Genomic DNA, 57,671 nt, shown 5'->3' on the forward strand with positions numbered 1-57,671 from the left:
CCCTTGCTGAATATTTCAGGGTGCTAAAACTGGGGGGGAACTTGATTTCGATTGATATGACAGCAGAAATTACATTAGGTCTCAACCTGAAGAATGAATTGATGAATTTCTATAAACTCAAACATATCCCGACTGAAGCGGAATGGATTAGTGCCATTAGAGAACAAGGATTTAAAAAAACGGAAATCCTTCATTCAAATACAGTTTTAGAAGAGTTAAAGAAATATTCTGCTGCCAACCAACGCTCAAGCAACTCAACGCTTATCAAAGGAACATTAAATGATATCATCAAAAAACATTATCGTCTTATGCTCACTCATGGAAATAGCCTTGGTTACCGGGTGTTTAGGGCGAGCAAGTAATCATCATATCGGACTAGTAGAAAACCAGAAAGGCATTTATTGAACCTTGAAACACCTAGTAAATTACTAGGTGTCTCCAGTCAACTATATTTACTGATAAGATCAGACAATAGTTTTTCAATCTTGGGACATCGCTCGTTCCGTATGAAAAGCGGACATGGCTCTCATCCATATCAAATTTTTCTGCAAAAAACCGCCTTTTCTATCTGCTTGAATAATAACATCCACTCGATTTTCAGAAATAAAGAATACTGCCTCCAATTCATCCAATCGACCTCTGAATGATCCGCTTGTTGGTTTAAATTCAAACTATTGTGCGAATGGTAATCTTGCTCGAAGATAACCTGGTGCTTTTTTAGCTTCTGTCTTACGTAAGTGAAAGCCAAGAATTTTCACTGCTTGCAAAAAGGCATATACAAGCGGATGCGGTTGAATCTCAATATAATCCCCATCTTGTGAATTAATTGCCATGCTTATATCTAATCCGGTCTGTAGCCACACAATAATGAATTTTTATCTTTACAATCAATCCTTTAGTTTTATTTTTATCCAATATCATCATTCTTCGTGTATTTTAATATATTTATATAGTTACTGAATATACCTGCATTCTACTTTCCAATCTACAATCTTTCTCCTTTGTGATGCATTTAATATAGGTTAACATCAAAATTTTCTAAATCTTCCTTTAATTAACCGTTTCTTTGTCACAATATACAATGTTAAATTTTACTAGATAATTTTTTTAAAATATTTCTCAACAATACAATACTAGTGACGATATATACACTTGAGGAAATTATTTTCTTAACATAACTATAGGCAAACTCATTGAAAAGTGAGGGCGCAAAGCCACAGGTCTAAGGAGGAATGAGAATTCTATGGCGGCTGGGTTGCAATATATCTTCTTTAATAGGTATAGTACTCAACAATCCTGTCTAAAAAGACTTTTTATACGAACCTTTTTACCTAGGATTATATGTTTTTTTATAGCCGTATTTTTTTTTGCATTCAAACGCACCACATAGGCTATAAGAACTAGATTTATTTTATGATTTAAGTATCTATTGGAGGAGAAACTATGAATATGAAAGACGTACAGCAACTATTTCCAAGTGAAGATGGTAATCAATTTGAACAGGTGACCTTTTTGTCTTATATAGAAAAAATCATCATGGCCATCGACAGTTCGAAAGATCCAAACAAATCAACTTTAGGACCCATACAAGAAAAGAGTGATGACTTTTATAAAGAGATTATTGAGAATGAAAAAACGCCAAATACCGGTCTTGAGATGGATCTGGTATTGGATGAACTGATAAAACTTACTAAGGGACATCCTTATCATACAAGGAATTTTGTTACGAATGTTTTACCTATGGCCAGCATTCCTGGTATTATTGGTAATTTGACTAACTCACTATTAAACGGTAACAATCTTTGGGATGTATATGGACCGGCAGCAGCCGAGACAGAAGTCAAGGTCATAACCATGATGTCAAAACTGGTTGGATATGATCACACTAAGAGTTGGGGATATACAACATGGGGTGGCCAAGGAGCTGTATTCAGCGGTCTTAGGGTTGCCGTTGCGAAACAATTTCCGAAAGCAAAAGAAGAAGGTGTTCCCAATAACTTATATTGTTTTGCCTCTGAAAATGCTCACTATAGCTTGTTAAAATCTGTAGAAGCGGTTGGAATCGGAAGCAATCATCTGATTCGTGTTAAAGCTGGGAAAGATCATTCCATGGATATGGAAGATTTACAAATGAAGCTGGAGGAAACAATCAATAATGGCGGGATTCCTGTTTACATCGTTGCAACAACAGGTACGACCGATTGTTTCGGGATTGATGATGTTCAATCCGTGAAGGCTATAACAACTAAAATGGAAGAAAAGTATAACTTAAAACCAATTCACATACATGCCGATTCTGCATTAGGCGGTTTTTACAGCCTGTTCCGTGAATATGATTTCATACAAAACCCGCTTAACTTTGAAGAAGATGTATTGAACAGTCTGAATGCCATCAACGAAAGGATGCAATACCTCTATGTAGCTGACAGCTTATGTTTTGACTTTCAAAAACTCGGACAAACACCTTATCTAACTAGTCTATTTTTAGTGAAAAATGGAAGTGATCTAGGTTTACTTGATCTGGAAGAATTCGAGACTCCTTATGTTGGAAATCGTGGCTACGGCAGCTATCATACAGGATATACATTGGAATGTTCTCGTATGGGAAGCTCAATTGCCATTTATGCAGCCTTACTCTCATTTGGCGTTGAAGGGTACCAACAGATTCTTGCAAATTACGTCCGAGTCAATCTTGCGTTCAGAAAGAAACTGGCAGCAAGAATTCCGAATATGAGTATTACAAATTCGGAGAACATCGGGCCAATTACTACCATCAGAATATATGAAGATGGTGCTAACTGGGACCTTGAACTGAACGGAGAAGCAACTCAAGAACAAATACAAAAAACAAATGATTATAATTATGAACTTTTTGAAATCCTTGGAGAAAACCGGGAAGAAGTATTCTTTGGAGATACAAAAAGACAATGTCTTGTCGATGCTGTCAATTCAGATGAGCGTTTACCTATCTATGCGGCGAAGTTCTTCTCAATTTCTCCATATACAGAAGTCGAACATTTAGACAATATTGTGGGAGCTTTTGAAAGTGCCTTGAAAAAAATAGAGAAAAAAGAAACTGCATATGTTCTCTAAGATGAAAAATTCGATTCTTATTAAATATATTTCAAGTTTCGTCATCCCTATTGCTATCTTTTCAATCCTTTTCAGCCTTACTTTGTACTTTTTATCAATGAACATCATCAATCAACATGTAATTGTTCAATTTGAGAAAAGCTTAAAGCTGATTGCTGAAGATTCGTTGAAAGACATCGATACTACACTTGTAGAAGGAGCAAATAGCGATGAGAAAGATAAATACGCGCAACTAAAAATGATTTTAGAAAAGTATCAACAAAAGCATAACGTTGAAAATACTTATGTACTTGCAAAGACTGGTAGCAAAGAATATATTGTCGCTTTAAGCAATACCGATGATCAAGGTACGGATTATCCTTTCTCAGATGAAATGAGGAAATCACTCAAGAATGGAACAATAGAATATAGTTCGATTTACGATGATGAATTTGGCACCCATAAGTCAATTTTCATTCCTTTCGAAGGAACGAACATGATTTTTGGAATAGATATGGATGCTTCTTTTATTAAAGACCTTAAGTCTATGGTTTTCACAATTTCTATTGCCTTAACAATTATTTTCGTTGGATTAGGTTTTGTGATTGCATACATTATCAGTAAAAAGATTACAAATCCACTAATCTCCATTCGAAACTACGTGAATGAAGTGGCAGATGGAGATTTATCCATTAAAGAAATGCATATCAATGGAAAAGATGAAATTGCCCAGCTCTCAACAGGAATTCAAAAAATGGTTCTTGATTTAAATGGGCTTATAAACCAGATAGCAGAAAATGCCGAGCAGGTAGCCGCTACTTCCGAGGAATTAATGGCCAGTTCCGAGGAAACGAGTTCATCCGTTTCTCAAGTAACCGAATCCATGCAAGAAGTAGCGACCGGAGCTGAAAATCAATCACATCATATCGTAGAAATGAATAAAAGCGTTGCTTATATTACAAATGGCATGCAACAAATCACCGTAAGCGTAAATGATGCGACAGAAAGCTCTGAAAGTGCTTCTGAAATTGCAGTAAACGGCAATAAAATCATAGAATCATCCGTTGAAAAAATGAATGTTACGTACCAAACAATAAAAAAAACGTCTGATATCGTTTACCGATTAAGTGATTATACGAAAGAAATTGGTGATATTGTTACCCTGATAACTCAAATTACCGATCAAACGAACCTTCTAGCTTTGAATGCATCTATTGAAGCAGCAAGAGCAGGGGAACATGGTAAAGGATTCGCTGTTGTTGCAGGTGAGGTTCGTAAACTAGCTGACCAATCGAAAAATGCTGCGAATGAAATCAGCAGTAGGATAGAAACGATTAAACTTGAGTCAACAAATGCGGTTGAATCTATGTCTATAGGATACCATTCACTTGAAGAAGGACTTTCAACGTTTGAAAAGGCCGGACAGGCTTTCGGAGATATTCTACACTCAGTGGACGGTGTAAGTAATAAAATCCTAGCCATAAACAGTTCGATAGAAGACATGAATAAGGGTATGCAAAATATATCCGAATCTATGGAAGAATTAAGTGCCATTTCCACTCAATCCTTAGGAAACGTGCAAAATGTCGCTGCCGCTTCAGAAGAGCAGACTGCAACGATACAAGAAATTGCAGCATCATCCAATAACCTGGCCACTATGGCCGAAGTTTTACGTGAAGCTGTTCAGAAATTCAAACTATAAAAGAATACCTTTTCAAATGTAGAGATCCTCTCTAATACTAGCGATTTCGAGTCTATTATTAGAGAGGATTTTTATTATATAAAAGTCTGTAACCCATTGAGTGGTAGTATCCCCTCTTTTCCAGACATGTAAGTTCAAAAGGAAAAAACCTGAGTAATGACAATCAGGTTTTTTTAAAATCATTATAAGTCACCATAGAAATGCTAAAAAGACCAACGAGGCTATTGCTCCAAAAGCAAAACCAGAAGCTGCTCCCCATCCAAACCCACCATAATATCCACCATAACCAAATCCTCCAAGGTTCCCTCGATTATCAAGTGGACGAATGTAAACTCGATTGGGTGTTACCCGATGAATAATTCCCCTATGAATGGTTCCTCTATTTGTACGGATCTCAACCGGTCTCCCGATTCCTTGGTTGCACCTATTAAAATAGTTTTGATTATCATAACCCATATTTTAAACACTCCCCTTATATTGGATTCTACATGATATGTATAAGGGGACTAGCTTGCATAGATGAACACCTACTAAATTTGAAAAGCATTTAATTAACTCTATCCTCTATAACATCCATGACATACTATAAATCAATTACATGGAAAAGGAGACAACAGAAATGATCCATTCATATCAAGACGCGTTAGCCTTCTATGAATTGGAAGGTGCTCATCCAGGAGGTTTTGAACTGACCAGACATCTTCTGAGGAACGAAGAAATTAATGAATATGATAATGTTCTCGAGGCTGGATGTGGAATTGGCCAGACTTCACAATATTTAGCTGAAACCTATGGTTGTCAGGTTCATGCACTGGATAATCATCCAGAAATGGTGAAACAAGCTACGAAAAGATTTCAACTAGGTAACTTACCCGTGAATGTATATATGAGTTCCATCGAAGAAATGCCATTCCCCAATAATTATTTTGATTTTATTATAGCCGAATCCTCAACATCGTTCACTAACATTCAAACATCCATTCGTGAATACTATCGTGTCCTTAAACCTGGTGGAACACTGATTTCTATAGATATGACAGCAGAGGGCATTTTACCTGAGGAACAAAGGAAAGAAATCATGAATTTCTATAATCTTAAATCAATCTTGACCCAACCAGAATGGATAAGTGCCTTTGATAAAGAAGGATTTGCACAGGTGAAAATCTTAAAATCCAATACGGTACTAGAAGAATTAAAGAATTCTAAAGCAACTGAATCCAGGATCCTGCCTTCTAACGAAGACTATAACAGGATACTAGAAGAACATTATCGTATAACCCTTACTTATGGAAATAGTTTAGGTTTCGGTGTGTTTAGAGTAATGAAGTAACCAAGTAATCCTTGGTATCAATTCAAAATAAAATGGGGCTGTCTAATAAGTCCTTATTCCAGTGAATTTCGCAAAAACAAAGAGGCAGAAATGTTGTTAAATCAACGTTTCTGCCTTTTATTATTTATACAATTTCGGTGTAATTACACCTTTTGGGACAGCCCCCCATACTTATACAATAGCCACATAAAGGCCTACTCCTAGAGCTAAAACAATTCCCAGGGCTGCATAAATCCATGTTAGTCTGGTTAAATTGCCCCTAACTTCTCCGGAGTAATTATCATCACTTTTCCCTCCTAAAGCCATGGTTCCAATTAAGGCAATAATCATGATGATGAATACTACTATCATAGAAAATTTCATCTTAATCCCCCTACACATCTTTACAAGTACCGTACTCATCTCTCTAATTACTATTAACTTAACATACTTTTAATGGAATATTCGAACAAAAGTAAATCCTGTAAAGGCATACCAATAAATCAAACAGTTCCTATTACCGAGCTGTTAACTTTAAAGGTACGTTCCCCGAGATGGTCAATTGCAATAAAAAAGGCATAATTTCAAATGAAATCTAGCCTTTTTTAGGACACACCAGTTAAAGATTTAGTACTGTATCTTTTTGGGACTATTTAGCTTGTATTGCAAGAACCGTTTCTAAGATGACATTCACACCTTTTTCACAATCTTCCCAATAAGTAAGTTCGTTTTCGCAATGGCTTTTCCCATTCACACTTGGAACGAAAACCATCGCAGTAGGGATGTAACTAGCTATGAATTGAGCGTCATGACCCGCTCCACTAACCATCCTTTTATAGGAATACCCCAACGAATTAGTCGATTGTTCTAACAAATCACAAAGTGACTCATCAAACCAAACGGTGTCGCGGCCCCATAACTTCGTGGCCTTTACTTCGCAGCTATCGTTTGAGTCTGACTGTACAAGTCCTTTTATTATATCTTCTACCCGTTCAATGACTTGTTGATCCTTATGTCTCGCTTCGATCGTAAAAACCACTTTATTCGGGATGACCGTATGAATATTGGGATACACATTTACTCTGCCAATAGTATAAACTAAATCTTCATCAAGAAGACCCAACTTTTGAATGGCTTCTGTGACAAGACTATTTGTAGTAAAGAAGGCGTCTTTTCTCATATTCATAGGAGTTGTGCCAGCATGATCTGATTCTCCAGTCACTTCTATTTCATAGCAGACCATTCCAAGAACACATTCCACCACACCAATTTTCAATGCTTCTCTTTCAAGTATAGGCCCTTGTTCGATATGTAATTCTAAAAATGCTGTTGCCTCTTTTAGTCGTGACTCAATATCTCCTGCATAGCCAATTGAGTTCAATGCTTCTTCAAACGTAATTCCATCACTATCCGTTTTTTGTATCATAGCAGTTTTTTCAAATTTCCCAGAAAGGACTCCCGAGGCCATCATAGAAGGTTCAAATCTTGCTCCCTCTTCATTTGTGAAATTGACGATTGTGATTGGAACTTGTGGTTTGATATCATTGTCCACTAATGTACGAACCACTTCCAACCCAGCAGCCACCCCAAGGATTCCATCGAATCGACCGCCTTTTTTCACGGTATCCATATGCGAACCCATAACGATCGGTGGCTTGTTCTCAACGCCTGCTAAAGTAGCGTATATATTGCCCATATCATCCACTTTAATCGACATTCCCAACTCTTCACAGCAAGAAACGAAGTAGTCTCTAACTAAACGGTCTTCATCCGTCAATGACAGGCGCGTAACTCCATTATTTTCAGTGCGTCCAAAATCCGCAAATTTTTCAAGCGAATCACTTAACCTCTTACCATTAATCAGTAGTTTTTGTTTTTTCATAGAGCATGTCTCCCTTCGACTAAATCGCATGGCTATTTTTCTTTATTTTCAGATTATTCCTTTCATTATAACTCTACTAACTATTACACTCATTAGACAAAAGGTTAATTGTTTATTTATTTTTTTATACCTTTTATCTATTTTCACTGGTTTAAGGGAATACAAGATAAATAAGAAAGAGAAAAAGCCCTTTTAAATCTTCTTTCTCTCTTTCTTAACACCTAGAAAGATCTAATTGCATTGCTCCTTTTTCCCCACAAGACCGATTGTTAAATACTGCTTATCTTCATGGAAGTCCCATACCCAATGGCGCAAGGAAAATTCCCTTCGATTCACTTTTCCCATATAATCCTGGATGGCAAGTAAAGCGGCCCCATACCCGACATTGGAAGCTAATGAAAAGATAGCGTTAATTCCTTGATTAATGGTTTGTATATATTCAGGTTTCATCTGCAAAATATCGGACCATGTAATATAGAAGCCTTTTGGAGTACAGCATTTGAAAGATAATTCCTGCAAATTTAGGACAATCTGATCTCTTACATCCAAAAATCCATCTTTAATTCTGATTAAATCCATTTGTTCATAGTGGTGGTTATTATTCTCAAGAGTATCTAACGCCCAGTTATAAAACAACTGGGTATAAATGGCCGATGTTGCGAAAATATCAAAAGAACCAATATATTCAGCAAACTCATTATGTATGATTTCTGATAATTGACCATTCGTTTTCTTTAAGAATTCTACGATGTTCTCGGTCCTTTCACCATTCATCAACATTGAAGTTAGTATTTGTTCAAAATTCACTTTTTCCAACCCGCTCACATCACATTCAACGAGTTGAATTTTGCATTGAGTACTTTCTGAGAAGTTCTTGATGCCATTTATCATGCTCTCTTTATCTATATCGAATAAATATATCAAGTTACATTTAGTTGCCAGATGATCTAAATCCAAATCATCACAATTGCCCGCTCCAATAATTCCTATTTTGTCAACCGAAGCTTGTTTTGAAAGAGCGGTATTGAATAATTCTGTAACCTGCTCACGATGTTTAGCCCACATATTCCTTCTATATTCATCCCGATTATGATTCAATTTTCTTTGAAAGGCTTCCAAGATTATCTCTCCTTATGAAGAATTACTGATAAAATCATTGTATCAAAAGACTGTTTACTTGTAGAGGTTATAAACAAAGAAGAAAAGTAGCTCCGTGATGACTTAGTAGTACTTAGAGATTGGAATAGAATTGAATATTGGCCCTAATCAACTAATAAGCTAAAAGATTATGACGTTGCACCGACTGTCCTCTTGGATACAGATGAAATTGATTTTAACGAGGTTATCAATTCAATTAATATAGTTGGTGCACTTGTACATGGTGAACTTATTGTAAATTATATCAGCATAGATGGCGTGCCTTTGGAAGATGATGAATGGAGAAAATCAGTTTTAATTTCTTCCCCTTTCATTCCCTAACGAAAGAAAAGACACTAATATGGAAATAGTGTCTTTTTAATATATTTTTCAGGGAAAACTAACTTATTATATGATTTCTTTATTGGACTCCATTGTATATTTATCTTTCGTTTTTCCTTTCATGCCATTAGCAATTAGCACACAAATCATACTGAAGATAAATAAACCAAGGAAAAAGAACCAGGCTACACGGTAACTTTCAGTGAGATCATAAATTAAGCCGGAAACTATGACGCCTAAGGAGCCTGCAGCAACAAAGAATACCTGTACGATTCCGAAAATTGCGCCGAAATCTTTGCTTCCAAAAATATCATTTGTCATGAATGGTGGTCCTAATGTCGAAATAACCACACTAAAACCAAATGCTATGGCAAATATATATGCGAAAGCTTGTCCTTTAGCCAAAAGAAGGGCTACCATAGAGATTGACATACATATTCCTACATAGATTGCTCCTCCTGCAGTTCCGAACTTATCCAATACGGCACCTAAAATCAACTTTCCCACTGTATTTGAAAGAGAAAGTAGACCAAAAATCGTTCCAGCAAAGAGTGCCGGATGGCCAATGTCTATTAGATAAGCGGGAATATGCATCTGTACGCCGCCTGCTACCAATGCAAAACTTACGATTCCTAGCACAAAGATCCAAAACATAGCTGTCTTTTTCGCTTCGCCCATCGTTAAGCCGCTCTTTTCCGTTTCTATGTTCTCAGTTGAATTCATTTTATCAGCACCAAGTGGTACAAGTCCTTTTTCAGAAGGACTTTTCTTGGCAAAAAGTAAGATAAAAGGCAGTGTTAAGATAATGAGAAGGAGCCCAGCTATAACATACGCTGTTCTCCACCCATAGTTTGTGATGATGGTAGTCAGGACAGGGCTAAGCACAGCAGCTCCTATACCTGATCCAGCAAAGGCAAAACCCATGGCTTTTCCCTTTTTCTCATAAAACCAGTTCGTTACCATAATCGAGATGGGGATATTCGAAAAACCTGCCACACAGATACCAATCATAAATCCAACGATGCAAAAGTATAGAGCCGAATTGGCTAACGAATATGACATGAAGCCCACTCCTGCCACCACTACACAAATCGACATAATCAGTCTCATATTCCCTTTAGCCAGTAGCCTTCCCATGAATGGGGAAGCTACTGCCACTCCTAGACCGGCAATCGAAAGGGCAATGGAAAAAGTCGTCCTGCTTATCCCTAAATCTTCAGTAACTGAAACCATGAATAAGCTGTGTAACGAATTTATTATGGAGTAAGCGGCAAACATTATAAAAAAGCCACATAATACAACATACCAACCATAGAATACGCCTTTAGCTCCTTGTTCCATATAAGACCGCCTTTTCTTCTACCACTCTAATTTAACCTTCAAGGTCAACCGATTTCTATATAGCACGTTTTCTCACGGGTGAATTCTAGAACCGAATCCACACCGTAACCACTACTTTTGTGGCCTCCGAAAGGTAATTCAGGACCTACTGTCCGGAATGTATTGACCCAAACATTACCGGACTCTAATTTACGAATCATTCGATGGGCTCGATTCAAATTCGTCGTCCAAACTCCCGCGCCAAGTCCATAGGCCGTATCATTGGCCATAGAAATCGCTTCCTCTTCTGTATCAAAAGGAATTACGGTCGCCACTGGGCCGAATATCTCCTCCTGACAAATTCGAAGTGAATTGCTAGTCACCTTGATCAACGTCGGTTCAACCCAGTATCCTTCCGATAAGTGGGGTGAGTCCGGCAATAGATTCTGTCCACCATGACGGCCGCCGAGGATAATTTCTCCCCCTTCTTTTTTTCCTAACTCTATATAAGAGCATACCTTTTCGTAATGTATGGCATTAGCAATCGGTCCCATCGCACTTTCTGGATGCATGGGATCCCCTAGTTTATTATACTCGGTCATGACTTCTTTCATTTTAGAAATCATATCTTCGAAAATCGACCTTTGTATAAGAATTCTTGACCCACCTGTACATAATTGACCAGCATTTCCAGTAAAAATTCCGTTAAGTGTAACCCCTTGTGCTGCTTTTTCAAGATCTGCGTCCTCGAATACGATATTGGGGGATTTTCCACCCAACTCAAACGTCATCGGTTTAGGATTACCTGCCGTTGATTGGGCAATCGACCGGGCCGTAGCCCCAGATCCAGTTAAACTAACTCTATTTACAAGTGGATGACTGACTAATGTGCTCCCAACTTCCACTCCATCCCCTGATACAACATTCAATACTCCAGGTGGAAGAATTTCATTAATTAATTCACCGTACCTCAATGATGAGACAGAAGCCAGTTCTGATGGTTTTATTATGATGGTATTCCCGGCAGCAAGCGCATAAGCAGCTTTAACTGTAAAAGTAAAAAGCGGTGCGTTCCATGGCAGAATTCCTACTATGACACCAAAAGGCTCCCTTAAAGTATATCCAACACTTGTAGACCCTAATTGGACCGTATCACCCTTACTTCCTACAGCTGTTGCTCCTGCCGCATCGTACCAATAACTTGCTAAGCTCGGTATGAGTCCATAGCTTGTTTCCCTAATCACCCATCCATTATCTCTTGTTTCTAACTCTGCTAACTCTTCACCATGTTGAACGATTAGATCACCAATTCTCCTCAAGTAATCTGCACGTTCTATCGCGGATAGAGAGGACCAGCCTTCAAAAGCATTTCGAGCTGATAATACTGCGGATTCCGCATCTTCTACCGTGCTGCAAGGAATAGTGGCCCAAACATTTCCCGTTGATGGATCGATACTATCTATTTGTTTTCCCGAAGAAGAGTGAGTTCTATTTCCATTTATAACATTCTGATAATTTTTAATTTCATTTGCTATTTTCACTATTCATCGTCACCCTTTCAAAATAGGTATCCATTAACTCAAACAGGAATGATAATTGCACTTTCTTCATACCACCCTAACGCTGTTGCCGCTTGTTTATAAAATTGTTCTGTACGCCCTAAATAATTTTCATAGAATCGAGCACGCTTTACAAATAACTGGCAATCTAATTCTTCTGTAAAACCAATTCCTCCATGAATTTGTATATTATCGGCGGAGATGCGGGTAAAGGCATCAGTTGCAAATATTCGCGCACAAGCAATAGCTTGGACACGGTCGGATGCATGACTTTCTAGTGCCCAGTTTGCATAATACGTCAATGACTTTGCTGTCTCCAAATCTGTCTTCATATCTACTATTCTGTGTTTAATAGCCTGAAATCTTCCGATGGGCTGACCAAATTGTTCACGAATCTTTGCATACTCGGTAGCCATCTCGACTATTTTCTCCATTGCTCCCACAATTACAGCTGAAAGAGCAGCATTAAATGAAAGCAAACCTTCTTGGAGAACATCCCAGCCTTTGTGTAGGGTTCCGAGGATTTGAGTTCTAGGAACTTTAACGTTAGTAAATGTAAGCTCTCCTAAGCTACGTGTCTCATCCATGTTTTTTTGGTGTTGTATAGTTAGGTTCGGATCTGTGCGATCGACAATAACTAACGAAATCCCTTCTGTACCTTTTCCAATATCTGTACGTACCGTTACGATAAAATGATCGGCTAACTCGGCATCTGGAACAAGTGATTTTACCCCATTTACTATCACTTGATCATTTTCCACTTTTCCAGAGAGGGTAATTCCAGAAGGACTATAACTTCCACCCCTCTCTAACCATGCAAGAGAGAACATTTTAGTCCCATTAGCTATATAAGGTAGGTAATTCTCTTTTTGTTCTTCCGTACCGAATTTTTCTAATAAGGGAACAGCCAATGCACTCGTTTCTAAATACAGCCCTGGTAATAACGAACGACCTGATTCTTCAAGTACAGGTATCAAATCCAAAGGTCCTAATCCCATTCCTTCATATTCTTCGGAAATATTTATGCTCGTACAACCTAATTCAGCCATTCCTCTTTGAACGCCTTGTAACGGTTCCAAATTAGCCTTAATAAATTCACGAGCTGTTTTTGTTTGACCTGCATCATCTAAATACTTTCGGACATATCCCCGAAACATCTCTTGTTCTCGATTTAAAGAAAAATCCATTTTCCTTCACCCCTATTTAGACTTAGCGTCCCATATCCTTTGGTAAGCCTAGAATTCTTTCAGCGATTGTATTCTTTTGTATTTCACTCGTTCCCCCGCCAATTGTCTGGCCAAATGAATAAAGGTAATTATCTTGCCAATACGACTGACCTGAAATGGCATCTTCTTTCCAAAGAAGGCCTTGATGACCTTGTAAGGAGATCGATTGAGAAAGCAGGTCTTTGGTAAGTTCACTTACTAATAACTTATCCATGGAACCTTCTGCTCCTGGGTGACCATTTTTTAATGTCTTGGTCAAATTTCGATAATAGTTTAATAGCGAACCACGAGAACGGGTGTATAAATCTATCATTGATTTACGAACAAGCGGATCCTCCATTAACGGCTTGTCATCCTCTTTCAATTCTTTTGTCAATGATACAAGGTCATTAAATTGCTGTTCCACTGTGAAAACCTGTGCTCCTATGCCTGTTCTCTCATGCATAAGGAGAGCAATTGTAACCTTCCATCCTTCATCCACTTCTCCAACGATTTCGGCATCGTATGCAATCGTATCGTTTAAGTACACCTCATTAAAATCATGCTGGCCGTCCATTTGAATGATAGGTCGCGTTTCTACTCCTGGCTGTTTCATATCCAAGAGGAATACTGTAATTCCTTTATGCTTCTTATCATAGCGATTTGTTCTAGCGAGTAAAAAGCAGCGATCCGCTAGATGTCCAAAGCTTGTCCATACCTTTTGGCCATTAATGATCCAACGATCCCCATCTTTTACTGCACTCGTTTGGATGGCTGATAAATCTGATCCGGCATTTGGCTCGGAGTATCCTTGACACCAAACCTCTTCTCCCGTGAGAATCTTTTGAATATACTTTTCTTTTTGTTCTTCCGTACCAATTTGCATAAGAGTTGGAGCCACCATATGAAGACCGACATAATTTACTAGAGGTGGTGCTTTAACGCGAACCATTTCCTGTTGATAAACAATTTCCTCCATCAATGTCGCTTCCCGGCCACCATATTTTTTCGGCCAAGCTATACCAGCCCAGCCACCTTCATATAATTTCCTTTGCCAATTCCTTAAAAAAGCGGCATATTCACTTTCATCCTTGGAAACTTGACTAGATCCATCTAACCAACCTTCAGGTAAGTTTTGTTCAAGCCAGGTTCTTAATTCATGTCGGAATTCTTCTTCCTTTGCTGAAAATGAAAAATCCATCGTTACTTTCCCCCTTTTTTACCAGTGTAAAATTTGAACATCTATACTTGAATCCATTGTGGCAATGAACGTTCTTCCGTCATTTCCTTCCAGATCATCTTGACCGGCATTCCTATTTGAACCTCTTCAGTTGGACACTGTAGAATATTCCCGGTCAATTTGACATTAGGTAATTTATCTAGTTCAACAATCGCAATGATGAGTGGTAAATCATCTTGGAATCCAGGCAGAAAAGGACGATAGGAAATGATATATGAATAAACTTTCCCTTTTATGTCACTGCCTTGACTTTCCCAACTTAATTCCGTACTCCCACATTTGGCACAGCTTGGCCCAGGCGGATGCGCATACTCATGGCAACTATTGCACTTTTGGAGAATTAGTTCATGACGATCTGCCCCATCCCAATATGGGGTATTATCTTGGGTTTTTACTGGAATTGGTTTTTGGTATTCCATCTTTTTCCCTCCTAGTTTCTAAGAATCATAGCGCCGGCGATATCTGGACCTGCCCAGCCAGTACAAATACCTATTTCACAATCTTCTACCTGGCGATCTGTCCCTTTATATTCATGGCGGACTTGTCGAACAATTTCCAAAACGTTATTCATGCCATGTGTATAGCCTTCCGATAACATTCCTCCTGCAGTATTCGATGGTAATTTACCTCCCATACGTAAGTTTCCTTCTGCTACAAAATTCCCCACTTCACCTCGTGGAGCGAACCCGTAGGCCTCCAATTGTCGAAGGACTACCCAGCTATAACAATCATAAATGGAAGCAACCTGAATATCTTCAGGTGTCACGCCAGCCATCTTATACACTTCCGGGGCAACATAGTCAGCTGCCACTTCATCTAGATTGTTCCAATAATGTGCGTGTGACACACACTGTCTCGCAGATAACCCCATGATGTAAACTGGTTTAGATTTTCCACTCTTAGCTCGCTCTGCTGAAGTGACAATGATCGCATTTGCTTCATCAGATTCCATACAAAAATCGTGCTTATTAAACGGATAGCTTAAATATGGTGTATTTTTATATTCTTCCATCGTTAAAGGCTTTCCATAAAAAAATGCTTTAGGGTTTCTTTGGGCATGCTCATAGAAACTAGTACAAACATGTCCTAGATGTTCCTGTGTCAACCCGGTTTCATGCATATGACGAGTGGCAAAAAGTCCGAACCATTGAGAGGGGCTGCCCGCTCCGTAAGGTATGATAAAGCTGCCCCCTTCGATAGCCGATTGGAGCAAATTCACATCCCAGCCGCCTCCGCCCATGCGGACACCAGATCGCCCATTCATGGAACGGTAAATTAAAACTGTATTTACTTGCCCTGTTTCAATGAGACCAACAGCATCGGCGATCAACATCTCCGTACTGCTACCTCCACCCATGATATCCTTCACATATTTCGGACGAACCCCTAAATACGTGGCTAACTGATGTGATGTACAAGAATCATTTTCTGAATAGCTCATGAAGCCATCAATGTCCTTCGCTTGAAGACCAGCATCATTCAATGCAGCTCGTGCGGCATCCAATGCCAGATGTAAGGGCGTTGTTCCAGAATTCCTGGATCGTTCACTTTCCCCAACTCCGACAATGGCATAGCGATCTTTTATACTTCCCATAAAAAAGCCTCCCTTTTGTTTGCTACAAACTGCTCCCTATTGAAATTGCAAGACCACTTGACCTGATCCCACAACATGTTCTGGTTCTTTTTCTGCAATAAGATCCAGTTTAACAAAGCGTTTCCCCTCTTCTTCATACACGTTATTCACAAATGCTGAACAGGTAATTTGGTCTCCTGGCATAGTCATAGCACCGAATCTCATTTTAAAGTTAGATGGCACTGCTATGTCTCCTGCCAAGTTCATTACATACTCCCCAAGAAAACCCATGACCAGCATTCCGTGGGCAATCACCCCTTGCATTCCCACTTTTTTAGCAAAGTCATCATCTGTATGAAGCGGATTGAAATCACCTGAAGCACCTGCATATTTGACTAATTGCACTTTTGTTACACTTGGCTTGGTGAGTGACTTAAGTCTTTGTCCTTCTTTTAAGCCTTCATAATTCAGCATTTCCTTTTCCTCCCTCATCGGAACTCTTCCTTTTGCCAGAACGACTGGTTAACGACTACTCATTAAAAACCATTTATACCTCACTTAAACTGTAGAAGATTTTGCTTTTAAGGGCCTATAGATAATATTCGTCCGGCTTATCACAACCAACTGACCCGATTCATCTTTGATTTCTGTGTCGAGAACCACGAACTGCATCGGCCCTTTTTTACCTTCACGTTCATACACATCAGAGACCTTCATCTGGCAATATAGTCTATCCCCAGGACGAATCGGGCGTTCATAGATGAATTCCTGTTCACCATGTAGCATTCTTCTTTGATCAAGATTTAGCTCTAGGCTCTCTCCACTATCTTGGCCTATGGCTATCGGAAAAGTGGGAGGTGCAATAATACCTCCATATATCGTTTTGGCAGCATATTCTTCATCCACATATAAAGGATTGGAATCACCTATCGCCTCTGCAAATTGACGTATATGCCTTTTTTCGACTTCAAATACAAACTGATTTCCGGTTAAACCCTTTAAATAATCCAATTCCATAGTTTGCTACCCCCTAATCGTTGTTTTCAATTCTGATTCGTTACCGATAACAAGCATCGCATCCGCTGCTTTAATTCCATTTCCATAAACTATTAAAGGATTTATATCAAGTTCCTTGATGAAATCTTTATGATCTATAACCAAGGCGGAAACCTTTAGTAACACATCAATGATGGACTCGATATCAACCGGTTCTTTTCCCCTAGCACCTTTAAGAATGGCTTTTCCCTTAATTTCTTCAATCATTTCATGGGCATCTTTTCTGGAAAGTGGCGCAACTCTGAGCGATACATCTTTGAAGACCTCTACAAATATCCCTCCAAGACCAAACATGATAACAGGTCCAAAAACCGGATCATTATTAGCCCCTATGATTACTTCCACGCCATTCGGAAGCATCTCCTGTACGGAAATTCCATTAATTCTAGCGTCTGGTTTATATTTCAGGGCATTACGGGTTATTTCATCGAAAGCTTCTACAACTTCCTCTTCGCCCTTGACATTCAATCGAATGGCATCTGCCTCCGTTTTATGCGGAATATCAGGGGAGTCCACTTTCAAGACGACCGGATATCCCATATTTGTTGCATAATTTGACGCTTCTTCAGCAGTAGTGGCTAAAGTTCTCTTTGTAGTTGGAATTTGATAATGATCCAATATAGTGGTTGCTTCTGATTCACTCAATGTCATTCCAGCAGGTAATAGTGCTTCTATATCTTGCTTCTCTATCAACTTAGGAATTTCAAGCTGTTCAAATGCATGTAACTCCTTATTCTTTCGATAATATTCACTGTATTCGACTAATTTAGCAAACCCCCTAATAGGATTTAAATTACCGGGCACAACGGGAATTCCATTTTTAACAAGCTCTTCCATACCTTGAGGAATAGACATTCCTTCTAGCGGAAAAGAGGTAATGAATATGAATTTATTTGAATCCTTACAAAGATCTATGAACTCTTTCAACAATGGATGATTGGCATCCCAATAATTAGGGAATTCAGTAAAAATAATATTATCCACTTCAGGATCTTCAATAAGGGCCCTTAATGGAGCGATAAATAATTCCGGATTGGAAACAGCGGCAGCAGCTGTTAGATCTACCGGGTTGGAAGCGCTTGCAAAAGTGGGGATGTTAGACATAATTTTTTCCTTTGTTCTTTCACTTAGAGGGAGGATAGTAAGTCCATATTCTTCACAACGGTCTGCTTCGTTTATTCCCCTACCACCGGAACTAGTGATGATTACCGTATTTCTACCGCTTGGTAATTTATTAGAGAGAAAAAGCTTCGAAAAAGAAATGATATCCTCATAATCATCAGCCCTTACAATGCCTGATTGCTTGAAAAATGCGTCATATATCTTATCCGATCCAGCGAGAGAACCAGTATGCGAGGCGGCAGCTCTACTTCCAGCAATACTGCGACCTGTTTTCATGACAATGATCGGTTTATTCTTGTCTAATGCTTGCTTAGCTAAATCTCTTAATTTTTCTGGTTTTTTTGCTCCTTCTAAGTATCCACTGATTATACTTATCTTTGGATCATGAACCATATATTCCACTACGTCGGCAAACTCGGTTTCCATTTCATTTCCCACACTTACAAAATAATTAAAACTAAGATCATTCTGGGCCGCTGCCATATAGGTTAATACTCCAAACGCCCCGCTCTGTGAGACATATCCAACACCTCTTTGACCATCTAAAGGAACGGATAGAATTGCTGGTGAAAACGTTCCGATTAATCCGTTAGACAAATTGACTAAACCAACACAGTTAGGGCCAATTATTCGGATACCATTCTTCCTAGCAATCTCAGTGATAACCTTTTGTTTTTCAATTCCTTCTTTACCAGTTTCAGAAAAACCGGCAGAAAAAATGATTGCAGCTTTAACATTCTTTTTTCCACATTCCTCTAAACCTTGCTGAACTTGCTCAGCACTTAAACAAAAGATAGCCAAGTCAATATCATTTGGAACATCCGATAAGGATGGATAACACTTTAAGCCTTCGATTTCTTTTGCTTTAGGATTGATAGGATAAATCTCACCGATATATTTCCCATCTAAAAGAGTTTTCACTTGTAAATTGCCGATTTTGAATTTTGTTGCCGAAGCACCAAGTATAGCTACTGACCTAGGATTAAATAAAGGATCGAGCGATTGATTTGAAAGATTTAATTGCTTTTCATTAATCATAAATTCTCCCCCCAACCTCGTAATGTATAAAGTATTTCTCTGTTTTTATCTTACATGTTGAGAAAAAATGACAAGAAAATTAACTATTACTAAATTCATATAAACATTAGGCGGATAATTTTTTTATACAGGTTAGCAAACCTTTGATACACCAGGGGCTTCAAGATCTCTCAAAAAAATTCATGTTCTTTATAACCCCGACATCCCTTATCGATAGCCCCGACAACTGAACAAGATAAACGCATAACCTTTTTTTGAAGGAAAATAAAAAAGGGAACCCCACTAAAGAGACTCCCAATAAAAAATCTTTATCATTTACAAGCTTCTTAACATCTATTTTTCATGGTTTGTTTCATGACTTTCCAACCATTTAAGCATTTTCATCCGAATTTTATTGGATGGGATTTTTATTCCTCGCTCAATATTACTCACATAAGGAGCGGATACTTCCAGTTCTTCTGCCAATTGAAATAAAGTAAGATTAAGATTTTTTCTTGTCATTCTTATGAGCTCACCTAATTGTTCATTTTTCTTTTGGTTAGTAAGATTAAGTTGCCCATGTTTGCTTTCTATTTGGACTTTTTGTTTTTTCTCGATTGAACGGTACTGATCCTTAATAATTTCAGGGGGTTCTATTAATATCATAGAATTTAACCAAATATTTGCCCAACCCTTAAAATCAGCAATAGATTCGTCCCACTTTTCGTAGTGCCATGATGCTATCACGCCATCTTCAAGTAATATGTCCAGAGCCTTTTCAAAACGCTCCCTAGTGCGCGATGGTGTACGGGTATTCAGCTTTTCACCGATTGCTTCCAATAGCGTACTTGTTTTATTCGGTTGTAAGAAGGTTCCTTTTCTAGCTTGTGTCCTCCAACGCCAACTTAAATATCTTGTAAGTCGTTTCTCCCAAAGCTGTTTATAGGGATTATATTGCAACGCTTTAATTGAAAGAAGTGCAACTTGCCTTCCAGAACCATTCAAGAATTTAGCAAAAACTTCATCAATTGTAAACGTTATCTTTTTTTTGCATGTTTTTTCGGAAATAGAGTATTCTTCACCCATATGGTTTTTAAAAATAAATGTACGTCCTTGTAACATTGTATGGACAGGTTTCCCTTTTTCATAAACGATGGATTTATGGATGTTAATCCATATGCTTTGAATATTTGTAAGCGATTTCAAAATTTGTTCTCGTTGTTTTGCTTCATATCCACCTCTTCGTCCGTCTCCACCAAGTTTAGGTTTTAACCCTCTAATGGAAAGTAATTCATTCAAATGGATTTCTATGATATCTTCATTATGCCTGGCCTTAGATAAAAAAAGGCTACAAAGAGCATCGAATACATCCACATCTGCATCCGACAATAACTGTACTTGGTTCCATGCTTCCTCGACTAGACTCTGATTGATATGTAGGGAGTGATTGGCCTTAGGTATAATTTGTATAAAGCCTTCCGTGTTGCCTCTTAAGATAGGAGTTGATGGCCAGGGGGTCTTTCCGACTTTTTGAAAGTTTTTTTTATAAATGGCGTCTCTGACAGATTGATACGGAGCATTATTCATCACCAGTAGATGATCTTGGATAGTAAAGCTTGAAGAGAAATCCCTGATATTAGTTAATAATAAATCAGCTGTAGGACAAAAATCTTTTTTAAAACAAAGAATTTCCTCTATTTTTTCCGTAGAGCAAGATTCTAAATTGAAATGAATGATGATTAATTTAACCCATTCTTGTACATAACCATTTACTAGATATATTAATTTCGATACAAAACCAGTGTCTTTAGCGAAATTATTAGTAAGATGTTGATAGAATATATTATTCAGTTCTTCATCATCAAGACTTTCCACCTCATTAAAACCTATTAAATTGACTATTTCTTCAAGAATCCATTCTTTTATTTGAAGCCTAAACCAGCTGTAGAAATCATTCCAAACAGACTCCTTAGCCAGAAAAGTATCTTTTTTTAATTTATTTTCCATTTGATAAATGGCATCTTCAATTAATTGTTTATCATTTAAAAAAGTGTCACTTTTTGAAGCGATTTTTTCATACCTACTTATAAGGTGAAATACAATATTTTGGGCCATTTGAGAAATGGTTTCATTTCGAGCGGTAACCCTTAACTTGAAAAACAGTTCTTCGTTTTCCTTGTAAGACTCTTCCCAAATAACAAAAGATGTACTCAACCCCTCTTTAAACATTTGAAAACCGGTCAAACCTTTTAGCTTATGTAGCTTGAAAGTTTTATTAAAATCATAATATTGGTTGCTTGGTTCATAAATGCAAAGTACCAAAAAGTCCTTGATTTTATTTGACCAGGGAAAATGAGACATAGTACCATTCGATTGGCTATATGTTTCCATTGTTAGGTTTTCCATACCGTGTATATTTTTCTGCATGAAGACCTCCTAGTTTACTTAAGCCGCTATCTACTACTATATGATTTTCAAGAAGATATATAACATGTAGTCATACCAAAAATCCTAAATATATCTATTCCTTTATATTCTATATACATAGACTTTTTCCTTCATTCATTTGAACGATTTAACTTACACCTGAGGCCACTACGACATTTTAACAATGATGTATTAACGGGGAGGTTGCAAAACTAGTGAGAAATCATACTGTGGAAACTCTTACTTAGTTAAACAAAAACTATGTAAGAGTTTCTGTTTATTCCGGAGTATCTATTACAGTAGATCATTTTAATTTTGATAGAAGTATACCCTTCCACCATGTTTTTCCATCTTTATATTCCCTATAGACTCTAAGTAAACTAAATTTGTAATAGTTTGGATTAACGCAGATATAGAGCGATGAAGGGAAAGTTCCTTACCATATATAAGTTGAGACACCTGATAGGCGCTACTTCCTTGTTCAAGGATTGATTCATATGCCTGTTTCCATCTCTTCTGGTAATGTATCTTCATATCTTCAATTCGTCTTGATAAGTTTGTTATTGACTCACCATGTCCAGTAAGTACAAATTGGGTAGGGTAGTTCTTGATTTTATCAAGGGAGTGGATATAATTCTTTAACGGATTATCTCCAACGCTTTGGGACATAACAATTGGATTAATATCATTCAGAATATGATCGCCTGCTAAGAGAATGCCATATTGTTGATTATAAAAGCAAAAATGATCGGGAGAATGCCCTGGGGTCCATATGGTTTCAAAGATGCTATCCCCAAGTATAATTTCTTCATGATCTTCAAAGAGATGATTGGGTTCAAAATCATAGGATTCCATCCTATTAAATTCATTATCCTGATTAGTGGTAATAGGTAACCCATGTAAATACAATAAGGATGAGTGTGAATTAGATGATTTTTCATCCTGGAAGGATGCCCTTATCCTTAGCATCTCTTCATAACTTTTTGCTGACATCCATACTGGCATATTGAATCGCTTTTGAAACCAGCCAGCTAAACCAACATGGTCAGGATGACAATGAGTCAATACCAACTTTTCTACAGGAGTGTCTTCAGAAAGCACTTTAGTCCATAATATTTTGGCTTCCTCCGTGTAATCCCCAGTATCAACTATTGTAAAACCATTTTCTCCTTTTATTAAATAGCAATTAACATGCCCCATATCATAGGGAATGGGTACTTTTAATTGATAAATTTGGTCAGACACCTTATTAATCATTCATGAACTCCTTTCAATTGACAATAGTGGTTTTATAACAAAGTTATTTATTTCTACTTAATGGTTACCTAACCTTGACCGTACCACCATCTACCATAAGAGTTTGCCCTGTTATATAATCAGCATCGCTACTTGCAAGAAACACTGCAGTTCTGCCAATATCATTCTCACAATCACCCAGCCGTCTTAGTGGAATGGTCGCTATCATCTTGTTATAAGAGTTGATATTATTTTCATGCCAATGTTCAATTCCGGGTGAATTTGCTAAAGGGGAAATTATATTGACATTGATACCATATCTTCCCCATTCATTAGCTGCAACTCGAGAAATGGCACGAATAGCCTCTTTAGCTGCCGCATATGACGTTTGTTTGCTTAGTCCTTCAAGCCCTGCTCCAGAAGCAAAATTAATGATTTTCCCTTTAGATTCTTTTAAATAGGGCAAGGCTTCTCTCATCAAAATATATGTTGGCCAAAATCCCGAATTAAAAGATAAATCCATTATTTCCTCAGTCGTATCTTCAAAACTTACATTTTTTGAAGCATGGGCATTATTTACCAATATATCCAATTTACCAAAATATTCTATTGTTTTCTCTACTAAGTTAGATAAAACGGCTCTGTCTGTTAAATCTGCTTGAATATATTTCGCCTCACACCCTAATTCTAATAATTCGCTTTCTGTATCTTTTCCTTTTTGTTCATTTAAACCCACAAACAAGATAGATGCTCCTTCTTTTGCAAAAGCATGACAAATTCCTCGCCCAATACCTGATGATCCACCTGTCACTAACGCCACTTTGTCTTTTAATCTCACGAACCTCAACTCCTATAGTTCTATATATTAATATTATTTTTGCTAGAAATACTTTCTTAAAGATAGCCTTATTATTTTCTAAAATATGGTATATTAATGTAATCAAGTTTCTTTTATAACATAATAAAAGGACGGAGGTTCTGATTTATGTCGCAAAAGGTGCCAGCCGACTTAATAATTGAAAATGTTTCGGTAATTACTATGGATCCACTTTGTCCTTATGCAAAGGGAGTTGTCATATCAAATGGCAAGATACTAGAACTCATCAGACACGATGACAATAGCTATTGGCCAATAGCACCTGGTGGTGAACGAGTCGATGGAGATGGAATGACAGTTTTACCGGGACTGATTGATGCCCATTGCCATTTGCGTGCTCAGATAAGCCAAGTTCTCTCCGTTCCTTGTGGTCGAGAAGATGTATCAAACATCGAAGATATCATTTTAACCATTCGGAAACGTTCTAATTCTCTTCCCGAAGGATCGTGGGTACGCGCAACTGGATATGATTTTTTTCACCAAACAGATAAACGGTATCCTACACGATGGGACTTAGATAAAGCTACTTCTAATCATCCCATCCGATTACGCCATGTGACCAGGCATGCTTCCATACTAAATAGTAAGGCTCTCGAACTAGCAGGAATCGGGACGGAACCTTCTGAACCAGTAGGTATCACTGTGGAACGAGATTCTGATACGAAAACTCCCACTGGTCTTATTTATGGTGGAGACACTTGGTTATCCCAAGATGTGATTCCTCCTATCACTTCCAAAGAACTGCAGTTCGGGGCAAAGAATTTACAAACCAAACTTCTTAGTAAAGGGATAACGGCGGTACAAGATGCTACTCCGACAAATAGTATATTTGACTTGAAATTCTGGTCTAGCCAAATGGAAAGTGATTGGGTAATAGCGATTCAAATGATGACGGAGATGAAGAATTACGATTGTATGGCGCATTTCCTTGAAAAGAATAAAGTGCTTGGATCTTACAATGCATTGGAAATGGGACCAATCAAGGTCGTAATGGAATCTCTGCCAGAACTATATCCAGACACCCTTGAACTCTCACGACTGGCCGTCGAAGCCACTCTTCGTGGTGTGCCCTTGGCCATACACGTTGTAAATCCCGAAATGGTTTGGTCTGCTCTAGAGGCAATTCGCCATGCGGCAGAGCTATATCCTCAAGAAAAAATCCAACATAGACTCGAGCACTTAAGTCTTTGTCCTGAAGCTTTTTTACCGGATATTTCAGAATTAGGTATAATCGTAGTAACAAATCCAAGCCTGGTTCATGACCATGGCGACCGATATCTCTCCGAGGTGGAGAGTTCAGAATATAGTTGGCTATACAGAATGAATAGCCTACTTTCAAATGGAATCCCAATGGCTGCTGGTTCGGATGCCCCGGTCGCTACTTTTAATCCTTGGATTGGTATTCAAACCGCATGCACCCGCGCTACCTCATCAGGGAAACAATTAGGGATCAGTGAAAAGATTCGCCGTTGGCAAGCACTAGAATTGTATACGACTGGAGCTGCCATGGCAGCTGGTTGGCAGAAAGAAAGGGGAATGATACGCCCAGGTTTTCAGGCCGACTTAATAGCATTAGATCAAAATCCGCTTACTTGCAAGGTTGAGAGTTTAAGTGACATACATACCCTTTGCACTTGGATACGAGGGAAATTAGTTTATAACAGCTGTGATATAGAAAATTAAACCCTAATTATCAGTTTGTCACAATATTTAGACTATAGTATGATTGAACTACCTTTTGACTTATAAAAATATTTAAGACCAGTTACATACTAGTCCAAGAGAATAAGACAGAATAGATTAATGGAGGAATACATGTCTTCTAATAAGACCATACATCGATTAAGTACAGTAGATAATGCAATATCACTTCTCACTTTGTTTCTTAAATATGATTCAATAGGACTCGTAGACGTGGAAAGGGAAACTGGTATCAGTAAAACCGCTGCTTTCCGTTTGGCTGCCACTATGGCAGATCGAGGATTTTTGGTCAAGGATTCAAAAACAAAGCGTTATTATCCAGGCCCTATCCTCTTTCAATTAATTCGAAAATTTCAAGTGAATGATATTATTACCATTTCACAGCCATTCATTCAAGAGCTGGCTACACATACGACTGAGTCCATTTATCTATCTATTCGGTCAGGAAATAAGAACATATTCTTATCAGGTGTCGATAGTTCCCATCCCATGAAGGTTACGATTCCCTTAGGTGATGAAATGGAATTATATTATAGCGCAACTGGTAAACTACTTATGGCTTACATGTCACCGGCTGATATTGATAACTATTTCAAAAGGACCTTTTTACATAATTCCACACCTGAAACTACTGTGGATTTCGAACAATTGAAAACTGAATTGACAAAAATCCGAAACGCAGGTTACTCCACTAGTTTTGGAGAATACGATTCTGAAACTGCAGGTATAGTTGCCCCCATTTGGGGACTGGCTGATGAACCTGCAGCCACAATAGGAATATATTTACCTATGACACGCATCACACCTGATAGACGAGACGAAATGATCAATCTAGTTTTAAATACTGCAAACAAGATTTCCATGGAATTTGGGAAGCACTAATCAATAAACACAAGTAGGAGATCTATGTATTAATCTCCTACTTGTGTTTATTCCAGGTATGCGCTATAAGTACTTTTTCCCTTGCCAATCCTTCAGCTAATGACATATCCAAACCATTAGTAACTAAGGACTTAATTACCCTTGATGAATTTGCATTATGCTCAACAACTTTCCGCATATAGTCTACAGTGAACTGTATTAATTCATCTCTAGGCACAATACGGCTAATCATTTTCATCCGGTATCCTTCTTCTGCCGTAATTCGTTGACCACCCAAAGCAAAATCCATAGCTAACCCTTGATGTACCAGTCTAGGAAGGCTCTGGGTTCCTCCTGCTGCAGGTATCATCCCCAGTTGCGCTTCAGGTAAAGCCAATTTTGTACCAGGGGCTGCAAAACGAAAATCACAAAGCATAGCCATTTCTAATCCTGATCCTACTGAAAATCCATGCAAGGCCGCTGCAATTGGCTTTGTCATACGACGAATTTCCTCCCATAAATCTCTTTGTAGCCTAACTTGCCGTTTTTTTAATACAGGAGGATAGGTACCAAATTCAGTTAGATCTGCACCCGAACAAAACCCCTTTCCCGCTCCGCATAATACAGCTGCCTCAATAGTCGGGTCATCACGAATAACCATGATTATTTCGTATAATTGGTCCCTCATTGCAACGTTGAATGCATTTAAACGATCAGGACGATTTAATGTAATTAATGCTATGGGTCCCTCTTTTTCTAAACGGACTACTGAATCGTATGATTCCATAAGTCACCCCTTTTAGGAATTTCACTTTTGATTTTAATCATTCTCCTTTAAATTGAAGCGGGCGCTTTTCTAGAAAAGCATGAACCCCTTCCATTCGGTCATGGCTTGTTTGGAGCAACATATAAATGTCAAGTTCCAGGCGGAGTGCTTGTTCCAATGGCAATTCACTCCCTCTTAAGAGACATTCCTTTGTGAATTGCATCGACAGAGTGGAGAGTTTGGCTAGCCGTTGGGCCTCTCTACATGCATCTTCCCACAAAGAGATACTACTTATTACTTTGTTTACTAGACCAAGTGTTAGTGCTTGAGATGCTGTTATCCCTTCTCCGCCAAGCAACATAGACATTGCTGGACCTTTACCGATCAAGCGCGGCAAACGTTGAGTAATGCCTCCAGCTGGAACGAGTCCCCAAGTTGACTCTGGAACCGAAAAAAAAGCAGTATCGGTGGCATACCTGATATCCGCAACACATGCCAAACTCAAACCAATGGAAGAACATTGACCATCTAGAGCGACAATGATTGGGTAGGGTATACGCGCCCACTCTTCAATTGCTGCACTTGCTAGAGTAACAGTAGCATATGATTCATCTTCCGGAATCACAGTCGCTGATGAATGGTTTAAGCCCATCGAAAAGTCTGAACCACTGGAACCGAGAACAATAACTTTAATGTCATTCATTTCTATAATTTCACGCGCAATGCTTTTTAATTCCTGTGACATCTGTGAATTAAATTGATTCTGCTTTTCTGGGTCATTCAGTAACACGTACAAGATTTGTTCTTCGATCCAGACCTTAAGATATTGATATTTCAAAGTTTCAACCTCCTCCAAATAAATGCGCTACCATGTAACATCTACAACCAATAAAATTCCCATGTAACACCGTTCACTCATTTCATGTTTTTGAAATTACTTAATAAGATGACCGTACACTTCACTGGCATGCGAATTAAATTCTGGAGGCGGACACTTAGGAGCTTCCCAACCTATGCTCTCCCAAGGTAAACCAAGTACAGGATCTCCACCAGGTAAAGAAAAAGGGATTATCTGACCTGAATTAACTATATCTATCATACTTTTCACACTAACAGGATTTTTCTGCTGGGCCGGAATATCCCCATCAATCAAATAATCAGCAGTAAACTGACACGCCACCTCATATTGAGAAAGATCTATCTGCATTCCAGTACATTCGTTTTCCTTCCTTATTAGGGAAGTAACAAGAGCAAAAGCACCATGAATACCTGCTCCCATATCCGTCAAGGAAAATCCGGGGAGAAAAGGAATTTTATTAGGATAAGAAGTAATTGATGCCAGCCCAGACATTGATTCTAGGGTAGGGCCATATCCTACGAAATCTCGATACGGACCTGTCTGGCCAAAAGCAGAAAGTGAAACAATCGCTAAGTCAGGTTTATATTTCCATAATTTCTCCCTTGTTAACCCAAAGTTGGTCATAACGCGTGGGCTGAAGTTTTCTATGAGGATATCGCTTGTGGTCACTAAATCTAGAAATGTTCGATAATCTGACTCTAATCGTAAATCCAATTGAATTCCAGTCTTATTTCGATTAAGTTCTCTAAAAAACGGGGACGATGCACCTTTATTTGACCGAATGCCATCCGGACGGTGGGGTGCCTCGATTTTAATAACCTCCACACCCAGATCTGCAAACAATCGCGTGCAATATGGGCCAGACCACATTCCTGTTAAATCCAATATTCTTATATCTTTCCAAGATGATTTCTTTATAGAATTACCACCCTCGCCTTTCATTTGTGTGTGATTGGAGTTGATTTTCCAAGGTAGATTAATCTTCTTTGAATCCGACCAAAATTGACGGGCGGCCAGCTGAGTACAGTTTTTCACATCTTCTAGAGTTTGGACTTTAGCAAAAGGCATACGAAATGTCTGTCCTGTAACGAACAATTCCTCCTGTGTCATTGTGCAAGTCCACTTCGCTAAAGAATTTTCCAAACCATCACAATCTGCCATTCTCACTTTTGCATCCGACCATTCTGCACGATGTGATAATCCCGCCCAATTCTCTAACAATTCCCACTTCTCATCAACTGGGGCTCCCACAAAGACCCAACCATTAGCTGCGGGCAGGATAGCCATTGGGGATAATGAATGGTGCCGATTCCCTGATTTACTTCTAGATACCCCTGTTGAAATATAATTAGAATAAACGCCTTCTAGAGCACTAACGGCAATAGAGAGCGCTTGCACCTTAACCAAGCGTTCACGACCTGTCCACGTTTTCTCCAAAAAGGCAAGCAGTCCAGCCGTTGCAGCATGGGCTCCAACCAGATAAGAGGCAGGATAACCTCCAATTGCCAAAGGAGGCCCAGATGGTTCACCAGTTAAATCCATCCATCCTCCCAAGGCTTGAAGACCATGCTCTTCATCATTCTCAATACCTTTTGGAAAATCTATTCGAACAACAATACTACGGAATTCTGAATCAGATAGAAAGGTAGTTAATCTTTGGTCCAACGTATTACATCCATGACTATCCCACAATATGATATCCCATGATTCGCAAAGAAGCCGATTCAATATTATCTCACGGTCTCTAAAATCCTTGGCCTGTAAAACCTTTTTTTCGGTATCCCGGAAAGAAGAAATTACTTGTGATTTCATCGACAACTTGGTTACTTGTGCCCCACTCATTGCAAGCATCCGGCCTGCGTATCCACCAGAAGGACCTTCTGCAAGTTCAAGAATCCGAATTCCGGTCAAGAGCTCGTTTTCTAATTTATGCAACATTGCCATTACACGCCTTTCTTCCATTCCAATATCAGATCTTAGTTTCCACTTACTTTTTCACCTTATTTACCCACTTGGATTTTTGGTTTTCCTTTTTATCTTGTTAGTATTCAAGGCTTTTTAATCAGCTGTGGGTAAGGCAACTGGTTTTTTCATTTCCATATTTTTATTGCAACATTGAACAGTACCTTCTCCTGCCTTTATACATAGGATCTCAACTCCACATTGCTTACATTCCATCCTTTTACCAAGTTGATTTGCCACTGATACTCACCCCTACTTAATATATTATTTGTATTTTCATACTATATTAGTTTATTTGCTTTCCAGGGTTTTCCCACAACATTTCATTTCTGCAGGTGCTGCCTTAATTACGATAAATTCACTTTGGCATGTTAAACAAACATATTTGCTACCAATTTTAAGTGACAAATTCTCCGCCTCCTGCTTTTACTCGTTTCGGTACTATTCTCATTTAATTTTTTTTCTAGCAGTTAATGGCATATCCCCTATGATATCATTCTCTTTCAATGAAACGATACGTTCTTCTGTTAATTCCAAAATACCCTTTAACACGTACTCATTATGTTGTCCTAGTGTTGGGGCCGGAGTCTGATGTTCAAGGCGTTGTTCTGAAAATTTAACTGGCCATGTCGGAAAATCTTGTGTACCCGTGAATTCCCGGCTAACCGTTTGAAACATATCTTTTAGGTAAGGCGCTTCGGCTATCTCGTCTACATGTAGTACAGGACCAGCACTCACTCCCGATTTTTGTAGAACATTTGTTATTTCTTCATTTTTTAATTCCTTTGTCCAGTTTTCCACCAATTGATCCAATTCTGATTGGTGTTCGCACCTTCCATCCATAGTCTGAAAACGGGTATCAGTTGTCCAAGAAGGGTTTCCTATGACATTACAGAACCTTTGCCACTCGTCTTCTGTAGTGACAGCAAGCGCCACCCATGTATCATCCCCTTTGCTACGGTATATTCCGTGTGGTGACATATTCGGTTGTCGATTCCCCATACGTCCCCAATTACGTCCATTCATGGAGAAATCCGCTATTGGCTGACCCATTAAGTTAGCACATCCCTCAACTTGCGCAACTTCCACTGATTGCCCCTTACCTGTTCTTGCTTTGTACTCCAATGCAGCTAAAAGGGCATTAGAAGCATGGAAACCCGAGATTACGTCAGCTACACCTGCTACAACCATGGGATTATCGTCACGGTAACCATTCACTTGAGCGATACCAGACAATATTTCAAAAGTGAAAGCGAAGCCTGGTTGGTCTCGATAAGGTCCAGTTTTACCGTATGCAGGCATAGACATCATAATGATTTGTGGGTTGACTTCACAAAGGGTTTCATAGGAGAGACCGAAATTCTCCATGACACGTGGTGTAAAGTTTTCAATCACCACATCGCTTTTAGTGACTAGATCTTTGAACAACGCAATCCCCTCAGGGTCATTTAAATTAAGTGTGATGCCCACTTTATTCATATTTGCACCATTAAACTGAGGCCCTAACTCCCACCAATTTTCTCCTGGAGTAGACATGGAATACCTGAATCCATCTGGGAGCTGTACCGATTCAATTTTAATCACTTCTGCGCCCAATGCACCAAGATACGAGGTGCAGATTGGACCCGACCACCACATGGTCAAGTCTAATATTCGAACTCCTTCCAAAGGTAAGGATGACATAGATTCAATTCCTCCTTTTATCCAACATGATTGACTTAAATTACTCCTTCTTTGTCCAGCAGTTGGAGTTCCTCTTCTGTAAACCCTAATATTTCACCATAGAAATATGCATTATCTTCTCCTAATAATGGAGCTGGTTTTCTTATTTCCCATGGAGTTTCAGACAAGCGGTAAGGTGCCCCTGGCTGGACCACCTCACCCATGATAGGATGATTGACGGAAACAAAGAATTCACGCTCTTTATATTGTGGAAAATCAAGCATCTCACCAAATGTCGGAATGGCAGTGATAGGCACTCTCCATTCAATACCTAGTTTGAAGATTTCTTCCTTTGTATGTTCCATTAGCCATTTATCTACTCTTTCGCGAAAATCGTCCCTATGTTCAATTCGATTGAATAATTCCATGAACCTGGGATCTTCAACCCAATCATACATTTCCGTCATATAACAAAAATCTTGCCACTGCTTTCCTGTCAGGATGCTAATGCCAATATATCCATCCTTACATTTTTCGATGCTTGGTAGTGAAACATATCGCTTTGTGAAAATGGACGGACTACTTGGAAAGGAATTTTGGACGGTACGATAGGGCGTTTGTAGTACTCCGCATTCTGTAATTGAAACATCTACATGTTTACCTTTGTTGCCATTTCGTCTACCGGCAATTGCTGCGAGTGTTGACATACTTGCAATTGCCCCTGAAATGTACTCCATCATCCTTAATGCCCCTCCAGCCCTAAGTGGTTCTCTTGATTCATCTCCAATTTGATATGCAAATCCACTCATTGCCTGTGTTATAAGTTCCGTGGCCTTAAAATCACGATAAACTCCTTGCTGGCCGAAATTTGAAATAGATGTCATAACTAGGTTTGGATTTATTTCCTTAAGTACATCGTAACTTAATCCCAAACTTGGCATGACCCTGGGACTGAAATTTTCCACCAAAACATCAGCATCTCTAACTAGATTTTTAATAATTTCCACTCCACGTTCACTTTTCAAATCCAATGTGATTCCTATTTTATTGTTGTTAAGGTAGCCGAATAATCCACTTGCATCAAGGTTGGGTTCATCATTAGGAAAAGGTCCTTCTTTTCTTGAGGGGTCACCTTTTCCAGGTTGTTCAATCTTTATAACTTCGGCACCTAAGTCTGCCAACATTTTAGTACAATATGGTCCCGCGATGTTTCTTGATAAGTCTATAACTTTGAGGCCAGAAAGGGCTTGCTCCCCCATATATTTCACACCCTTCATCTTCATAGGAAAATATTATTAATTCACAGCTCTAGTTTACAACTAGAGCTGTACATCATTTATTCATCATTTACCTTAAACATTTTCATTTAAGGAATTGCAGTGAAGCATCGGCAACTGATTTTTTTGAAAGAGATTGACCGATCCTCTTCAAATGTATGGGAGCCGGTCCAAGATTCAATTGCATACTTTTAAAACGGCGGAAACAGAATTGTAACGGATAGTCCATGTCAAGTCCTACACCACCGTGTAATTGATGAGCCCCCACCAAAACATCTTGGCCTTTCATACCCAGCCATGTCTTGGCGATGGATACTTCTCTTTCTGCAGACACACCTTTTTCAAATTTCCATATAGCTTGATAGGCAGCTAACCTTCCTCCCTCAACCATTGTATACATATCCGCCAACCGGTGTTGCACTGATTGAAAACTGCCGATTGTCCGTCCAAATTGCATACGCTCTTTCACATAATCTCTAGTCACTTCCAATGCCCTTCGGAGTACACCAGCCATTTCAATGCATTGAAGAGCAGTTGCCATCTGTAATGTTTTTTGTGTGATGGTCCATCCGTTGTCTACTTCACCAAGGATATCTCCAGCTGAGACATTCGCTTCCTGAAGGTCAACTTCAAATAATCGATCAGATCCAATGGATGGTAATTGGGAAGTTTGAACTCCTGATTGGTTTCCTTTAACTAGAAAGAGACTTAACCCTTCACTACTAACGTCGGAACTCTTTATCGTTCGGGCTAGAGTAAGCAGGTAATCAGCAGAATCTGCAAATGGAACAAACAATTTTGACCCAGAAAGACTATATTCTCCTCCACTCTTGTCTGCGAAGGAAGTTATATGTTTAAGATCGTAATGAGCTTGTGGCTCCGATAAAGCACTTGTGAATATAAGCTCTCCACTAGCGATTTTAGGTAACAAATCACGTTTTTGTGCTTCTGTACCATGATTAATAAGGGGAAGCACCCCATAAGAGATAGTTGATAAAAATGGGGCCGGCAGGCAAGCATACCCTGCTTCTTCTATGACAATGGCCAAATCCATTAAATTACCACCAGCTCCACCATACTCTTCTGGGATTATTAATCCTAGTAGGCCCAAATCGGCCATTTCCTTATAAAGAGATAATGAATAACCCTTATTATTCTCTTCAAACTCCTTTAGCATAGATACCGTACATTTCTCTTTGAAGAATTTTTGCGCTGTGCTTTTGAACACCTCTTGAACTTCACTTAAAGCAAAATCCATAAAATCTCACCTCTTTTATCATGTATTTTGGCGTTTAAACTTGGGTAATACAAGATCATCGGAAATTTGTTCAATCACTACTTCTACAGGCATACCTATATAAATCTCCTCAGGCTCACAATCTACCATATTAGAAACGATGCGGACCCCTTCCTCTAATTCAACAAGGATACATTCATAAGGAACTTCAAAAGCGGGGTGAACAGGTCGGTGGTAAACGACGTAGCTGTAAATAGTCCCTTTTCCACTTGAAGGTACCCACTCCATATCGAATTTTTTACAGTTGTAACAAATTGGTCTAGGTGGATGCATATAAAGTTGACAGCGCTTACATCTTTGGATGTGAAGTTCTTTTTTTTCAAGGAGGATGGACCAAAACTCTTTTGTATCCTCACTCATCATAGGTTTAGGGATTTCGTATTCCGTATTGTAGCGAACCATTTACTCATTACCTCCTTTTTAAAATGAGACCACTTGAAGGAACACCTGGACCGCTTGTCACCAAGGTAAGCTCCGCATCCTCTACTTGTGTGGTTGAAGTTCCCCGAATCTGGCGTACACCTTCCGTGATTAGATTCATACCATGAAGGTAGCCTTCGGACATAAGACCGCCAGCTGTATTGATGGGAAGCTCGCCTCCGAGTCTAATTCGGTCGCCACCTTCACAAAATCCTACTCCTTCTCCAGCTCCTACAAAGCCAAGGGCCTCTAATTGCATAGGAACTAAAGGGCTGAAAGCATCATAAAATTGAGCTACATCGATATCTTTCGGAGTTACACCAGCCATCTTAAACAAGTCTTTTCCATATTGCGCTATTTCAGGAAACTCCGCTATATCAGGACGATAGAAACTAGTCATGACTTCCCCGTTAGTTGAAGTGCCTTGAATTGCACCAGAAATATAGGCTGGACGCTGCTTCAAGTGTTTTGCCCGTTCAGCTGTTGTAACTATTACGGCAACGGCTCCATCTGTACTTAAACAGCAATCATGTCGGCGTAAAGGGGCTACATTCATTGGTGAATCGAGGTATTCTTCCATGGTTAAAGTACGGTCATAGAACATTGCATGTGGATTACGATTCGCATGTTCGCGGTTAACCAATGCAATAGAACCGAATTGTCCATCCTTTATCCCATATTTATGGATATAACGCTGAGCAAACATACCATCCCAAGAAACGGGGGTTAATAGTCCGTATGGGTGATACATTCCCATATACACATCAGTAGAGACTCTTGAAGATTCAAAATCACCAAATTTTATCCCTGAAGCATCCCTAATCGATCGTACACATACCACATAATTTGCTAAACCCGCCGAAACTGCGGCAACAGCATGTGCAACTGTTCCACAACTTCCACCGCCGCCATAAGGGGTTTTACTAAAAAAGCTTAGGTTCGGTATCCTTAATGCTCGTACGATTTCAACCTGTTCAGCAGCAGTATCTAGGGTATAATTGACCATTCCATCAATATCTTCAACCTTGAGCCCAGCATCCTCGACTGCATCTAAAATAGCTTCTAAAGCCATGTGAAGTTCACTTCGACCGCAGTTACGGCTAAATTCTGTAGCTCCAATCCCAACTATCGCAGTTTTATCAGATACATTCTCCACAGATATTACCTCCTCACATGGTCTAAATTTAAAGCTAGTACAGCAGTGCCTACGGCATGATTCCCCAGCTTATTTTTACCGTTAAACTCTACTTCTACTAAATTCTCATTATCAGATTCATATTTTTTGATAATGCGGCCACTAATGGACATCACATCACCGGGATAATTGGGAACAGCAAGTCTGACTGTAATTTTCTTAAGTTCCCCGGTTGGACCGCACCAATCCGTCAAGTACTTTCCGATTAGTCCATTAGTAGTAAGGATATTCATAAATACATCGTCAGCACCTGCTTTACGTGCCGCTTTATAATCATGATGTACGTCTGTATAATCGTGCGTTGCGGAAATCGCTCCTGCAACTACTAATGCCGCGGTAATCTCCCTTTGTTGTACAGGTAACTCATAGCCAATCTCAACTTCATTCCAACTAATTGCTGATGAACTTGTTATAGACATTCATTTTCCTCCTTATGTTTAGAAATAGCATTATAAACTAAAATAGTGAAAGTCTGTTTGCATACTAATTCGTCACGTTGGTTGACGAATGTATAAAGAAAGGTAACAAAATAACCTGGTCCACGGACCGTTTGCTTTTCGGCTGATACTTTATCCACTGAAACGGTGTAGGATATTCGGTCTCCTAACATAATCGGTTCAAAATATTCTTGACTCTGTTCAGTTGCAACGATAGACGTATATCCTTCCTTTTCCAGTAAAGCAATTAAAAGTTCTTGCGAATGCGGATCCCGCTTGGCTTCTGGCCAGAGTGGATTCATCGTAAAAACTTGCACTTGCATTGGAGGAGCAATGATACCTTCGAATTTTGTTTTTGAAGCATAATCTTCATCCAAATATAACGGGTTTGTATCCTGCATCACTTCACACCAATGTCGAATCATTGGTTTACAAACCTCATCTGGTCCCTCAATTTTTTCAGAATATACACCCACAAATTCGTTTATCATATCTTCAGTCAAAGGCATCTTTTATTTCCTCCTTATTTGTCTTTATGATTCTATATCATTCTTTTATCACTCACGTCACGTTCGAGGCAATCCTAAACCGAATCTTGCAACAAGATCACGCATGGAGTCGTTTGCACCTCCGCCAAAAAGAAAAACGACATGCTTTTTAGCATAGGACTCAGCTTTTCCATCTAAAACAGCATAACTTGAACCTGTTTCTAACTGGCCAAACATTCCCATGATTTGCATGCATGTATCATATACTTTCTGGTTGAGCTCTGCTGCGAACACTTTGTTCATAGATGGTCGAAAAGTTGCGTTCTTTTCATTGGAATGAGACCATGCAGCCCGGTAATTAAGTAATCTAAGAACCTCTATTTCTACGGTTAGTTCAGCAAGGCGTTCACTTACCCACGGATTGTCAATGATGCGTATTCCATCTATCATGTTATCACTTGCCCATTCAGTCGTTTCCTCAATCATTCGTTCCATCTTTGAATAGGTTGACAGCATAAGCCTTTCTAAGGAAAGCTGTGTTGTGATATATTGCCACCCTTTGTTTTCCTCCCCGACAAGAGCCTCTAGAGGAACCCGAACATTATCATAGTAAGTGACATTCGTTCTTTCACCCATCAGGTTCATTGGTGTCACGGAGAATCCGGGAGTATTTGTAGGTACTAAAAAAATCGATATGCCTTTATGTTTTGGAGCTTCAGGATCAGTACGGGCCGCTAACCAAATGTAATCAGCTATATGTGCATTAGTGGTGAAAACCTTTTGACCATTAATTACGTAAGAGTCTCCTTCTTTTACTGCTCTCGTCTCTAGGGATGCAAGGTCCGTCCCAGCTTGTGGTTCTGAATAACCAACTGCGATTTCGACTTCGCCTTTCAGAATCTTAGGTAAGAAATATTCTTTTTGTTCTTTTGTCCCGAGTTTCATCAGAGTCGGTCCAACCGTCTCGAGGGTAATAAATGGAATATTGACACCTGTTCGGTTAATTTCCTCCAAGAAAATATATTGTTCGAGAGGAGTCCTTCCTTGGCCACCATATTCAGCAGGCCACCCAATACCAAGCCATCCATCTTGACCTAGATTACGAATATATTGATGCCAGAGGGGACCCCCATCTGGATTCTCTTTTAGTTCATCCAATAGTTGAGGTGTTATTTGATTGTCTAAATATGAGCGGATTTCCTGTTTTAGTTGATCTTGTTCATCGGTTAAGTCGAAACGCATAACGATCACCTCTTTACAATTTTTCACAACATTAAGTTCTAGAAATCGAGTAATCTTAGAATGGATTATATGAGGGTGTTCCTTAGTTGATAGGATCGGTAATAAATTGTTCCCTTAAATTTCTTTTTAGGATTTTACCAGTTGATGTTCTGGGGAGTTCTTTTGCAAATGTAATTTTCGTTGGTCGTTTAAAGCTAGCTAAATGGTTCTTGCAATAAAGTATGAGTTCTTCAGTTGTGGGTGGAGATTCTGGATTGTTTGGGATGACAACTGCCATTATCTCTTCTCCCCATTCCAGACTGGGGATACCAATTACAGCGACATCAGCTACTTCAGGGTGATCAAAAAATACGTTCTCAATTTCAGAGGGGGAAATATTCTCACCACCACGAATAATCATATCTGAACTGCGTCCACTTAAGAACAGGTAGCCGTCTTCGTCTAACCACCCCATGTCTTTCGTATTGACCCATCCATCGACTAGTGTTTCACTTGAGGCATCAGGTCGTTTCCAGTACCCCTTCATTGTCCTTCCCGTTCGAACATAAACATGTCCGATTTTATTCACTTCCGCAGGCACACCCTCATCGTTTAAAATTTTTATATCCACTCCTGGTAAGGGTTTACCTACTGAGGAAAGCCGCCGTATCTTTTTATCAATTTCTTCCGCTGATCCACTGAGCTTATGATCTTCAGGGTTTAGTACACAGACTGTAGAAGTGGTCTCGGTCATTCCAAATGCATTCGCAAAATTAACACTTGGAGGGAATAAATCGATTGCACGTCTTATGACTGGATACGGCATGGGAGCAGCACCATAAGAAAGACTTTCAAGTGAACTTAGATCTGTCGTGGTGAAATCTGGATGATTCATTACCCAACTAAGCATAGTCGGTACTAAAAATGCTTGCGTAGCTTTTTCAGTCTCTACAGCATGAAGCCACTCACCAGCATCGAATTGCCTTAACAGAATCAAGCGTCGCCCCGTATATACCGCATTGCAAATACTAGTCGCACCAGCAACATGATAGCTCGGTACGGAAATGATAGTAGATCCTCTATCTGTTCCATCAGCTGCTTCAGAATGTCCCATTACATAAGTAGTTAACTGGCCATATGTAATCATGACCCCCTTTGGTCTACTTGTGGTGCCACTCGTATACAAAAGAATTGCCAATTCATGACTCTCCACATCTACAAACTCCAGTTTCGGGTGTGTCACACTGTTGATAATTTCTTCATAATTCAGTCCTATCCCCTGATCACCGTCAATACAAATTGTTGATTTAATTCCACTTGAAGGTAACAAGGGAGCAATTAATTTCGTATAACGACTTTCAATCAGAAGAACTTTAATACCTGCGTCAGTAATCATAAACTCCAACTCATCAGCTTTTGAACGATAATTAATGGGAACGATTACAGCTCCTAGTTGGAAACTAGCAAAAAAAGCCTCAATCATTTCAGGACTGCTAGTCGCAATGATACCAATTCGATCACCCCGCCCTACACCTAATGATTTTAAGGCTGAAGCTAGGCGGCCTGTGCGGTCAATTAATTGAGAGTAGGTTTCCCTTTTCTCCCCAAAACTTATAATTTCCTGCTCAGGTGCTATACTCGCGGCAATATTTAATAACAAATAAGCATTCAATCCTAGTCCTCCCTCACATTTTTTGTAACCGTTTTCTTTTTATTTTTACCTTATATTGCCATTGCATTAATAATAATATAAAATTGCTAAAATAGCAATTATATAAAAATTAAATATTCAGAAAACAAGACCGCTGAATTCATACTTTTTAACAGATAAGATGAAATGAAATGAAATAAATTAATTGATTATTACCATGTAATTTCATAAAATCCCTCAAAGAATTTTAGGTATAAAATATTTTTTAAAGAGGAGCTTGCTATGAAAAAAGTGGACCGTAGAATTAGACGAACAAGGCAATCATTAAAAGATGCTCTTATTTCATTGATTGAAGAAAAAGAACTATCAGCTATCAGCATTACTGATATTGTAAATAGATCTGATGTTAATCGATCTACCTTTTATGCTCATTTTCGAGACAAGGAGGAATTACTAACTTGTTTAATTAACGAACTCCTAGATGGCATGATTCATTGCATGCGTGAATCTTCCTTACAAAACCACACGAAGACAAATCCAGTATGTGGTACCTCCATTGAAATACTCCAGCTATTCATCTATATAGAAAAGCACTCCGCTTATTTTAAAACCTTGATGAATCATGAAAGGGTGCCACAGTTTATGATTCATATCTCTCAAACTATGTATAATTTTTACTTTAAGGAAATTAAGACTCTGGAATGTGAAGAACGACTTAATCAAGGTTTTTTGGCTACCTATCTCTCTTCGGTTCTAGCAGGGTTTATTTATCACTGGTTAGTCCAAACTGATATGAAGTATACGTCAACTTATATAGCACAAGAATATACGAAGATTCTTACCATGAAACTCTTGCCCCCTCAGTTTACCCACATTGAATAAATTAACTAATTCACTCAACAAAGTTAACGGAAAATTAAGCTTATTTTGTTGTGTAATTTGAACTTATTAGAAAGTCCCCCTTTTTTTATTGTTTTTTCAACATTTCCATTATTTTTGATGATTGATAATCCTTACACGAACGGACTATAATCCATGTAATGAGCTAGTGAACTTTTATTTTTGTGATGAAGAAGTTCCTTTTTATTTGTAAGCGTTTACATCAAGGGTTTTACTTAAGCAATATGTAATTTTACTATATTAAAATTGGGGGAATATGATGAGAGAAGGAAAACAAAAGTCTCAGTGGGGTCAATTTGCTGCATTAGTGTTCGGTTCATTTATAGCAATCGAAGCAATGGTTTTTCAGGCTCCTGCAATTCCAAGTATTTCTGAACATTTTCAACTACCGACATACTTGGCAGGGTTAATCATCTTATCATTTTATATTTCTTCCACCGCACTCTATCCAGTAATGGGAAGAGTGGCAGATCAATTGGGAAGAAAACGGGTTCTATTATTCGGGATGTCAATTTTCGCAATCTCTGAATTTGCAGCTGCTTTAAGTCCTAGTTTCTCCTTCTTTTTAGGTGCACGTGTTGTACAAGGATTTGCGGTAGCATGTATCTTACCAGTAGCTATTGCTTATATCGGGACAATTTTCCCTCCTGAAAAACGAGGAATGGCTACAGGAATATTATCAGCAGTTCAGGCCGTAGCCTCGATGACTGGAGCTGTTATCGCAGGTTACTTGGTACAGCAATATGGCTGGCCAATCATTTATTGGGTCAGTGGCGTACTTTCAGTTATTGGTTTTGTAGTAGTAAAAGTGTTTGTGGAAGAAGCAAAAGGTAATGGATCACGTTCCTTAGATTTTCTTGGTGTTTTGCTATTAATTATAACCACTGGGTGTATGTTATCGGTTTCTACATTGGTGAAAAGCTTTGGCATTTCTTCTCCTTATACCCTTGGAACCCTTGGTATGGGTGTTGTAGCTGCAATTTCTCTATGGATAGCCGAAAATAAAATGGTCAACCCTATCGTTGAGCTTTCTCTGTTTAAACGACGGTTATTCGCCATGGTTGTAATCATAAATCTATTGGTCATTACAGCATTTCAAGCATTCATCTATTCTATGAACTTTTTTATTTCTACAAAACCTGGGGGCGATGTGGTAGAGGTAGGATTGTTTTACATGGTCATCTATGGGGGCTCTGCTGTTGGAGGGCTGATATTTGGAAAACTTGCTGATAAATTAAATAACAAAAAACTTGTACTATCCATCTTGCTGATTCCCATTATTACAATTTTCATTTTTTCATTTATTGATACCCAAACTCCTTTTTCTTATATTTCCACGTTCGCCTTTATTTTAGGCTTTAGTCTAGGTGCAATTACGCCGATTTTCATCAAGTATGCTTTAAGCGAGATTCCACCATCCCAGTTTGGAGCAGGCTCAGGTCTATATTCAACCCTACGCGACTTTGGAGCTCCGTTCGGTTCAGTTACAGGAATACTTATATTTTCAACATTTACGGACCTCTTTACAAAGTCATCTCTTCTCAGTCAAGCTAAACAGGCTGGCATTGATTCTAATTTCATGGGAGCCGTTGAACAAGCTAGATTATCTGAAGGGAAAATAACGGATCAAGGACTTGTATCCGAACTTCAATCGCTCGGAATAAAGTTTGAGGATTTATTGTCAACTGCATCGGGAGAGGGCCTTTCTTTTGCCATACAGAATATTTCATATATCGTAATTGGATTATTCATCATCACCTTTATTCTCAGTATATTTATACCAAGCACTAAGGTTGAAAAGGTTGAACGGATACCAAATATCGAGGTGGAAATAGAAACCTTAGATCCAGAAACTCCAATCTAATCATTACTTCTCCTCTTAACCAAAGATCATTAAATGTTGATTGTTCAGAGTATGCTTGTGCAGATAATAAAAAAAGTACGGACTGATATAACTCATGCCGTACTTTTTCTCATTATAAGATTTTGACTTCTAACTGATTTTATAAGGCACATTTAATCTAACTAATATAAATCCTCAATTCAAAGGTTCATTCATCTGCAAATTCTTTTAATCTAGGTAAAATGGGTACTAATATTTCATTTGCTATGTAATCTGTATCTAAACCGATGAACTGTTTTCCGTCTAATTCAACAGATCTGGCATACTCGGGATTGTTACAAAATATAAACGAGATTATTCCATCTTCTTCTGTCATGTCTACATATTTGAATGAAATTTGATTTTGGGTTAAACAACTTTCAAATGCAATACATAATTCGTCTAAATTGGAATGATCAATAGTTGAAAATTTCATTTTTTCATCTCCTCTGAATACAGGATAGCAAAATATTTGTTTGATTACAAAGTGTATATCAAAGTTTGATTTACCCTCATTCGGTTTTTATCACAGGTATCTACCGAGAGGGAATTATGCTGTCTCTCCACTAACGTTATACTTCCTAAGCTTACTCGTATCATTCATTATGAATATTCCGGTGCCTGTCTCATATGTTTATACAAACACCTTTTGAGGAGTGTGACAGCATGCAGTCTTTTTATAAAGGAACGCTCATCTTAATTATCGCAGCGTTTTTTGGCGAATGTATCGAGTTCTTCGTAAACATGATTCTTGCCAGGGAACTACAAGAAGAAGGCATGGGACTTTATATGTCCATTTTGCCGGTATTCTTTTTGATATATGTAATTGCCAGTTTTGAATTACATGTTTCAATCGCCAAGTTTGTAGCAGAAAACAAACCTACGTTACATTATAATCTATTGTTACATGCTTTTAAATTAGCTACAGTTGTCGTACTGATTATGTGTATCATCTTGCCTTTGGTCCTTACATTTTCTTCGATAATGGATGGATTCCATCCGTATATAAAATGGTTGCTGATTGGTTTGATCCCTATCGTCGCATTTTCATCGATTGCAAGAGGTTATTTTATGGGTGTACAGCAAATGAGCAAAATTGCAATCTCAAACTTTTTAAAGAAGATTTTTCAATTCGGCTTGCTTCTCGTCATCTTCAACCTTTTTCAATTCAACCAGGAAAAGTCTTTGCTCATGGCCTTTTTCGTTTTGGTTGGAAGCGAGTTCCTTGTATTCTTATACTTGTTCAGTATACTGATTCTTCATGTTCGAATCATGGGTCGTGGTACGAATCTAAGAACTACGGGCAAACATGCCCGCCAAAAGCTAATGGAAGTATCCCTGCCGACAATGGGACTAAGAATTTTCCATGCCGTAACAAATGCTATCCAACCTTTCCTGATCCATGCTGCCCTTCTTTCAGCAGGCTTTGGCACAGTACTCGCAACTGAGCATTTTGGAATGCTGACAGGTGTTGCAATGACTATCGGATTCTTTCCGGCTTTTATCGCTCACTCTTTAATGATCATGCTCATTCCAACGGTATCGGAAGCTCATAAGAAACAGGATAAAGAAAAGCTTAGAATCCTATTGCAAAAGTCAATGTGGTTTACGGGGATGTATGGAGTTCCAGCCGTACTCATTATCTATTTATTTGCGGAACCCCTGACCGCATTATTCTTTTCTTCTACAGCTGCCTCTCTATATTTGAAAATGCTTTGTCCTTATTTCCTTTTTCACTTTTTCATCATACCGATGCAAGCCTATCTCATTGGTTTAGGATTAGTGAAAGACGCATTTATCCATACAGTATGGGCACATATTGTTTCATTTTCACTTATGTATATCCTGGGTTCCCAATCCATTCTCAATATGGAAGGCGTTATTTTAGGTATGAATACAGGTGCAGTCTTAATAACATTCATGCACTACTTAACGATATGTAAAAAAATAGGCATTAGCCTCACATTGACAAAATCCAAGCAAAACGTATATTAATCGACTTTCCTTTTCTTGTACGCTTCTTGCTTGGTTTCATTAAACTAAACGAATTTCTGTATACTGTATCCTATAGATTTTTTAAAAAGAATTGTCCCTTTCCCTGTACATATTTCTCTATTTGATGTATATTTCAACATACTTGGGTATTAATCAAGCAACGTGGTTTAAAACTAAGCATACAACATTAATGGAGTGATTTCATGAGCAAGGCTAAAGCTAAGACTGGAACAGGCAAGGGAACAGGGACAGGTACGGGGAAGAAAGGCTGGAATCGTTGGAAAACGGGAGCCAATAAGAAAAAGAGCGCCAAACCATATGTAAGTAAAGGCGTTAAACATGGCAATGAGCCCAAAGCCTCCGGTAACGATACTAATAATAAAAACGAGAAATAATACGTATTTTACTGAACGGATTTGAATGTCTACACGTTAACATTCTAGTCTCAGAATCTCATGCAGGTTCATGTAGAAGATACTGGGCAATAGATAAAAATATATCAAAAAAAGACACTACCCAAGTCGGAGTGTCTTTTTTGTTCTATGAGGTTAATGAGATGTATGTATACATGAAAAGAAGAGAACATCTTTTTATCTAATATGACTTTTTGGTTTAGTCGAATTGGTTTTTTTAGGTGAGAGCTTTGTATTATAGGTGGTAGTTGCTTTTTTTACCGTATCTGTAACAGAATGAATGGCTTCCCCGACGTCTTGTGCAGAGTCGAACAATGGTTCGACCGTTTTGATTTTCCCTTTCACATCCACGGTGATATCATTCGCGGTATGGATTAGTTGTTTAGATTCGGATGAAAGATCTTGTATGGCACCTCTCACACCCACCAATGTTTTGTTGGCCTCTCCTAAGGTCACCATCACTTTCTGTAGTGTACCGATCAAGAAGACAACCAACCATATAAAAGCTAATGCAATTGCCGCGACGCTATATTCCATAACCATGAAAAAGTCCCCCTTAGACTTGAAAAATTCATTCCTTCATATGGCCTTCGACCGTTGCAAATGTTAGTGAATCCTGGGGTGCATGGCTTAATATTATTTGATTTTTATGTGTACTCCCTCTGGTTGATTATTTGGAGCTGTAGGGTTTGGTGGAATTTCTGATTCACTCCTGCTTGCTTCTTTGATTGAGTGCGTGACATTATGAATCATTTCTCCCACATCTTGGGCAGATTCTAGCAAAGGATCTACGTTACTCATTTTCCCTTTCACATCGACTGTAATTTGATTCGCGGTATGGATTAGTTGTTTAGATTCAACTGTTAGCCCATGTACTGCTTCTCTCACCTCTTCAAGTGTTTTATTGGTTTCCTCAAGTGTACCCATCCCTTTTCGAAGCGTCTGATTCAAATTATAAATCAAATAAATGACCGCTCCGGAAACACTTGCCACGCTTAATTTAATATACATGCATGCAACCACTCCTTTTCTTTAAATTTATGCATGAGTACTCCTATTCATTCCGTAAATGATTTTGCTAGACCCTTTCTTCTTAATCTGGATTTTTTGTCATGTCCGAGTATGTCTAAACAGTATCTGTTAGGCCATTCGTGTTATAAAAATTGTTTCTATTCGTTTCTGAACTGGCAGCTGCTTGTGCTAAGATTTATGAAAATTGCGGGGATGAATGCAAAAAGCATGATTATGAACATTGTCAGAATTGTGCCAAGGCCTGCTTGACATGTGCGGAATCATGTAGGAAGTTAATTTCATAACTTTGATGAAAGGGACAGTTTTTTTGTCCTTTCTTTATTTGTCCTTACTATCTCTTGCTAATGATTACTGATATGTTATTTAAACTACATAATGAGTTTAGTGGGAATTTTATATATTCTACCGAGGTTTATTCTGAAATTAATACTTGTATTTTCTCTTTTATTCTCATATTTTTTGCCCCTATAGATTTTAGGTTATTGAACTTTGCAATTTTAGGAATACTAGACTTAAATACAGGAGGTTAATGTAGATGGCCAATCAAAAAGTTCCCGCTGACAAAGATAAGGAAAAAGAAAAGAAAGAGAAAGAAAGCGAAGTAGCTCGACTAAATCGTTTATTAGGAGAGGTCATGAGGTATTTATCCGATGATGAACAAGAAGAAATTGACATCGAGTATTTATTGGAAAACACTGATGGTCTAAAGGAATGGTGGGATCAATACAGGGAGCTTGACCGAAAACGGGTTGAAGAACAAATTAAAAATTCCCTTGGTGATCTACCTATCGAAGATTTGGAATTAATCCTTGAACAAATACGTAATAAAGTGGATTGAGTCAATTTGCTCCCTGAGCCTAATGCTTCCTTGCATTTCCCAGGCAATTTAATGAAAATTATTGATGGTCTGGATTCAAAATGTTATACGTAATGTCATAACCTTTTCCCTTCATTTACTTGAAAATGCCCACATCAAACGTGTATTAAGGTTCCCATTTCTTTCAAGTGTGTGCCCATGATTTATCGGTCAACCTCTGCTTTTTAATAGTGAACTCCCAATAAGAATCTCGTTTAATTTACAGAGTTAAAATAGCCCTGAAATATTTTAAATGTTATATTAGATATATCAACAATTTTGGAGAGTGATCAATATCCTTTATTTAATCGCCATTCTTTTCCCCCCATTAGCCGTTTTGTTTGCCGGTAAACCCATTCAAGCCCTTCTTAATCTGATTCTCACATTGTTTTTCTACGTTCCAGGCTTGATTCATGCTATTTTGGTTGTTCATGATAAAAAAGCGGATAATCGTATGAAGCAGCAAGCTGCCCTAATTGCCAAGAGTAAAAAATGAGAATAATCAAAACCCCCGGATATGAGACACCTTGGTTAGGTGATATCCGGGGGTTTCCCTTTACTATATCTTTTTAGTATTTGCGATTTTTTCTATGACCACTATGATAACAAGCGTCGCAAATTTGAAAACGCGATTCTTCGGGTAGCTGTTTTCCACACCGCTTACATTTTTTTTGATAATTGATGATTTCATCCTTTAATTGATCATGAACACCATTACTGATTTCTTCCCGTACCCGCTCCCAATATACAGCTTCAGTTCTCTTTCCCATTCTATATAGAAAGAGCAGATGAAGTCCTATTGCCTTATATGAAAGCTCCAGCTCCTCTAAGTTCCTGGTCCTTATAAGGGGATCAGGAAGTTCGCTGCTCTCAGCTATTGCCTCGACGGTTTCAAGCCATTGACGAATGAGCCGAGGCTCTTTTGCTGAAAAAGGTAGATGAAGAAAGCCATATAAGTCCATTAATGAAAAACGAGCTTCGATTTCAGTATCTCGAATCAGTTCATAAAGCTCACGTTCTTCTGAAAGTGATGCTTTTTTTGTTCCATTTGGTGGGTTAAACTTCTCCCACAATTCAAAAAACGTCCCAAGGTTTCTGTAGTGCTTTTGAAACCGTTCAAATACTGTAGACGTCGGGGCAATCGTAAATGTTTGTACAGGTTCATCTACTTGTTCAAGTAATTTTCGCATGATTTTTATGTCTGCTGTAAACGCTACTTTACCCGTGTCATAAATCCCTTTTCTCCCAGCACGTCCTGCTATTTGCTTAACTTCTTGGGATGTCAGTCTTCTTCTTCGTGTCCCGTCAAATTTTTCATTTTCAAGAAAGACTATACGTCGGATTGGTAAGTTTAACCCCATTCCAATTGCATCGGTAGAAACAACAACTGATGTCTCGCCACGATTAAAAAGTTCAATTTGCCTTTTTCTGTTTTCAGGAGGCATGCTTCCATAAATCATGCTGACCCTGTGCCCACTCGCTTGAACACGCGAGGCAGTTTCGAGAACCTGCCTTCTCGAAAAGCAAATGAGAGCGTCCCCTTTTTTTGTGTGTTTTGACTCAAACTCCTTTAGTTCTATCTCTAATGGAATATCCCGATGATATTCATACAATTCCAAATCTGCTTCATCAAGTAAGTTGAGCAGCATTTTTTCAATATTCCGGCTCCCGATAATGTGTACTTCTTTGGCATTCGCTTTCGTGATTGCCCTATACCACGAGAATCCACGGTCTTTGTCGGCTATCATTTGAGCCTCATCAATGACAATCACGTCATAGTAGTCTTTTTCATGAAACATCTCCACCGTACAAGAGATATGTTTTGCTCCCATTACCGGCTTTTCTTCCTCTCCAGTTTTTAATGAGCAAAGCACCCCATCTGCGTTCAACTTTTCGAACACTTCAAGTGCAAGGAGTCTAAGTGGTGCAAGATATAAACCGCTCTCAGCTTTTTTCATTTTCTCCAGGGCTTGATGTGTCTTACCTGTATTCGTATCTCCAATATGCAAAATATACTTTACCTGTTTGCCTAAGGAAGGGGTATAAGCCTTACCAAAAATATCATCAAGAATTCTTTTCTCTTCCTCTTTCTTACGTTCTTCTTCTGCCAGTAATTCCGCTTTTTTACGCTCCCTGTTTTCCTCATCTTTTTCAAAAATTTCTTGATGCAAAGCTTCGTCGAACGGAATGTGGACCAGTTTCAATAAGTCAGATAGGTACTCTTCTTGTAGTTCATCAAAACAAGCTTGTGAAAGATCTGTCAAATCATCTTGAAGTAACTCTTGAAGGGTCTCCAGGTTCACAATTTCGCCATAGGATTCTGAAAAATCCTGCAATACTTCTTTAGATAAATAATCAAGAACCTTTTTAGGGACAAATCCAAAGATAAAATCTAAAACCAAACGTTCATAGCGATAGTAATAATTTTCATATTCGTAATGACTCTTTGCCCAATCGAATGTGGAATGAATATCTCCCGTCAGTTCTTCGAAAAAGTCAGTCACCATAAGGTAATCGTTCGATTCGAACACTCCATCTTCCACTAAACGCTCTTCAAGTAAATATGGCTCAACAGTTTGAAATTTCGGCTTATTGTGAAGATCTGAAGCTATTATTCCGGACATATAATAACGGACATGCAAGTAGATAAGAAGAGAACTGTTTTCAAAAAAGGTGTTTGCTTCATCTTCAAGTTTTTCTTGAACAATCCATCGTTTATGTGCAAGCTTTTGCTCCTCTTGCCTTCTGAAAAAAACCTCCCTTGCTTTAACATATCTCTGTTCCCATTCTTGCATGTTTTCTAAGAATTTTTTATCCAACCAGGATCTTGTATCAAACGGCTTGTATGACCTTAGCTCATGTCGAAATAAATTGTTGATATGCTTGTGATCGGTCCCTTCCGTAATATGTCCCCTAGCTTTTAAAAAAGCTTTTTTTTCTTTTCTTGGCACGTCATTGGAAGCTTTATTCAACCAAACATTCATCCAAATCTGTTCGACATAGGATTTACGATCTGAAAGGTATGTCTCATAGACCGGCATAATATCTTTATTTTCTATATAACGATCGATATCCTGGAGAACTTTTTGCTTTGTCTGGTCTATTGAAATTGGGTATACACTTTCTAATTTTCCCATAATAATCCCCTTTTGAATCTTCTTATTTATTATCCTTTCCAAAAATATTTTATAAATCAGCCATATATCATAGCATTTTTTTAACAAACATGTGATTAAAAGCATGAAAGAAGTTCTGTACAGCAAATAGTGATAAAATATACCACGTATGATAGATTAATGGTACTGTTTCCATTTTATAAAAAGTGGTATACGTATAGTATGGATTTTGCATCATTTACCATAAGCTATGTAATTCCCATGTTAATAATGAAGGTTTACCCCTATACTACCAAATTTTAAGCAAACCTGTGTCCCTTTCAACATGATAAACCCGAATTAATGATAACTGGCTGCAATTAAGCTCTGAAAACTAATCGTAACGCATCCAGCACAATAAACTTTAGGAAAAGGGGATTCAGAAATGATCTTCCATGATATTAATTACTACAAGAATTTTGACTCCATTGCTAAAGAAGTATTTAAATTGTTAGCTCACACGATTAAAGTCAATACATTCGTTATCACGGTCTTTGATCAGTCCCAAAGTTTTATCGTCAAGTCCTTTAATCGAAATGCAAACTTGATTAATAGTGGGGATACTCTAACCTTTAATCAAATTCTTTGTAATATGGTTAACGAAAATAATATGGAACTAGTTGTTATTGACAATATTAGAGATAACCCCTTGACCCGTGATCACCCCATTTTGACAATGCTTGACAATGGATGTTATATGGGAGCTCCCATTACAAATGAAGAGGAGATCATCGGTACACTATGTGCATTTGATATTAAACCTTATGATTTCAAAGGATATGATGAGGTGCTTCTAAAATCCTTGGCATCTCTGATCAGTCAAACGGTCATCATCGAAAATGGAATTATAAGAGATTCACTAACCGGTCTCTATAACCGGAACTTCATTTATAATTATTTCGAATATAATAAAGAAGAATTTCAAAAGGATATGTCTCTTCTGTATATCGATCTCGACAATTTTAAATATTTCAACGATGCTTTTGGCCATGATATTGGGGATATCGTTATCAAACGGACGGCTGAATGTCTTTTGGAATCTGTACCAGAGGATAGTTATGTCGCTCGGATTGGTGGGGATGAATTTATCATTTTATTACAATCATCTTCCTCTGAGGATTTAATACTAAGTACAAAACAGACTGCCGATAACATCTTGGAGCAATTATCTAACATGCCCATCCAAATCGGTGATAAAGAACATAAGGTTTCTGCGAGTATGGGAGTGAGTTTCTATCCAGAACACGGGAACGAGATGATCACGTTACTGAAAAGAGCGGACCATTCTATGTATGCGGCAAAAGAAGAAAAAAAACGTATTCATTACTATCATTCCTGATGCTTACAGTAGAGAAATACATACAAAAATAGTGTGATTGATGAGATATAATCAATCACACTATTTTTGTTTTACCGAATAAAGAACAAACGTTTTGTTTTCAACCTTTGTAAAAACTTCAACAATTCAGCATTTTTCTTATGTATCCTTTTTTCGGACGGAGATGCTGAAGGGGCTGGGATGTATACTCTCTCGGGCTTCTTGTTCATATCTAAGGACCCTTCCTATTTGTCATTTTAAAATAGTATATGCAGACGCTCCTTAAATATCATTAGATATGAGAAAAATCAAAAGCCCATTCTTTTCTTATAGGACATCTCTCAATCGGCTGAAACGTGCAGTTTTCTCTTTATGGTTCAAGATAACCTGTTCATTTTGTTTCATCACTTTTTTTGTATGCGGACTCAAAGCTACATCAGGAATTTTGACCTGCGGTTTTATTACGGCTACGGATACCCTTCCCCCAGCTTTATCATAAATGCTCATGCATCCAGCACCACCCTAAGTTTGTTTTATGACCATATCAAACATCATGATCAATAATGCTATTAATAAACAATCCACTTCTGACACGAAGCTTTCTGATCTTATTTCTAAAATATATGGAAATGCCAGAATATTAACTGGCTGAAGAGCCATTTTCTCTTCGTCATTATAATACGTATCTTCTCTTTCCAATGTAGCACGGATTATATTTCCAGACAAGTTCGGATAACCTTTTAACATCAATTTCTTGTCCTGCTCCGTTTTAAAGGGGATAATCTTGACATTCATCCCTTCCTTATCCGAATATGCCTGAAGCAAAATATATAAATAGGCCAGATATTCCTCATGTGTCTGATAATATTCCGGAATCCCTTCTTTCTTCAGAAGGTAAAACATATTCTTGACCTTTTCCCGATTATCCGTCAGTAGCCTATCACTTTCCGCAACGGCTTTAGTGGCATAGGAAAGCTCATTATCTCCTATTTTGGATATATACATGCTCAAAAATACGAACATATCAATCAGAACAAACAGTATGGCTACAATCAAAAAATTTTTCCACTCGGCAAAAATGCTCGCCGGATAAAAACTCCAGTAAATTAAAGCCCCTAGTATAAAAATGACATACCATGTTTTTCGAATGGCTTCTATTTTTTTACTGATTTTTTCTTTATATGTCCACGATAAAATAACATAAGCTAATAAAGCGATAAATACTAGCCAAACAAAAATTCTGAAAAACATCAGCACTTTTCTTATCCCCACCCCTTTTTAAGGCTTCTATTCTTATATAATTAATATTCAGTAACGCTCCCCCTTTTCCCTGCAATCTGAGAGAACTAAAAAAATGCAATTTGTTGCAAACACTCGCCTTGACCACCCCTCATCACATGTTTCATTCAGAGTCACTTCATTAAGGTGTATCCATATTTTGTGTTATTATAAGTTCAGGATTATTCCATTTAATATTAGGAGGTACTTATATAATGAAATTGGTTAAGGTTTGCATTTCCATCCTAATAACAGGGATACTTTTCATAAGATTTTATCCTCCTCTAGGAAGACGTGCATCAAAAGAAAGAATAAAAAGATTCAGGATGAATGAAAATTTTGAGAATCGTCAATTCATCAATAAGACTCCAGCGAATCAGATGATGAGCCTTAAACATACTGGCAGCATACTTCGGGAATATTTGAAGGGAAATCCAAACAGGCGACCTGCTGATCCCATTTCGATTGATTCGCCAGTGCAATCAAATGAAGGTGTTGTTAATAGAATCACATGGTATGGTCATTCTGCCTTCATGTTGGAATTAGATGGTAAAACAATATTAGTCGATCCAATGTTCGGTAAAGAACCCACACCTTTTCCGATATTCGGAAATAAAAGGTTTAGCGGTGACTTGCCAATTGATTTGGAAAACCTTCCGCCAATTGATGCTGTCATACTCTCTCATGACCACTATGACCATTTAGATTATTTCTCCATAAAGGTCTTAAAGGACAAGGTCGGCCAATTCATTGTCCCCCTAGGCGTTGGAGACCATCTAATCAGATGGGGAATTTCTAAGGAAAAGATTCAGGAACATAACTGGTGGGATGAAGTACAATACGATGGGTTGCATTTAGTCTGTACACCAGCTAGGCATTTTTCTGGCAGAAGTTTAAATGATAAAAATTCAACGCTTTGGTGTTCATGGGTGATTCAGGGCAAAAACGATAAGATCTTTTTCAGTGGGGACAGTGGATATGACACGCATTTTAAAGAGATTGGGGAAAAATACGGTCCTTTTGATCTTACATTAATGGAATGCGGACAGTACGATGAGCGATGGTCCACCATTCATATGCTGCCTGAAGAAACGGTTCAGGCACATATTGATGTAAAGGGAAAATTGATGATTCCGATTCATTGGGCTGCCTTCACTTTATCTCTTCATGATTGGACAGATCCTATTGAAAGGGTAACGAACGCTGCCAAGGAAAGATCGATTCAGGTTTCCACACCAAAAATCGGTGAGCCAGTTCAAGTCGGAGCGGATGTGTTCCCACATCAAATATGGTGGAAATAAAATCAGCTTATCCTTTTGAAGGATAAGCTGATTTTTCATTTAACACTGTGTTCTTTCTTACTAAAAAGAAATTTCATTTTGGTGGTATGTTCTTTCTTATCCCCAAAGGAATTCGTTCCGATGACACCTAATATGATTAAACATGAACCGATTATATCGTAAATCGTAATTCTCTCATGAAGAATGAGCGCCCCTGCGCCAATTGTGACAACGGTAGATAGATTTGCAAAGACACTCATTTGAGAAGCCTTGATTTTCGATAAAATTTTGTTGGAAAGCATCGAAGTAACCAATGAGGCTAATATTCCTAAATACAGAATAGAAGTCACAAATTCCATACTCGACCATGGTGAAAAGAATGCAGGCATTGTTCCTTTAATAGTATGAGAAATGATTGCTGCTAAGTTAAAAATGATGAATCCGGTACCCATCATAAAAAAAGACATTTCACCAGGTGTATAATCCTTGGCCAAGAACCGTGTCATTGTTGTATATCCTGCCGTTGCCATGCAAGATAAAAGGATCAATCCCATCCCCAGCAAATCGGAATCATTCATCGTACTACCTTTCATTATAAATATGAAAATGACCCCTACTACTGATAAAACAATGGAAGCCTTTTGATAGAGAGATGTCTTTTCCTTTAGAAAATATCCTGCAATCATTACCGTAACGATTGGAGTGATTGCAGATAAGATTCCAGCGTCGGTGGATTGGGAGTATTTAAGTCCGAAAGTTTGAAAGACAAAGAAAAGGGTGGGAAACATGATTGATAATGGAAGCAGTTTTTTGATGGACTCCATGGTGTAACTCACTTTAATCATTTTTACTGCGACAAGGATTAATATAACACCAAATGAAATGCTGAAACGAAACGCCAAAGTATCAAGGGGAGTCGATTCGTCGATTGCCATTTTTGTAAACAAAAAAGATAAACCAACAATACTGGCATGGACTATGGCTAGTATATAAGCATATGATTGAATTTTCATCGTTGCATCTCCTTAACTAGGATTCTATCATTCGTTTTAGTTATAGTACCCTGTGTAACTGAAGTGCAATCCAAGAAATAATCCCTTGAGGACATTCCTGCTAATAAATTTATAAATCGTTAATACAAAAGGGAATTGTTTGGCCTAAAGGTAGTCAATGGTCTGATACAATAGAAGATAGTTGAAACAATGAGAAAAACTTTTATAAAATTCAATGAAGAAAGTGAGAGATACATATGATGGTGACCACCCTTATATTTCTTTTGGCTGGGCTGGCCGAGATTGGCGGCGGATATCTTATCTGGATGTGGCTACGAGAAGGGAAATCCATTTATTTCGGATTGATTGGGGGAATAGTCCTGATTTTATATGGCGTTATTGCAACATTTCAAACGTTCCCGACATTTGGCCGCGTATATGCGGCATATGGCGGGGTTTTTATCGTATTATCCGTATTATGGGGATGGGGGATAGATAAGAAAACACCTGATTTATATGATTGGATTGGAGCAATTATTTGTGTAATTGGTGCATCTGTCATCATATGGGCTCCCAGGAATTAAAAAAATCAAGGGGCAAGTATTTTTATTAAAAGTCAAGGTATGGATTATAATTCTATATGAACATTGAATTTGTATATAATGTCCGACATTATAAGGCATAAAATGAAAAGGATAGGTGAGCCATACTAAGTATGCTCTACCTATCCTTTTTCTGTATCATAAATAACCGCATTTACTACAACAACGTTTTCAGATTTTATAATGAACATTTTTAGTTACATAATCGTTAACGTAGCCATATGATGTTATCGTCGACTATTATCCGAGTATGCTGTTCAACTTCCTTTTTCCGCAACTAAAATTGTTATTCATAAATCTATGATTAGCGAATTAATTGATCACTACTGTAAGGATTAGAGTAAAAGTATATAAATTTTTTCGTTTTAAACTGGAGGATATTAGATATGAAAGCTGTTATTCTTGCCGGTGGGTACGGTACAAGAATTGGGGAAGAAACGCATTTAAAACCAAAACCTATGATTGAAATTGGAACAAAACCTATTCTATGGCACATTATGAGTTTGTATAGTCATTACGGGATTACTGAGTTTATTATTTGCTTAGGCTATAAAGGATATGCAATTAAAGAGTTCTTCTTAAATTACAACTTACACATGTCCGATTTCACAATACATTTAAGCGATAACACAATTACCAGCCACTCTCATCGTGTAGAACCATGGAAAGTTACATTAATTGATACTGGACTAAATACCGAAACGGGTGGACGAGTAAAAAAAATTCAAAACTATATAGGAGACGAATCTTTCTGCCTTACTTACGGCGATGGATTAAGTAATGTAAACATAAAAGAACTTATTGCATTTCATAAAAAACACAACAAAATGGCTACTGTTACTGCCGTACAACCACCAGGCAGATTTGGTTCTCTCGTATTGGATAAACAGTCTGTCACATCCTTTCAAGAGAAGCCACTCGGGGATGGTGGTTGGGTTAACGGTGGATTTTTCGTTTTAAATCCTGATATTTTCAATTGTATTACTGGAGATAAATCAGTTTTTGAACAAGACACTTTAGTTCAGTTAGTAAACAAAAACGAATTGGCCGCATATCAACATACTGGTTTTTGGCATCCAATGGATACATTGCGTGATAAAAATAAATTAGTCGAGCTATGGGAAAGTAATAACGCTCCGTGGAAGGTTTGGTAATATGGCTTCATCATCTTTTTGGAATAAGAAAAAAGTATTTATTACTGGACATACTGGCTTTAAAGGTTCATGGCTCACCCTTTTTTTATCTTCATTAGGTGCAGAAGTAGTTGGCTATTCTTCTCAGCCTCCATCCAACCCTAACCTTTTTGAACAATGTAACGTATCAAAAGAGTGCATAACAATTAAAGGTGATATTACAGATTACAATTCTTTATTCCATGCCCTGAAACAGCATAACCCTGACATACTATTTCATTTAGCAGCTCAACCAATCGTCACCAATTCATACAAAAATCCTATCGAAACGTTTAAAACGAATGTTTTAGGAACTGTTCACGTATTAGAAGCGGCAAAACATATAGAAAGTATACGTGGCATCATTAATGTTACAAGTGATAAATGCTATGAAAATGACGGGAGCGGTAACCGGGCATTCGCGGAAACTGATCGACTAGGAGGTTTCGACCCCTATAGTGCTAGTAAAGCTTGTGCTGAACTAGTTGCAACATCATATCAAAAATCATTCTTTCACACTAACACTCTGAAACTTGCTTCAGTAAGAGCAGGTAACGTTATTGGTGGTGGTGATTGGGCAGAAGATCGATTATTCCCTGATATCATTCGGGCATATTTGAACAATCATACTTTGTGCATTCGAAACGAATATGCCATTCGTCCGTGGCAACATGTTTTAGATCCTCTACACGGCTACATCCTTTTAGCTGAGAAACTTTGGAATGATGCTAAATATGCAGAAGCGTGGAATTTTGGTCCAATCAATGAACCTAGTAGAACTGTAAATGATGTCATCCAATCCGTAATGAAATTATTGAATAAACGACTCACAATCCATTCTCCCTCTATAAAAACTCCTTATGAATCACCAATTTTAACACTCGACAGTACAAAAGCAGTAAACAAACTCGGCTGGAATCCTA

55 protein-coding genes, 1 pseudogene and 1 riboswitch (2 of these 57 running past the window's edge) are annotated in these 57,671 nt (G+C 38.3%); of the genes and pseudogenes, 19 read left to right on the forward strand and 37 right to left on the reverse strand.

The window, feature by feature from the left end:
* Window positions 1-362 carry the 3' portion of a class I SAM-dependent methyltransferase gene (locus ACQKL5_RS10910; RefSeq protein ID WP_427608683.1) on the forward strand. Its footprint begins 358 nt before the window's first position, so the window shows 362 of its 720 coding nt (coding positions 359-720); its start codon lies off the left edge, out of view; the stop codon is at window positions 360-362.
* Window positions 363-479: 117 nt separating this feature from the next.
* Here ACQKL5_RS10910 and ACQKL5_RS10915 read toward each other — a convergent pair.
* Window positions 480-833 (reverse strand): annotated as a pseudogene (locus tag ACQKL5_RS10915) (sporulation protein).
* Window positions 834-1,173: 340 nt separating this feature from the next.
* A riboswitch (cyclic di-GMP riboswitch) is annotated at window positions 1,174-1,263 on the forward strand.
* Window positions 1,264-1,449: 186 nt separating this feature from the next.
* Here ACQKL5_RS10915 and ACQKL5_RS10920 point away from each other — a divergent pair.
* Together ACQKL5_RS10920 and ACQKL5_RS10925 are read left to right on the forward strand one after the other, a co-directional pair.
* Window positions 1,450-3,093: a pyridoxal phosphate-dependent decarboxylase family protein gene (locus ACQKL5_RS10920; RefSeq protein WP_427608802.1), complete on the forward strand. Its 1,644-nt coding sequence runs from the start codon at window positions 1,450-1,452 to the stop codon at window positions 3,091-3,093.
* 1 nt (window position 3,094) lies between these two features.
* Window positions 3,095-4,774, forward strand: coding sequence for a methyl-accepting chemotaxis protein (locus tag ACQKL5_RS10925; protein ID WP_427608685.1), 1,680 nt, complete (start codon window positions 3,095-3,097; stop codon window positions 4,772-4,774).
* A gap of 189 nt (window positions 4,775-4,963) precedes the next feature.
* Here ACQKL5_RS10925 and ACQKL5_RS10930 read toward each other — a convergent pair whose 3' ends face one another.
* Complete coding sequence (locus ACQKL5_RS10930; RefSeq protein WP_427608687.1) at window positions 4,964-5,230, reverse strand: hypothetical protein; 267 nt, start codon at window positions 5,228-5,230, stop codon at window positions 4,964-4,966.
* Between the two features lie 163 nt (window positions 5,231-5,393).
* On the opposite strand from ACQKL5_RS10930, the gene ACQKL5_RS10935 reads away from it, so the two are divergent.
* The gene (locus ACQKL5_RS10935) at window positions 5,394-6,104 is read left to right on the forward strand and encodes a class I SAM-dependent methyltransferase (RefSeq protein WP_427608689.1); all 711 of its coding nucleotides are present in this window, start codon (window positions 5,394-5,396) and stop codon (window positions 6,102-6,104) included.
* 171 nt (window positions 6,105-6,275) lie between these two features.
* Here ACQKL5_RS10935 and ACQKL5_RS10940 read toward each other — a convergent pair whose 3' ends face one another.
* The 3 genes from ACQKL5_RS10940 to ACQKL5_RS10950 form a co-directional block, all read right to left on the reverse strand.
* Entirely contained in the window at window positions 6,276-6,467 is a 192-nt protein-coding gene (locus tag ACQKL5_RS10940; RefSeq protein ID WP_427608691.1) for a hypothetical protein, read from the reverse strand.
* A 265-nt stretch (window positions 6,468-6,732) separates the two neighbouring features.
* The gene (locus ACQKL5_RS10945) at window positions 6,733-7,965 is read right to left on the reverse strand and encodes a Zn-dependent hydrolase (RefSeq protein WP_427608693.1); all 1,233 of its coding nucleotides are present in this window, start codon (window positions 7,963-7,965) and stop codon (window positions 6,733-6,735) included.
* A 231-nt stretch (window positions 7,966-8,196) separates the two neighbouring features.
* Entirely contained in the window at window positions 8,197-9,084 is an 888-nt protein-coding gene (locus tag ACQKL5_RS10950) for a hypothetical protein (protein WP_427608695.1), read from the reverse strand.
* A gap of 192 nt (window positions 9,085-9,276) precedes the next feature.
* Here ACQKL5_RS10950 and ACQKL5_RS10955 point away from each other — a divergent pair, with 192 nt between their 5' ends.
* The gene (locus ACQKL5_RS10955; protein WP_427608697.1) at window positions 9,277-9,444 is read left to right on the forward strand and encodes a hypothetical protein; all 168 of its coding nucleotides are present in this window, start codon (window positions 9,277-9,279) and stop codon (window positions 9,442-9,444) included.
* A gap of 66 nt (window positions 9,445-9,510) precedes the next feature.
* On the opposite strand, the gene ACQKL5_RS10960 is transcribed toward ACQKL5_RS10955, so the two are convergent.
* The 12 genes from ACQKL5_RS10960 to ACQKL5_RS11015 form a co-directional block, all read right to left on the reverse strand.
* On the reverse strand, window positions 9,511-10,785 hold the full coding sequence (locus ACQKL5_RS10960; protein ID WP_427608699.1) for an MFS transporter: 1,275 nt from the start codon (window positions 10,783-10,785) through the stop codon (window positions 9,511-9,513).
* A gap of 44 nt (window positions 10,786-10,829) precedes the next feature.
* Complete coding sequence (locus ACQKL5_RS10965; protein ID WP_427608701.1) at window positions 10,830-12,305, reverse strand: aldehyde dehydrogenase family protein; 1,476 nt, start codon at window positions 12,303-12,305, stop codon at window positions 10,830-10,832.
* 38 nt (window positions 12,306-12,343) lie between these two features.
* On the reverse strand, window positions 12,344-13,510 hold the full coding sequence (locus ACQKL5_RS10970) for an acyl-CoA dehydrogenase family protein (RefSeq protein ID WP_427608702.1): 1,167 nt from the start codon (window positions 13,508-13,510) through the stop codon (window positions 12,344-12,346).
* Between the two features lie 22 nt (window positions 13,511-13,532).
* Entirely contained in the window at window positions 13,533-14,729 is a 1,197-nt protein-coding gene (locus tag ACQKL5_RS10975; protein WP_427608703.1) for an acyl-CoA dehydrogenase family protein, read from the reverse strand.
* A 41-nt stretch (window positions 14,730-14,770) separates the two neighbouring features.
* Complete coding sequence (locus tag ACQKL5_RS10980) at window positions 14,771-15,187, reverse strand: Zn-ribbon domain-containing OB-fold protein (RefSeq protein WP_427608705.1); 417 nt, start codon at window positions 15,185-15,187, stop codon at window positions 14,771-14,773.
* Window positions 15,188-15,198: 11 nt separating this feature from the next.
* A complete protein-coding gene (locus ACQKL5_RS10985) occupies window positions 15,199-16,362 on the reverse strand; it encodes a thiolase C-terminal domain-containing protein (RefSeq protein WP_427608707.1) in 1,164 nt (387 codons plus the stop codon).
* Window positions 16,363-16,398: 36 nt separating this feature from the next.
* Entirely contained in the window at window positions 16,399-16,815 is a 417-nt protein-coding gene (locus ACQKL5_RS10990) for a MaoC/PaaZ C-terminal domain-containing protein (protein WP_427608708.1), read from the reverse strand.
* Window positions 16,816-16,899: 84 nt separating this feature from the next.
* Entirely contained in the window at window positions 16,900-17,358 is a 459-nt protein-coding gene (locus tag ACQKL5_RS10995; protein ID WP_427608709.1) for a MaoC family dehydratase N-terminal domain-containing protein, read from the reverse strand.
* A 6-nt stretch (window positions 17,359-17,364) separates the two neighbouring features.
* Window positions 17,365-19,557 carry an acetate--CoA ligase family protein gene (locus ACQKL5_RS11000; RefSeq protein ID WP_427608711.1) on the reverse strand — a complete coding sequence of 731 codons (2,193 nt, stop codon included), beginning with the start codon at window positions 19,555-19,557 and terminating at the stop codon, window positions 17,365-17,367.
* Window positions 19,558-19,890: 333 nt separating this feature from the next.
* On the reverse strand, window positions 19,891-21,963 hold the full coding sequence (locus ACQKL5_RS11005) for a helix-turn-helix domain-containing protein (RefSeq protein WP_427608713.1): 2,073 nt from the start codon (window positions 21,961-21,963) through the stop codon (window positions 19,891-19,893).
* Between the two features lie 309 nt (window positions 21,964-22,272).
* Window positions 22,273-23,220 (reverse strand): MBL fold metallo-hydrolase, encoded by a 948-nt coding sequence (locus tag ACQKL5_RS11010; RefSeq protein WP_427608715.1) that lies wholly within the window; start codon window positions 23,218-23,220, stop codon window positions 22,273-22,275.
* Between the two features lie 64 nt (window positions 23,221-23,284).
* On the reverse strand, window positions 23,285-24,037 hold the full coding sequence (locus ACQKL5_RS11015; protein ID WP_427608717.1) for an SDR family NAD(P)-dependent oxidoreductase: 753 nt from the start codon (window positions 24,035-24,037) through the stop codon (window positions 23,285-23,287).
* A gap of 147 nt (window positions 24,038-24,184) precedes the next feature.
* Between ACQKL5_RS11015 and ACQKL5_RS11020 the strand changes: the two genes are divergently transcribed.
* Together ACQKL5_RS11020 and ACQKL5_RS11025 are read left to right on the forward strand one after the other, a co-directional pair.
* Entirely contained in the window at window positions 24,185-25,759 is a 1,575-nt protein-coding gene (locus ACQKL5_RS11020; RefSeq protein ID WP_427608718.1) for an amidohydrolase, read from the forward strand.
* A gap of 132 nt (window positions 25,760-25,891) precedes the next feature.
* Window positions 25,892-26,659, forward strand: coding sequence for an IclR family transcriptional regulator (locus tag ACQKL5_RS11025; RefSeq protein WP_427608719.1), 768 nt, complete (start codon window positions 25,892-25,894; stop codon window positions 26,657-26,659).
* A gap of 37 nt (window positions 26,660-26,696) precedes the next feature.
* On the opposite strand, the gene ACQKL5_RS11030 is transcribed toward ACQKL5_RS11025, so the two are convergent.
* The 13 genes from ACQKL5_RS11030 to ACQKL5_RS11090 form a co-directional block, all read right to left on the reverse strand.
* Window positions 26,697-27,425 (reverse strand): enoyl-CoA hydratase/isomerase family protein, encoded by a 729-nt coding sequence (locus ACQKL5_RS11030; protein ID WP_427608720.1) that lies wholly within the window; start codon window positions 27,423-27,425, stop codon window positions 26,697-26,699.
* A 37-nt stretch (window positions 27,426-27,462) separates the two neighbouring features.
* Window positions 27,463-28,242: an enoyl-CoA hydratase/isomerase family protein gene (locus ACQKL5_RS11035; protein WP_427608722.1), complete on the reverse strand. Its 780-nt coding sequence runs from the start codon at window positions 28,240-28,242 to the stop codon at window positions 27,463-27,465.
* A 96-nt stretch (window positions 28,243-28,338) separates the two neighbouring features.
* On the reverse strand, window positions 28,339-30,225 hold the full coding sequence (locus tag ACQKL5_RS11040; protein ID WP_427608723.1) for a CoA transferase: 1,887 nt from the start codon (window positions 30,223-30,225) through the stop codon (window positions 28,339-28,341).
* Window positions 30,226-30,321: 96 nt separating this feature from the next.
* Window positions 30,322-30,465: a hypothetical protein gene (locus ACQKL5_RS11045; protein ID WP_427608724.1), complete on the reverse strand. Its 144-nt coding sequence runs from the start codon at window positions 30,463-30,465 to the stop codon at window positions 30,322-30,324.
* Window positions 30,466-30,672: 207 nt separating this feature from the next.
* Window positions 30,673-31,908 carry a CaiB/BaiF CoA transferase family protein gene (locus ACQKL5_RS11050; RefSeq protein ID WP_427608726.1) on the reverse strand — a complete coding sequence of 412 codons (1,236 nt, stop codon included), beginning with the start codon at window positions 31,906-31,908 and terminating at the stop codon, window positions 30,673-30,675.
* A gap of 35 nt (window positions 31,909-31,943) precedes the next feature.
* A complete protein-coding gene (locus ACQKL5_RS11055) occupies window positions 31,944-33,146 on the reverse strand; it encodes a CaiB/BaiF CoA transferase family protein (protein WP_427608727.1) in 1,203 nt (400 codons plus the stop codon).
* A 103-nt stretch (window positions 33,147-33,249) separates the two neighbouring features.
* Entirely contained in the window at window positions 33,250-34,422 is a 1,173-nt protein-coding gene (locus ACQKL5_RS11060; protein ID WP_427608729.1) for an acyl-CoA dehydrogenase family protein, read from the reverse strand.
* A gap of 18 nt (window positions 34,423-34,440) precedes the next feature.
* Window positions 34,441-34,863, reverse strand: coding sequence for a Zn-ribbon domain-containing OB-fold protein (locus ACQKL5_RS11065; protein ID WP_427608730.1), 423 nt, complete (start codon window positions 34,861-34,863; stop codon window positions 34,441-34,443).
* A 7-nt stretch (window positions 34,864-34,870) separates the two neighbouring features.
* A complete protein-coding gene (locus tag ACQKL5_RS11070) occupies window positions 34,871-36,037 on the reverse strand; it encodes a thiolase C-terminal domain-containing protein (RefSeq protein WP_427608731.1) in 1,167 nt (388 codons plus the stop codon).
* Between the two features lie 5 nt (window positions 36,038-36,042).
* Window positions 36,043-36,495 carry a hypothetical protein gene (locus ACQKL5_RS11075; RefSeq protein WP_427608732.1) on the reverse strand — a complete coding sequence of 151 codons (453 nt, stop codon included), beginning with the start codon at window positions 36,493-36,495 and terminating at the stop codon, window positions 36,043-36,045.
* Window positions 36,486-37,022: an FAS1-like dehydratase domain-containing protein gene (locus tag ACQKL5_RS11080; protein WP_427608733.1), complete on the reverse strand. Its 537-nt coding sequence runs from the start codon at window positions 37,020-37,022 to the stop codon at window positions 36,486-36,488. Before ACQKL5_RS11080 ends, ACQKL5_RS11075 begins: the two co-directional genes overlap by 10 nt.
* 57 nt (window positions 37,023-37,079) lie before the next feature.
* On the reverse strand, window positions 37,080-38,243 hold the full coding sequence (locus ACQKL5_RS11085) for an acyl-CoA dehydrogenase family protein (protein ID WP_427608734.1): 1,164 nt from the start codon (window positions 38,241-38,243) through the stop codon (window positions 37,080-37,082).
* 82 nt (window positions 38,244-38,325) lie between these two features.
* Window positions 38,326-39,894, reverse strand: a complete 1,569-nt coding sequence (locus tag ACQKL5_RS11090) for a class I adenylate-forming enzyme family protein (protein WP_427608735.1) — start codon at window positions 39,892-39,894, stop codon at window positions 38,326-38,328.
* A 261-nt stretch (window positions 39,895-40,155) separates the two neighbouring features.
* On the opposite strand from ACQKL5_RS11090, the gene ACQKL5_RS11095 reads away from it, so the two are divergent.
* Window positions 40,156-40,755, forward strand: a complete 600-nt coding sequence (locus tag ACQKL5_RS11095) for a TetR/AcrR family transcriptional regulator (RefSeq protein ID WP_427608736.1) — start codon at window positions 40,156-40,158, stop codon at window positions 40,753-40,755.
* A 277-nt stretch (window positions 40,756-41,032) separates the two neighbouring features.
* Window positions 41,033-42,637, forward strand: a complete 1,605-nt coding sequence (locus tag ACQKL5_RS11100; RefSeq protein WP_427608737.1) for an MFS transporter — start codon at window positions 41,033-41,035, stop codon at window positions 42,635-42,637.
* 187 nt (window positions 42,638-42,824) lie between these two features.
* Here ACQKL5_RS11100 and ACQKL5_RS11105 read toward each other — a convergent pair whose 3' ends face one another.
* Entirely contained in the window at window positions 42,825-43,091 is a 267-nt protein-coding gene (locus ACQKL5_RS11105) for a hypothetical protein (RefSeq protein ID WP_427608739.1), read from the reverse strand.
* 230 nt (window positions 43,092-43,321) lie between these two features.
* Between ACQKL5_RS11105 and ACQKL5_RS11110 the strand changes: the two genes are divergently transcribed.
* Both ACQKL5_RS11110 and ACQKL5_RS11115 read left to right on the forward strand, forming a co-directional pair.
* The gene (locus ACQKL5_RS11110; RefSeq protein WP_427608740.1) at window positions 43,322-44,650 is read left to right on the forward strand and encodes a polysaccharide biosynthesis protein; all 1,329 of its coding nucleotides are present in this window, start codon (window positions 43,322-43,324) and stop codon (window positions 44,648-44,650) included.
* Between the two features lie 203 nt (window positions 44,651-44,853).
* The gene (locus ACQKL5_RS11115; protein ID WP_427608742.1) at window positions 44,854-45,045 is read left to right on the forward strand and encodes a DUF3934 family protein; all 192 of its coding nucleotides are present in this window, start codon (window positions 44,854-44,856) and stop codon (window positions 45,043-45,045) included.
* Window positions 45,046-45,240: 195 nt separating this feature from the next.
* On the opposite strand, the gene ACQKL5_RS11120 is transcribed toward ACQKL5_RS11115, so the two are convergent.
* On the reverse strand, window positions 45,241-45,606 hold the full coding sequence (locus ACQKL5_RS11120) for a DUF948 domain-containing protein (protein WP_427608743.1): 366 nt from the start codon (window positions 45,604-45,606) through the stop codon (window positions 45,241-45,243).
* 93 nt (window positions 45,607-45,699) lie between these two features.
* On the reverse strand, window positions 45,700-46,074 hold the full coding sequence (locus tag ACQKL5_RS11125; protein ID WP_427608745.1) for a DUF948 domain-containing protein: 375 nt from the start codon (window positions 46,072-46,074) through the stop codon (window positions 45,700-45,702).
* A 152-nt stretch (window positions 46,075-46,226) separates the two neighbouring features.
* On the opposite strand from ACQKL5_RS11125, the gene ACQKL5_RS11130 reads away from it, so the two are divergent.
* The 3 genes from ACQKL5_RS11130 (at window position 46,227) to ACQKL5_RS11140 (ending at window position 47,447) form a co-directional block, all read left to right on the forward strand.
* Window positions 46,227-46,379, forward strand: a complete 153-nt coding sequence (locus ACQKL5_RS11130; protein WP_427608746.1) for a four-helix bundle copper-binding protein — start codon at window positions 46,227-46,229, stop codon at window positions 46,377-46,379.
* Between the two features lie 251 nt (window positions 46,380-46,630).
* Window positions 46,631-46,933, forward strand: coding sequence for a hypothetical protein (locus ACQKL5_RS11135; RefSeq protein ID WP_427608748.1), 303 nt, complete (start codon window positions 46,631-46,633; stop codon window positions 46,931-46,933).
* A 313-nt stretch (window positions 46,934-47,246) separates the two neighbouring features.
* Window positions 47,247-47,447, forward strand: a complete 201-nt coding sequence (locus ACQKL5_RS11140; protein ID WP_427608803.1) for a YqaE/Pmp3 family membrane protein — start codon at window positions 47,247-47,249, stop codon at window positions 47,445-47,447.
* A 73-nt stretch (window positions 47,448-47,520) separates the two neighbouring features.
* Here ACQKL5_RS11140 and ACQKL5_RS11145 read toward each other — a convergent pair whose 3' ends face one another.
* Window positions 47,521-50,088: a DEAD/DEAH box helicase gene (locus ACQKL5_RS11145; protein WP_427608750.1), complete on the reverse strand. Its 2,568-nt coding sequence runs from the start codon at window positions 50,086-50,088 to the stop codon at window positions 47,521-47,523.
* A 403-nt stretch (window positions 50,089-50,491) separates the two neighbouring features.
* Here ACQKL5_RS11145 and ACQKL5_RS11150 point away from each other — a divergent pair, with 403 nt between their 5' ends.
* On the forward strand, window positions 50,492-51,445 hold the full coding sequence (locus ACQKL5_RS11150) for a sensor domain-containing diguanylate cyclase (protein WP_427608752.1): 954 nt from the start codon (window positions 50,492-50,494) through the stop codon (window positions 51,443-51,445).
* A gap of 306 nt (window positions 51,446-51,751) precedes the next feature.
* On the opposite strand, the gene ACQKL5_RS11155 is transcribed toward ACQKL5_RS11150, so the two are convergent.
* Together ACQKL5_RS11155 and ACQKL5_RS11160 are read right to left on the reverse strand one after the other, a co-directional pair.
* Window positions 51,752-51,931 (reverse strand): hypothetical protein, encoded by a 180-nt coding sequence (locus ACQKL5_RS11155; RefSeq protein WP_427608754.1) that lies wholly within the window; start codon window positions 51,929-51,931, stop codon window positions 51,752-51,754.
* Between the two features lie 15 nt (window positions 51,932-51,946).
* The gene (locus tag ACQKL5_RS11160; protein ID WP_427608756.1) at window positions 51,947-52,675 is read right to left on the reverse strand and encodes a type II toxin-antitoxin system SpoIISA family toxin; all 729 of its coding nucleotides are present in this window, start codon (window positions 52,673-52,675) and stop codon (window positions 51,947-51,949) included.
* Between the two features lie 353 nt (window positions 52,676-53,028).
* Between ACQKL5_RS11160 and ACQKL5_RS11165 the strand changes: the two genes are divergently transcribed.
* Window positions 53,029-54,003, forward strand: coding sequence for an MBL fold metallo-hydrolase (locus ACQKL5_RS11165; protein WP_427608757.1), 975 nt, complete (start codon window positions 53,029-53,031; stop codon window positions 54,001-54,003).
* Between the two features lie 35 nt (window positions 54,004-54,038).
* On the opposite strand, the gene ACQKL5_RS11170 is transcribed toward ACQKL5_RS11165, so the two are convergent.
* Complete coding sequence (locus ACQKL5_RS11170) at window positions 54,039-54,995, reverse strand: DMT family transporter (protein ID WP_427608758.1); 957 nt, start codon at window positions 54,993-54,995, stop codon at window positions 54,039-54,041.
* Between the two features lie 236 nt (window positions 54,996-55,231).
* Here ACQKL5_RS11170 and ACQKL5_RS11175 point away from each other — a divergent pair, with 236 nt between their 5' ends.
* The 3 genes from ACQKL5_RS11175 to rfbG form a co-directional block, all read left to right on the forward strand.
* Window positions 55,232-55,558, forward strand: a complete 327-nt coding sequence (locus ACQKL5_RS11175; protein WP_427608759.1) for a YnfA family protein — start codon at window positions 55,232-55,234, stop codon at window positions 55,556-55,558.
* 404 nt (window positions 55,559-55,962) lie between these two features.
* Complete coding sequence (gene rfbF, locus ACQKL5_RS11180) at window positions 55,963-56,730, forward strand: glucose-1-phosphate cytidylyltransferase (protein ID WP_427608760.1); 768 nt, start codon at window positions 55,963-55,965, stop codon at window positions 56,728-56,730.
* Between the two features lies 1 nt (window position 56,731).
* Window positions 56,732-57,671, forward strand: partial view of a CDP-glucose 4,6-dehydratase gene (gene rfbG, locus ACQKL5_RS11185; protein ID WP_427608761.1) — the 5' portion only. 116 nt of this gene lie beyond the right edge of the window; the window shows 940 of its 1,056 coding nt (coding positions 1-940); the start codon lies at window positions 56,732-56,734; its stop codon lies beyond the right edge, outside the window.

Source organism: Peribacillus sp. NPDC097675 (genome assembly GCF_050277655.1).
In the GTDB taxonomy this organism is placed as follows: Bacteria; Bacillota; Bacilli; order Bacillales; family DSM-1321; genus Peribacillus.

Bases quoted from the DNA above. Each gene is read 5' to 3' on its own strand.
- ACQKL5_RS11110 (WP_427608740.1), top strand. From the start codon at position 43,322: ATGCAGTCTTTTTATAAAGGAACGCTCATCTTAATTATCGCAGCGTTT.
- ACQKL5_RS11135 (WP_427608748.1), top strand. From the start codon at position 46,631: ATGGCCAATCAAAAAGTTCCCGCTGACAAAGATAAGGAAAAAGAAAAG.
- ACQKL5_RS10975 (WP_427608703.1), bottom strand. From the start codon at position 14,729: ATGGATTTTTCATTTTCAGCAAAGGAAGAAGAATTCCGACATGAATTA.
- ACQKL5_RS11030 (WP_427608720.1), bottom strand. From the start codon at position 27,425: ATGGAATCATACGATTCAGTAGTCCGTTTAGAAAAAGAGGGACCCATA.
- ACQKL5_RS11025 (WP_427608719.1), top strand. From the start codon at position 25,892: ATGTCTTCTAATAAGACCATACATCGATTAAGTACAGTAGATAATGCA.
- ACQKL5_RS11115 (WP_427608742.1), top strand. From the start codon at position 44,854: ATGAGCAAGGCTAAAGCTAAGACTGGAACAGGCAAGGGAACAGGGACA.
- ACQKL5_RS10960 (WP_427608699.1), bottom strand. From the start codon at position 10,785: ATGGAACAAGGAGCTAAAGGCGTATTCTATGGTTGGTATGTTGTATTA.
- ACQKL5_RS11155 (WP_427608754.1), bottom strand. From the start codon at position 51,931: ATGAGCATTTATGATAAAGCTGGGGGAAGGGTATCCGTAGCCGTAATA.
- ACQKL5_RS11175 (WP_427608759.1), top strand. From the start codon at position 55,232: ATGATGGTGACCACCCTTATATTTCTTTTGGCTGGGCTGGCCGAGATT.
- ACQKL5_RS10995 (WP_427608709.1), bottom strand. From the start codon at position 17,358: ATGGAATTGGATTATTTAAAGGGTTTAACCGGAAATCAGTTTGTATTT.
- ACQKL5_RS11160 (WP_427608756.1), bottom strand. From the start codon at position 52,675: ATGTTTTTCAGAATTTTTGTTTGGCTAGTATTTATCGCTTTATTAGCT.
- ACQKL5_RS11120 (WP_427608743.1), bottom strand. From the start codon at position 45,606: ATGGTTATGGAATATAGCGTCGCGGCAATTGCATTAGCTTTTATATGG.
- ACQKL5_RS11010 (WP_427608715.1), bottom strand. From the start codon at position 23,220: ATGATTAATAAGGTGTCTGACCAAATTTATCAATTAAAAGTACCCATT.
- ACQKL5_RS10945 (WP_427608693.1), bottom strand. From the start codon at position 7,965: ATGAAAAAACAAAAACTACTGATTAATGGTAAGAGGTTAAGTGATTCG.
- ACQKL5_RS11105 (WP_427608739.1), bottom strand. From the start codon at position 43,091: ATGAAATTTTCAACTATTGATCATTCCAATTTAGACGAATTATGTATT.
- ACQKL5_RS11170 (WP_427608758.1), bottom strand. From the start codon at position 54,995: ATGAAAATTCAATCATATGCTTATATACTAGCCATAGTCCATGCCAGT.
- ACQKL5_RS11020 (WP_427608718.1), top strand. From the start codon at position 24,185: ATGTCGCAAAAGGTGCCAGCCGACTTAATAATTGAAAATGTTTCGGTA.
- ACQKL5_RS11085 (WP_427608734.1), bottom strand. From the start codon at position 38,243: ATGCGTTTCGACTTAACCGATGAACAAGATCAACTAAAACAGGAAATC.
- ACQKL5_RS10970 (WP_427608702.1), bottom strand. From the start codon at position 13,510: ATGGATTTTTCTTTAAATCGAGAACAAGAGATGTTTCGGGGATATGTC.
- ACQKL5_RS11150 (WP_427608752.1), top strand. From the start codon at position 50,492: ATGATCTTCCATGATATTAATTACTACAAGAATTTTGACTCCATTGCT.
- ACQKL5_RS11125 (WP_427608745.1), bottom strand. From the start codon at position 46,074: ATGTATATTAAATTAAGCGTGGCAAGTGTTTCCGGAGCGGTCATTTAT.
- ACQKL5_RS11050 (WP_427608726.1), bottom strand. From the start codon at position 31,908: ATGTCATCCTTACCTTTGGAAGGAGTTCGAATATTAGACTTGACCATG.
- ACQKL5_RS11055 (WP_427608727.1), bottom strand. From the start codon at position 33,146: ATGGGGGAGCAAGCCCTTTCTGGCCTCAAAGTTATAGACTTATCAAGA.
- ACQKL5_RS11080 (WP_427608733.1), bottom strand. From the start codon at position 37,022: ATGCCTTTGACTGAAGATATGATAAACGAATTTGTGGGTGTATATTCT.
- ACQKL5_RS10925 (WP_427608685.1), top strand. From the start codon at position 3,095: ATGAAAAATTCGATTCTTATTAAATATATTTCAAGTTTCGTCATCCCT.
- ACQKL5_RS10935 (WP_427608689.1), top strand. From the start codon at position 5,394: ATGATCCATTCATATCAAGACGCGTTAGCCTTCTATGAATTGGAAGGT.
- rfbF (WP_427608760.1), top strand. From the start codon at position 55,963: ATGAAAGCTGTTATTCTTGCCGGTGGGTACGGTACAAGAATTGGGGAA.
- ACQKL5_RS10930 (WP_427608687.1), bottom strand. From the start codon at position 5,230: ATGGGTTATGATAATCAAAACTATTTTAATAGGTGCAACCAAGGAATC.
- ACQKL5_RS11060 (WP_427608729.1), bottom strand. From the start codon at position 34,422: ATGGATTTTGCTTTAAGTGAAGTTCAAGAGGTGTTCAAAAGCACAGCG.
- ACQKL5_RS11000 (WP_427608711.1), bottom strand. From the start codon at position 19,557: ATGATTAATGAAAAGCAATTAAATCTTTCAAATCAATCGCTCGATCCT.
- ACQKL5_RS11100 (WP_427608737.1), top strand. From the start codon at position 41,033: ATGAGAGAAGGAAAACAAAAGTCTCAGTGGGGTCAATTTGCTGCATTA.
- ACQKL5_RS11065 (WP_427608730.1), bottom strand. From the start codon at position 34,863: ATGGTTCGCTACAATACGGAATACGAAATCCCTAAACCTATGATGAGT.
- ACQKL5_RS10940 (WP_427608691.1), bottom strand. From the start codon at position 6,467: ATGAAATTTTCTATGATAGTAGTATTCATCATCATGATTATTGCCTTA.
- ACQKL5_RS10985 (WP_427608707.1), bottom strand. From the start codon at position 16,362: ATGGGAAGTATAAAAGATCGCTATGCCATTGTCGGAGTTGGGGAAAGT.
- ACQKL5_RS10990 (WP_427608708.1), bottom strand. From the start codon at position 16,815: ATGCTGAATTATGAAGGCTTAAAAGAAGGACAAAGACTTAAGTCACTC.
- ACQKL5_RS10980 (WP_427608705.1), bottom strand. From the start codon at position 15,187: ATGGAATACCAAAAACCAATTCCAGTAAAAACCCAAGATAATACCCCA.
- ACQKL5_RS10920 (WP_427608802.1), top strand. From the start codon at position 1,450: ATGAAAGACGTACAGCAACTATTTCCAAGTGAAGATGGTAATCAATTT.
- ACQKL5_RS11075 (WP_427608732.1), bottom strand. From the start codon at position 36,495: ATGTCTATAACAAGTTCATCAGCAATTAGTTGGAATGAAGTTGAGATT.
- ACQKL5_RS11095 (WP_427608736.1), top strand. From the start codon at position 40,156: ATGAAAAAAGTGGACCGTAGAATTAGACGAACAAGGCAATCATTAAAA.
- ACQKL5_RS11040 (WP_427608723.1), bottom strand. From the start codon at position 30,225: ATGGAAGAAAGGCGTGTAATGGCAATGTTGCATAAATTAGAAAACGAG.
- ACQKL5_RS11005 (WP_427608713.1), bottom strand. From the start codon at position 21,963: ATGCAGAAAAATATACACGGTATGGAAAACCTAACAATGGAAACATAT.
- ACQKL5_RS11145 (WP_427608750.1), bottom strand. From the start codon at position 50,088: ATGGGAAAATTAGAAAGTGTATACCCAATTTCAATAGACCAGACAAAG.
- ACQKL5_RS11165 (WP_427608757.1), top strand. From the start codon at position 53,029: ATGAATGAAAATTTTGAGAATCGTCAATTCATCAATAAGACTCCAGCG.